The organism is Caballeronia jiangsuensis (genome assembly GCF_046030135.1).
GTDB classification, from domain to species: Bacteria; Pseudomonadota; Gammaproteobacteria; order Burkholderiales; family Burkholderiaceae; genus Caballeronia; species Caballeronia jiangsuensis.
In genome coordinates this window covers 286428-343641 of sequence record NZ_JAQQDB010000002.1, presented here as the reverse complement: position 1 = coordinate 343641, position 57214 = coordinate 286428, and the positions used below count along the sequence as shown (strand labels likewise).

57 protein-coding genes (2 of these 57 only partly in view) are annotated in these 57214 nt (G+C 63.0%); 28 read left to right on the top strand and 29 right to left on the bottom strand.

From position 1 onward, the window contains the following. The 5 genes in view from PQR08_RS03470 to PQR08_RS03450 are tightly spaced (at most 57 nt apart) and all read left to right on the top strand, a layout consistent with a single transcriptional unit that may run on beyond the window. Window positions 1-729, top strand: partial view of an MFS transporter gene (locus PQR08_RS03470; protein ID WP_035499683.1) — the 3' portion only. The gene continues 570 nt to the left of window position 1, outside the view; 729 of the gene's 1299 nt are visible here — the last part of the coding sequence; its start codon lies beyond the left edge, outside the window; the stop codon is at window positions 727-729. A 57-nt stretch (window positions 730-786) separates the two neighbouring features. Continuing rightward, entirely contained in the window at window positions 787-1515 is a 729-nt protein-coding gene (locus tag PQR08_RS03465; RefSeq protein WP_187604159.1) for a maleate cis-trans isomerase family protein, read from the top strand. A gap of 11 nt (window positions 1516-1526) precedes the next feature. Continuing rightward, the gene (gene hydA, locus PQR08_RS03460; protein ID WP_187604158.1) at window positions 1527-2933 is read left to right on the top strand and encodes a dihydropyrimidinase; all 1407 of its coding nucleotides are present in this window, start codon (window positions 1527-1529) and stop codon (window positions 2931-2933) included. Between the two features lie 11 nt (window positions 2934-2944). Beyond that, a complete protein-coding gene (locus PQR08_RS03455) occupies window positions 2945-4111 on the top strand; it encodes a serine hydrolase domain-containing protein (RefSeq protein ID WP_250485405.1) in 1167 nt (388 codons plus the stop codon). A 3-nt stretch (window positions 4112-4114) separates the two neighbouring features. Beyond that, complete coding sequence (locus PQR08_RS03450) at window positions 4115-5302, top strand: serine hydrolase domain-containing protein (protein WP_250485406.1); 1188 nt, start codon at window positions 4115-4117, stop codon at window positions 5300-5302. A 2-nt stretch (window positions 5303-5304) separates the two neighbouring features. Here PQR08_RS03450 and PQR08_RS03445 read toward each other — a convergent pair whose 3' ends face one another. Then, window positions 5305-6405, bottom strand: a complete 1101-nt coding sequence (locus tag PQR08_RS03445) for an aldose epimerase family protein (RefSeq protein ID WP_408161049.1) — start codon at window positions 6403-6405, stop codon at window positions 5305-5307. A gap of 206 nt (window positions 6406-6611) precedes the next feature. On the opposite strand from PQR08_RS03445, the gene PQR08_RS03440 reads away from it, so the two are divergent. The 8 genes from PQR08_RS03440 to PQR08_RS03405 all read left to right on the top strand — a co-directional run bounded on the left by PQR08_RS03440 (window position 6612) and on the right by PQR08_RS03405 (window position 15258). Next, the gene (locus PQR08_RS03440) at window positions 6612-6797 is read left to right on the top strand and encodes a hypothetical protein (RefSeq protein ID WP_238211314.1); all 186 of its coding nucleotides are present in this window, start codon (window positions 6612-6614) and stop codon (window positions 6795-6797) included. Window positions 6798-7029: 232 nt separating this feature from the next. Then, complete coding sequence (locus tag PQR08_RS03435; protein WP_250485408.1) at window positions 7030-9639, top strand: PAS domain-containing hybrid sensor histidine kinase/response regulator; 2610 nt, start codon at window positions 7030-7032, stop codon at window positions 9637-9639. Between the two features lie 48 nt (window positions 9640-9687). Next, window positions 9688-10275 (top strand): peroxidase-related enzyme, encoded by a 588-nt coding sequence (locus PQR08_RS03430; protein ID WP_250485409.1) that lies wholly within the window; start codon window positions 9688-9690, stop codon window positions 10273-10275. 6 nt (window positions 10276-10281) lie between these two features. Further along, a complete protein-coding gene (locus PQR08_RS03425) occupies window positions 10282-11175 on the top strand; it encodes a LysR substrate-binding domain-containing protein (RefSeq protein WP_035499671.1) in 894 nt (297 codons plus the stop codon). Window positions 11176-11268: 93 nt separating this feature from the next. Further along, on the top strand, window positions 11269-12018 hold the full coding sequence (locus PQR08_RS03420) for an SDR family NAD(P)-dependent oxidoreductase (protein WP_187604151.1): 750 nt from the start codon (window positions 11269-11271) through the stop codon (window positions 12016-12018). A 56-nt stretch (window positions 12019-12074) separates the two neighbouring features. Beyond that, on the top strand, window positions 12075-13409 hold the full coding sequence (locus PQR08_RS03415; protein WP_250485410.1) for an MFS transporter: 1335 nt from the start codon (window positions 12075-12077) through the stop codon (window positions 13407-13409). Window positions 13410-13435: 26 nt separating this feature from the next. Next, complete coding sequence (locus PQR08_RS03410) at window positions 13436-14278, top strand: transketolase (protein ID WP_187604149.1); 843 nt, start codon at window positions 13436-13438, stop codon at window positions 14276-14278. After that, window positions 14275-15258: a transketolase family protein gene (locus PQR08_RS03405; protein WP_250485411.1), complete on the top strand. Its 984-nt coding sequence runs from the start codon at window positions 14275-14277 to the stop codon at window positions 15256-15258. Before PQR08_RS03410 ends, PQR08_RS03405 begins: the two co-directional genes overlap by 4 nt. Window positions 15259-15311: 53 nt before the next feature. Here PQR08_RS03405 and PQR08_RS03400 read toward each other — a convergent pair whose 3' ends face one another. The 21 genes from PQR08_RS03400 to PQR08_RS03300 form a co-directional block, all read right to left on the bottom strand. Beyond that, a complete protein-coding gene (locus PQR08_RS03400) occupies window positions 15312-15893 on the bottom strand; it encodes a DUF2894 domain-containing protein (protein ID WP_250485412.1) in 582 nt (193 codons plus the stop codon). Further along, window positions 15886-16533, bottom strand: a complete 648-nt coding sequence (locus tag PQR08_RS03395; RefSeq protein ID WP_187604146.1) for an OmpA family protein — start codon at window positions 16531-16533, stop codon at window positions 15886-15888. The genes PQR08_RS03400 and PQR08_RS03395 overlap by 8 nt, the downstream gene beginning before the upstream one ends. Next, on the bottom strand, window positions 16530-18776 hold the full coding sequence (locus PQR08_RS03390) for a DUF802 domain-containing protein (RefSeq protein WP_250485413.1): 2247 nt from the start codon (window positions 18774-18776) through the stop codon (window positions 16530-16532). Before PQR08_RS03390 ends, PQR08_RS03395 begins: the two co-directional genes overlap by 4 nt. 10 nt (window positions 18777-18786) lie before the next feature. Beyond that, entirely contained in the window at window positions 18787-19482 is a 696-nt protein-coding gene (locus PQR08_RS03385; RefSeq protein WP_250485414.1) for a DUF3348 domain-containing protein, read from the bottom strand. A gap of 99 nt (window positions 19483-19581) precedes the next feature. Beyond that, a complete protein-coding gene (locus PQR08_RS03380; protein ID WP_250485415.1) occupies window positions 19582-20667 on the bottom strand; it encodes a linear amide C-N hydrolase in 1086 nt (361 codons plus the stop codon). Between the two features lie 254 nt (window positions 20668-20921). Next, on the bottom strand, window positions 20922-22391 hold the full coding sequence (locus PQR08_RS03375) for an alkaline phosphatase family protein (protein WP_250485416.1): 1470 nt from the start codon (window positions 22389-22391) through the stop codon (window positions 20922-20924). Between the two features lie 144 nt (window positions 22392-22535). Beyond that, on the bottom strand, window positions 22536-22907 hold the full coding sequence (locus PQR08_RS03370) for a GFA family protein (protein ID WP_238211297.1): 372 nt from the start codon (window positions 22905-22907) through the stop codon (window positions 22536-22538). A 29-nt stretch (window positions 22908-22936) separates the two neighbouring features. Continuing rightward, window positions 22937-23329 carry a tautomerase family protein gene (locus PQR08_RS03365; RefSeq protein WP_250485417.1) on the bottom strand — a complete coding sequence of 131 codons (393 nt, stop codon included), beginning with the start codon at window positions 23327-23329 and terminating at the stop codon, window positions 22937-22939. Between the two features lie 108 nt (window positions 23330-23437). Beyond that, window positions 23438-24604, bottom strand: a complete 1167-nt coding sequence (locus tag PQR08_RS03360; protein ID WP_250485418.1) for an ABC transporter permease — start codon at window positions 24602-24604, stop codon at window positions 23438-23440. Window positions 24605-24613: 9 nt separating this feature from the next. After that, window positions 24614-25768 (bottom strand): ABC transporter permease, encoded by a 1155-nt coding sequence (locus tag PQR08_RS03355; RefSeq protein WP_250485419.1) that lies wholly within the window; start codon window positions 25766-25768, stop codon window positions 24614-24616. Window positions 25769-25774: 6 nt separating this feature from the next. Then, window positions 25775-26467, bottom strand: coding sequence for an ABC transporter ATP-binding protein (locus PQR08_RS03350; RefSeq protein WP_187604137.1), 693 nt, complete (start codon window positions 26465-26467; stop codon window positions 25775-25777). 1 nt (window position 26468) lies between these two features. Continuing rightward, a complete protein-coding gene (locus PQR08_RS03345; RefSeq protein ID WP_250485420.1) occupies window positions 26469-27623 on the bottom strand; it encodes an efflux RND transporter periplasmic adaptor subunit in 1155 nt (384 codons plus the stop codon). Between the two features lie 197 nt (window positions 27624-27820). Beyond that, a complete protein-coding gene (locus tag PQR08_RS03340) occupies window positions 27821-28693 on the bottom strand; it encodes an isocitrate lyase/PEP mutase family protein (RefSeq protein WP_250485421.1) in 873 nt (290 codons plus the stop codon). 16 nt (window positions 28694-28709) lie between these two features. Further along, window positions 28710-29327 (bottom strand): 3-isopropylmalate dehydratase small subunit, encoded by a 618-nt coding sequence (gene leuD, locus PQR08_RS03335; RefSeq protein WP_250485422.1) that lies wholly within the window; start codon window positions 29325-29327, stop codon window positions 28710-28712. After that, window positions 29324-30730, bottom strand: a complete 1407-nt coding sequence (leuC, locus tag PQR08_RS03330; RefSeq protein WP_250485423.1) for a 3-isopropylmalate dehydratase large subunit — start codon at window positions 30728-30730, stop codon at window positions 29324-29326. Before leuC ends, leuD begins: the two co-directional genes overlap by 4 nt. 3 nt (window positions 30731-30733) lie before the next feature. Beyond that, window positions 30734-31510, bottom strand: a complete 777-nt coding sequence (locus PQR08_RS03325; protein ID WP_238288875.1) for an ABC transporter permease — start codon at window positions 31508-31510, stop codon at window positions 30734-30736. After that, window positions 31507-32265, bottom strand: coding sequence for an ABC transporter permease (locus PQR08_RS03320; protein WP_250485424.1), 759 nt, complete (start codon window positions 32263-32265; stop codon window positions 31507-31509). The genes PQR08_RS03325 and PQR08_RS03320 overlap by 4 nt, the downstream gene beginning before the upstream one ends. Continuing rightward, the gene (locus tag PQR08_RS03315; protein ID WP_250485425.1) at window positions 32262-33122 is read right to left on the bottom strand and encodes an ABC transporter ATP-binding protein; all 861 of its coding nucleotides are present in this window, start codon (window positions 33120-33122) and stop codon (window positions 32262-32264) included. Before PQR08_RS03315 ends, PQR08_RS03320 begins: the two co-directional genes overlap by 4 nt. 7 nt (window positions 33123-33129) lie before the next feature. Next, window positions 33130-34080 (bottom strand): ABC transporter substrate-binding protein, encoded by a 951-nt coding sequence (locus PQR08_RS03310; protein WP_051626963.1) that lies wholly within the window; start codon window positions 34078-34080, stop codon window positions 33130-33132. A 240-nt stretch (window positions 34081-34320) separates the two neighbouring features. Further along, window positions 34321-35025 carry a GntR family transcriptional regulator gene (locus tag PQR08_RS03305; protein ID WP_250485426.1) on the bottom strand — a complete coding sequence of 235 codons (705 nt, stop codon included), beginning with the start codon at window positions 35023-35025 and terminating at the stop codon, window positions 34321-34323. A 49-nt stretch (window positions 35026-35074) separates the two neighbouring features. Further along, window positions 35075-35950 carry a LysR family transcriptional regulator gene (locus tag PQR08_RS03300; protein ID WP_250485427.1) on the bottom strand — a complete coding sequence of 292 codons (876 nt, stop codon included), beginning with the start codon at window positions 35948-35950 and terminating at the stop codon, window positions 35075-35077. 123 nt (window positions 35951-36073) lie between these two features. On the opposite strand from PQR08_RS03300, the gene PQR08_RS03295 reads away from it, so the two are divergent. Both PQR08_RS03295 and PQR08_RS03290 read left to right on the top strand, forming a co-directional pair. Beyond that, window positions 36074-36874, top strand: coding sequence for a glutaredoxin domain-containing protein (locus PQR08_RS03295; RefSeq protein ID WP_250485428.1), 801 nt, complete (start codon window positions 36074-36076; stop codon window positions 36872-36874). A 206-nt stretch (window positions 36875-37080) separates the two neighbouring features. Beyond that, window positions 37081-37776 (top strand): GntR family transcriptional regulator, encoded by a 696-nt coding sequence (locus PQR08_RS03290; RefSeq protein ID WP_250485429.1) that lies wholly within the window; start codon window positions 37081-37083, stop codon window positions 37774-37776. Here PQR08_RS03290 and PQR08_RS03285 read toward each other — a convergent pair whose 3' ends face one another. After that, the gene (locus PQR08_RS03285; protein WP_408161047.1) at window positions 37777-38271 is read right to left on the bottom strand and encodes a universal stress protein; all 495 of its coding nucleotides are present in this window, start codon (window positions 38269-38271) and stop codon (window positions 37777-37779) included. It lies immediately after the preceding gene. A 159-nt stretch (window positions 38272-38430) separates the two neighbouring features. On the opposite strand from PQR08_RS03285, the gene PQR08_RS03280 reads away from it, so the two are divergent. The 5 genes from PQR08_RS03280 to PQR08_RS03260 all read left to right on the top strand — a co-directional run bounded on the left by PQR08_RS03280 (window position 38431) and on the right by PQR08_RS03260 (window position 42545). Beyond that, window positions 38431-39699, top strand: coding sequence for a LysR family transcriptional regulator (locus PQR08_RS03280; protein ID WP_250485431.1), 1269 nt, complete (start codon window positions 38431-38433; stop codon window positions 39697-39699). An 82-nt stretch (window positions 39700-39781) separates the two neighbouring features. Then, on the top strand, window positions 39782-40447 hold the full coding sequence (locus PQR08_RS03275; protein ID WP_250485432.1) for an O-methyltransferase: 666 nt from the start codon (window positions 39782-39784) through the stop codon (window positions 40445-40447). Between the two features lie 107 nt (window positions 40448-40554). Then, window positions 40555-41196 carry an anti-sigma factor gene (locus PQR08_RS03270; RefSeq protein WP_238211274.1) on the top strand — a complete coding sequence of 214 codons (642 nt, stop codon included), beginning with the start codon at window positions 40555-40557 and terminating at the stop codon, window positions 41194-41196. Further along, window positions 41197-41715 carry an RNA polymerase sigma factor gene (locus tag PQR08_RS03265; RefSeq protein ID WP_250485433.1) on the top strand — a complete coding sequence of 173 codons (519 nt, stop codon included), beginning with the start codon at window positions 41197-41199 and terminating at the stop codon, window positions 41713-41715. Then, window positions 41712-42545, top strand: a complete 834-nt coding sequence (locus PQR08_RS03260; RefSeq protein ID WP_250485434.1) for an anti-sigma factor family protein — start codon at window positions 41712-41714, stop codon at window positions 42543-42545. The genes PQR08_RS03265 and PQR08_RS03260 overlap by 4 nt, the downstream gene beginning before the upstream one ends. A gap of 4 nt (window positions 42546-42549) precedes the next feature. Here PQR08_RS03260 and PQR08_RS03255 read toward each other — a convergent pair whose 3' ends face one another. Both PQR08_RS03255 and PQR08_RS03250 read right to left on the bottom strand, forming a co-directional pair. After that, on the bottom strand, window positions 42550-44127 hold the full coding sequence (locus PQR08_RS03255) for a SulP family inorganic anion transporter (RefSeq protein WP_250485435.1): 1578 nt from the start codon (window positions 44125-44127) through the stop codon (window positions 42550-42552). An 83-nt stretch (window positions 44128-44210) separates the two neighbouring features. Next, complete coding sequence (locus PQR08_RS03250; protein ID WP_250485436.1) at window positions 44211-44858, bottom strand: carbonic anhydrase; 648 nt, start codon at window positions 44856-44858, stop codon at window positions 44211-44213. 226 nt (window positions 44859-45084) lie between these two features. Here PQR08_RS03250 and PQR08_RS03245 point away from each other — a divergent pair, with 226 nt between their 5' ends. Next, entirely contained in the window at window positions 45085-45912 is an 828-nt protein-coding gene (locus PQR08_RS03245; RefSeq protein WP_250485437.1) for an alpha/beta fold hydrolase, read from the top strand. Window positions 45913-45930: 18 nt separating this feature from the next. Here PQR08_RS03245 and PQR08_RS03240 read toward each other — a convergent pair whose 3' ends face one another. Next, a complete protein-coding gene (locus PQR08_RS03240) occupies window positions 45931-46686 on the bottom strand; it encodes a FadR/GntR family transcriptional regulator (protein WP_035504033.1) in 756 nt (251 codons plus the stop codon). Window positions 46687-47253: 567 nt separating this feature from the next. Here PQR08_RS03240 and PQR08_RS03235 point away from each other — a divergent pair. Next, complete coding sequence (locus PQR08_RS03235) at window positions 47254-47676, top strand: hypothetical protein (RefSeq protein WP_250485439.1); 423 nt, start codon at window positions 47254-47256, stop codon at window positions 47674-47676. Window positions 47677-47706: 30 nt separating this feature from the next. Here PQR08_RS03235 and PQR08_RS03230 read toward each other — a convergent pair whose 3' ends face one another. Beyond that, complete coding sequence (locus PQR08_RS03230; protein WP_371883794.1) at window positions 47707-47961, bottom strand: hypothetical protein; 255 nt, start codon at window positions 47959-47961, stop codon at window positions 47707-47709. 151 nt (window positions 47962-48112) lie between these two features. Between PQR08_RS03230 and PQR08_RS03225 the strand changes: the two genes are divergently transcribed. Then, entirely contained in the window at window positions 48113-50797 is a 2685-nt protein-coding gene (locus PQR08_RS03225; protein WP_250485440.1) for an excinuclease ABC subunit UvrA, read from the top strand. Here PQR08_RS03225 and PQR08_RS03220 read toward each other — a convergent pair. Beyond that, the gene (locus tag PQR08_RS03220) at window positions 50777-51316 is read right to left on the bottom strand and encodes an HD domain-containing protein (protein WP_238211263.1); all 540 of its coding nucleotides are present in this window, start codon (window positions 51314-51316) and stop codon (window positions 50777-50779) included. The two genes, PQR08_RS03225 and PQR08_RS03220, sit on opposite strands and share 21 nt — an antisense overlap. A 59-nt stretch (window positions 51317-51375) precedes the next feature. Further along, on the bottom strand, window positions 51376-52092 hold the full coding sequence (locus PQR08_RS03215) for a YdcF family protein (protein ID WP_250485445.1): 717 nt from the start codon (window positions 52090-52092) through the stop codon (window positions 51376-51378). Window positions 52093-52504: 412 nt separating this feature from the next. On the opposite strand from PQR08_RS03215, the gene PQR08_RS03210 reads away from it, so the two are divergent. The 5 genes from PQR08_RS03210 to PQR08_RS03190 form a co-directional block, all read left to right on the top strand. Further along, the gene (locus tag PQR08_RS03210; protein ID WP_187604115.1) at window positions 52505-52756 is read left to right on the top strand and encodes an acyl carrier protein; all 252 of its coding nucleotides are present in this window, start codon (window positions 52505-52507) and stop codon (window positions 52754-52756) included. After that, a complete protein-coding gene (locus tag PQR08_RS03205; RefSeq protein ID WP_035504018.1) occupies window positions 52753-54006 on the top strand; it encodes an acyl-CoA dehydrogenase family protein in 1254 nt (417 codons plus the stop codon). The genes PQR08_RS03210 and PQR08_RS03205 overlap by 4 nt, the downstream gene beginning before the upstream one ends. Before the next feature lie 4 nt (window positions 54007-54010). Further along, complete coding sequence (locus PQR08_RS03200) at window positions 54011-55084, top strand: amino acid--[acyl-carrier-protein] ligase (RefSeq protein WP_250485446.1); 1074 nt, start codon at window positions 54011-54013, stop codon at window positions 55082-55084. After that, a complete protein-coding gene (locus tag PQR08_RS03195; protein ID WP_187604113.1) occupies window positions 55081-56085 on the top strand; it encodes a DUF1839 family protein in 1005 nt (334 codons plus the stop codon). The genes PQR08_RS03200 and PQR08_RS03195 overlap by 4 nt, the downstream gene beginning before the upstream one ends. A 73-nt stretch (window positions 56086-56158) precedes the next feature. Continuing rightward, window positions 56159-57214, top strand: the 5' end (the start) of a protein-coding gene (locus tag PQR08_RS03190; protein WP_250485447.1) for a glycosyl hydrolase 2 galactose-binding domain-containing protein. It continues 1410 nt past the right edge of the window; 1056 of the gene's 2466 nt are visible here — the first part of the coding sequence; it begins with the start codon at window positions 56159-56161; the stop codon falls past the right edge of the window.

The window sequence follows — 57214 nt, the reverse complement described above, 5'->3', positions numbered from 1 at the left end:
CTCGCCTGGTTTTATGTACGCAATACACCACGCGAGCATCCGGGCGTGAACGAACTCGAAGCGGCCTATATCGAGGAATCGCATGCCCGCGACGCCGCCGCCGAGCCGTCCACGCTCTCGGGCCGCACGCGCGATTTCTTCAAGTACCGCTCGGTGTGGTGCATGTTCTTCGGCTGGATGTGCTTCAACAGCGTGTTCTACGGCCTGCTCACGTGGATGCCCAATTACCTGCACATGGTCCACGGCTTCGACATCAAGCAGATGGGCGGCTCCAGCTTCATCATCTTTTTCAGCGGCTTCATCGGCGAACTGATCGGCGGTTGGATTGCCGACAAGTGGAAGGCCGCGGGCGGGCGTCCGAATGTCGTGATGCGCACGCTCTTCGGCATCGCGGCGGTCATCGCGACCGTGTCGATCTTCTCGGTGGCCTATGTGACGAATGCGGTCGCGGTCGTCGCCCTGCTTTCGACAACGCTCTTCTTCCTGCGCTGGTGCGGTCTTTACTGGTGCATTCCGTCGTCGCTCGGCACGCGCAACAAGATCGGCTTTCTCGGCGGCTTCATGAATCTCGGCGGCAATATCGGCGGCGTGGCGGTGCCGATCATCGTCGGCGCGATCGTGCAGTTCACGCACTCCTACTTCCTCGCGCTGATGTTCTTCGCGGCGGCCGGCATCGGCTTGCTCGTGTGCTCCAGCGCCATCGATTACGAAAAGAAGATTCCCGTCTGAACGGGATAGCAAGTTCACGCAGCAACGCTTCGCTCAATTCACACAAGAGACATCACGATGAAAAAACGCACTTTGCTCGGCATGCTCACGCCCTCGTCCAACACGTCGCTTGAACCGCTGACGAGCGCGATGGTTTCGAATCTGCCCGGCGTCTCCGCGCATTTCGCGCGCTTTCCGGTGACGGAGATTTCGCTCTCCGATCAGGCGCTCGGCCAGTTCGACGATTCGAAGATCCTGCAGGCGGCGCAATTGCTCGCCGACGCGAAAGTGGACGTGATCGCATGGAACGGCACGTCGTCGGGCTGGCTCGGCTTCGAGGCCGACGAGCGTCTGTGCCGCCGCATCACGGAAGCGACGGGCATTCCCGCGACCACCTCCGTGCTCGCGCTGAACGAAATCCTGAAGAAGACCGATGCGCGCGAATTCGGTCTCGTCACGCCCTATCTCGACGACGTGCAGGAGAAGATCATCGCGAACTATCGCAGCGTTGGATTGAACTGCATCGCTGAGCGGCATCTGAACCTGAAGGTCAACTTCTCGTTCTCGGAAGTTCAGCCCGATGAAATCCGCCGCATGGTGCGCGAGGTGGCGAAGGACAAGCCGCGCGCGATCTCGATCTTCTGCACCAACCTGAACGCCGCGCATCTCGTGCCCGAGCTCGAAGAAGAAACCGGCATTCCGATCTACGACACGATCACGACCGTCGTATGGAAATCGCTGCAGCTTGCGGACTACGACACGCGCAGCGTCAAGGGCTGGGGACGTCTCTTCAGCGAAGTCATCTAAGGGGACGAGCCATGTCGAACGAACTCGATTTCGTGATCCGTCACGCCGACGTCGTCACCGCGTCGGACCGGTTTTCGTGCGACATCGGCATTCGCGACGGCCGCGTGGCGATGCTCGGGCAAGGACTGCCCGACGCGCCGCGCGAACTCGATGCGAGCGGGATGCTGGTGTTGCCGGGGGGCGTCGACGGCCACTGTCATCTCGATCAGCCGATGCCCGACGGCCTGCGCATGGCCGACGACTTTCTCAGCGGCACGCGCTCCGCGTTATGCGGCGGCACGACCACGGTGATTCCGTTCGCCGCGCAGGCCAAGGGACAATCGCTGCAAGCAGCCGTCGACGACTATCACAGCCGCGCGGAAGGCCGCGCGCTGATCGACTACGGCTTCCATCTGATCGTCGCCGATCCGACGCCGCATGTGCTCGCGGAAGAGTTGCCGCGTCTGATCAGAAACGGCTATACGTCGTTCAAGGTCTACATGACCTACGACGATCTCAAGCTCGATGACCGTCAGATGCTGGACGTGCTCACGGTCGCACGCGAGCACGGCGCGCTCGTGATGGTGCATGCGGAGAACTCGGATTGCATCGGCTGGCTGACCGAACGTTTGCTAGGGAAAGGTCTGCATGCGCCGCACGCGCATGCGCTCGCGCGGCCCGCCGTGGTCGAACGCGAGGCGACGCATCGCGCGATCGCGTTCGCGGAACTGGTCGATGTGCCGATCCTGATCGTGCATGTTTCGGGCGCGGATGCCATCGAGCAGATTCGCTGGGGCCAGTCGCGCGGTTTGCCGATTCTCGCGGAGACGTGCCCGCAATACATGTACTTGACCGCCGACGATCTCGGTCACGGCGAATACGAAGGTGCGAAATGCGTATGCAGTCCGCCGCCGCGCGATCCCGCGAATCAGCAGGCGGTGTGGAAAGCGTTGCGCCAGGGCGTGTTTTCGCTCGTCTCTTCCGATCACGCGCCCTTCTCTTATGACGATCCGCAAGGCAAGAAACCGGGCGGCAAGGAAGTGTCGTTCGATCACATTCCGAACGGCATTCCCGGTCTCGAAACGCGCTTGCCGCTGCTGTTCAAGGGCGTGAAGGAAGGGCGCATCTCGCTGCACCGGTTCGTCGAACTCACGTCGCTCGCGCCCGCGAAGCTCTACGGGCTGTATCCGAGGAAAGGCACGATCGCGGTGGGCGCGGATGCGGACATCGTCGTGTGGGACCCGGAAAAGCGCGTGACCATCGCGAACGCGTCGCTGCATCACGCGGTCGATTACACGCCTTATGAAGGCATCGAAGTGACGGGATGGCCGCGTCATTGCTTCTCGCGTGGTGAACTGCTCGTCGAAGACGGCAGGCTTCTGAACGTGAAGAGCGGACGCGGACGCTTTCTGCCCGCCGGCAAACCCAATCTCGAATGAAGGTGCAAGCGATGAAGCTGCCTTTGTTGTCACTGACCGCGGCGATGTTCTGCATGACGGCGCACGCCGCGGAAAAAGATATGCCGAACGTCGTGCCGGAATCCGTCGGCGTCGATTCGGCGCCACTCGTGCGCATGTCGGAGTGGATACGCGCGGACAAGATGGATGTGCGCAGTCTCGTCATCGTGAAGGACGGCAAGATCGTGTTCGAGCGCTATGGCGACGGCCTCACGCGCGATAACAACTACGAGTTGTATTCGGTCACGAAGACGATCACGTCCTTGCTCGTCGGCGTGCTGGAAGGCGAAGGCAAGCTGAATCCATCGACGAAGGTCGCGCCGCTCATTGTGAAAGCGCGGCCCGATCTCGCCGCGCAACTCGCCGACAAGGAGAACATCGAGCTGCGTCATCTGATGTCGATGTCGAGCGGCCTCAGTTATCAGACGCGCGAAGGCACCGATCCGCTCTACTATGGCGCGCCGGATCGTCTGCGTGCCGCGGTGACGGCGAAAGCCGCGAAGACGCCGGGCACCGACTTCGATTACATCGACGTGAATCCGGTGCTCGTCGGCACCGCCGTGAGCGTCGCCGCACACGAGCGCGAGGATCGCTTCGCGCAGAAGAAGCTGTTCGAACCGCTCGGCATGTCGCATTACCGCTGGACCGGCGTCGATGAAACCGGCGCGGTCGCGGGCGGCTGGGGCTTGCGGCTGCGCGCCGTCGACATGGCGAAAATCGGCATGCTGATGCTCGACGGCGGCCGCTGGCAAGGCAGACAAGTCGTGCCGCGCACGTGGATCAAGCAGATGACGACGCCCTCGCCCGCCGCCGCCGATTACGGCTACTACTGCTGGATTCAGCATGTCGTGGAGAAAGGCCAGCCCGAATTCGGCGCGATGGGCTTCAAGGGGCAATTCATCACGGTGCTGCCGAAGCAACATGCTGTCGTGGTGATGACAAGCCTCTTGCCGACCGATGGCGGCTTGCGCGACGCCACGTATCTGAATCAATACCGCCGCATGGTGAACGACTTCATCCTGCCCGCGTTGACCCCGGCGGCGCGCCCCGTCGCGACGGCCGCGAAGACCGAAGCGCTGAAGGAAGAACTCGAACGCAGCAACAAGACGCAGGGCGTGCCCGGCACGGCGGCCGCATTCAACGACGCACCCGAGACCTGATCCATGACACTACGTTTGCTGCTCAAGTGCATCGCGCTGGCCATCGTCGCGATGTCGATCTCGAACGCTCATGCAGCCGCGCCGCTGCGTGAAGCGGGACTCACGCAGGCATCGCCGGAAGATGCGGGCGTCGATTCGCGCGAGCTCGTGCGTCTGTCGCAATGGATTCGCGAGCAGAAGCTCGATGTGTACAGCCTGCTCGTCGTGAAGGACGGCAAGCTGATTTTCGAGCGCTACGGCGCGGGTGCATCGCGCGATTCGAACTACGAGCTGTACTCGGTCACGAAGTCGGTGACGTCGATGGTCGCGGGCATGCTCATCGGCCAAGGCAAGATCAGTCTCGACGATTCCGTCGCGACGAAACTCGCCGCGTGGCGTCCCGACCTGCGCGCCGATTTCGCCGACAAGCGCAACGTCGAACTGAAGCACGTGCTCTCGATGTCGAGCGGCCTGCATTACGACTTCAAGCCGAAGGACGATCCGATCTACTACGCCGCGCCCGATCGGCTGAAGCTCGCGGCAGAAACGAACCCCAAGACCGCGCCCGGCTCCGAGTTCGAATACACCGACATCAACCCGATCCTCGCCGCCGCGATGCTGAGCGCCGCGGCGCACGAGCCAGTCGAACGCTACGCGCAGGCCAATCTCTTCGGACCGCTCGGCATGAAGCACGCGGTATGGGCGCGCGCGGACCGTTCGGGACTCGTGTCGGCGGGATGGGGCTTGCGTCTGCGCGCCGTCGACATGGCGAAGATCGGCATGCTCGTGCTCGATCATGGCCGCTGGCAAGGACGCCAGATCGTGCCGCAGACATGGATCACGCAGATGACATCGCCCGGCGTCGCGCCGTACTTCGGCTACTACTGGTGGATCAACAACATCGTGCAGAAGGAGCCGGAATTCGACGCGATGGGCTTCAAGGGGCAATGCATCACGGTGCTGCCCGAGCGCAATACGGTGATCGTGATGACGAGCGTCATGTCCGTCGATGGCGGCCTGCGCGATGCGAAGAACCTCCAGACGTTCCGGCACATGGTGAACGACTATGTGATTCCCGCACTCGACAATGCGCATCACGCGCAGCCATCGACGGAGCGCCGCGCGGCCTTGCAGCATGAACTCGCAATCAGCGCGCACACGAAGGGCGTGCCGGGCGCGCAGGTGGACCCGACCGATCTGCCCCGGCTCTGACGCTAACGCACGCCGAATTTCCAGACCGTGACTTCGTGATACTCGTCGCCGGGCCGAAGCTCGGTCGACGGGAACGCCGGACGATTCGGCGAATCCGGGAAATGCTCCGCTTCGAGCGCGAAGCCATCGGTCTGCCGGTACGCCGTGCCCGACGTGCCGATGGCGCTGCCATCGAGACCATTGCCCGTATAGAACTGCAGGCCCGGCTGCGTCGTGTAGACATCGAGCACGCGACCGCTCGACGGATCGTAAGCGCGCGCCGCGAAGCCCGGCTCGCCATTGCGCTGGCCGTTCCTGTTGAGCTTCCAGTTGTGATCGTAGCCGTGCGCATAACGCATCTGCTGATTCGACGAACGCAGTCGCGCGCCTATCGGCGTCAGCGCGCGCAAATCGAGCGGCGTGTTCTCGACGCTCGCTGTCTCGCCGGTTGGAATCGAATCGGCGCGCACCGGCGTATAGCTCGATGCCGCGATCATGACGAGTTGCCCTTCGACACCGCCGCTGCCCTCGCCCGCGAGATTGAAATAGCTATGGTTCGTGAGGTTCACGACAGTCGGCTTGTCCGTCTTCGCGCGATAGTCGATGCGCACTTCGTTGTCGTCCGTGAGCGTGTACGTCACATCGACGGTCAGCGTGCCGGGAAAGCCGTTCTCGCCATCGGGACTCACATAGCGCAGTTGCACGCCCGCGCCCTGCGCGCCCTGAAACGTCCTCACCACGGTCCACACTTTTTCGTCGAAACTGTGCGGGCCGCCGTGCAACGTGTTCGGCGGCTCGTTGACGGGCAGCTTGTAGCTGCGCCCGTCCAGTTCGAAACGTCCATCGGCGATGCGGTTCGCATAGCGCCCGATCAGACCGCCGAAGTGAATCTTGCCGTTGTACTTCTCGTAGTCGCCGAGCGACCCGAAGCCGAGCACGATGTCCGCGCGACGCCCGCGCCTGTCGGGCACATCGAGGCGCGTAACGATACCGCCGTATGTAATGCAGCTCATTGTTACGCCACGCGCATTGGAGAGCGTGTATTGCGCGACCGCTTGCCCTTGTTGCGTCGCGCCATAGGACGTGGAAGCGAGCGTCGCGGCGAGGCCATAGGGCGAGAACATCGCGCATGCAAGGGCGGCAAAACGGATGAGCGTTCGTTTGGTGTCCGGCATAAGCGACGTGAAAGAAAGTTCGTTCGATACGGCCCGGCATGGAGAACATCGCAGCGTCGGGCAGCATCGCTTATGCCTGACGCAGGCCGGGCACGCACCCTGCGAACCTTCATCGCTCATCCCATTCGATCGATGATGACGACAAGGAGCCTCTCATGAACGAACCAGCCGACCGTCCGACGCCGCCGAAGCAGACGCCCGAAGACCCGAACGTGGCGGATCGCCGTCTGTCCGACGAGCAAAAGCGTGCGATGACCAACGAGCCCGAAGCGCCGAAGCCCGCCGACGAAGGCAAGGAAGGCAAGCTGCCGAATCCGAAGGATGTCGGCGAAGCGGGTTAGCCGCCGCAGTTGCGCACGCCGTCTTTGCGCATGGCGGGGTTGGCGTGCGATTCCTTAGATGAATAGACATTTAGCACGTACAAATTACATACGAGGCACTCGCGCGATGCTAACCGTGACGCCGGCGCGCGGCGTTCCGGATTGCTTTTGTTGTATGGTATCCCTAAGCTATCGCAGCGTTCGATGCCGCGCCCGGCGACGCGTCTCGCCGGAATAAGGAAGCAAGACGCCCATGCACGATCCTGCTCATTTTCTGCCGTCGTTCGTGTGGCGCGCGACGCGAGACGGGGTGATCCAGTACGCCAATCCGTGGGCGTGCCGTTATCTCGGCATTCCCTTCCCGGAACTGGTCGGACGGCACTGGAATGCTTTTGTCCACGCCGACGACATTCCTCCGGTCCTCGACGCACTGCGGCAAATGCGCGACGGCACGCTGCTGCGCAACGCCGATGTGCGTCTTCTGCGTAACGACGGCGCATTCCGCTGGCACACGCTGCATCTTCAGGCGCGCCGCGACGAGGAAGGACAGATCAGCGATACGGTCGGCGTCGCGATCGACATCCATGAGTGCCGTCACGCCTGGGCGCTGTACGAAGCAAGCGAGCGGCGGCTTCAGGCCGCATTCGCCGGCGCGCGCATGGGCGCATGGGAATGGGACATGAAGACGCGCGTCGTGCGCATGACCGCGCAACTCGCCGCGCTCTACTCTTTTCCGCCCGGCACCGAATCGGTTCTGCTTGCGGAAGTGTGGGACCGCGTCGCTCCTGAATATCGCGAGCTGTTTCAGCGCGAACTGACCGAAGCGTTGCGTGAAGGCGGACCATTCGAGTTCGACTTCGTGCTCGATGGCGATAAGGGCCAGCGACGCTGGCTGCGCATGCGCGGACATCCCGAGTTCGACCGTCACGGCGTGCTCGCGCGCGTCTACGGCGTGAGCTTCGACATCAGCGCGCAACGTGCCGACGAGGAACGCCTGAGCCTTTCGGAACGCCGCTATCGCGCACTCGTCGAAACGACGGGCGCGCTCGTCTGGTCCGCCGATGCAAACGGCGAGATCCGGCCTTCGGGCGGCGAATGGGAGCAGTTCACGGGCACCTCGCCGGACGTGCTGTCGGGCTGGGGCTGGCTCGACTACATCCATCCGGACGATCGCGAACGCACGCATCAGGCGTGGCTCGAAGCATTGCGCGAAGGCGCCGCGCGCACGCTCACCTTTCGCATGTACCGGCGCGATGGCGTCTATCGCATGGTGCAGGCGCATGCCGCGCCGCTCTACGACGAGAAGGGCAACCTGCAGGAATGGTTCGGCACCACGACCGACGTCACGCCGCGCTATGAAGCGCAGGCCGCGATCGAAGCGCGCAGCTTGCGTCTCACGGTGGCGATGCAGGCCGCGAAGATCCATATCGCATCGCTCGAACTCGCGACGTGGACGCTCTTTCTCGAAACCGGCGGCGAGCGCCAGATCACCGAAACGCTCAGCTACGACGCGGCGCTCGCGCGCGTGCATCCCGACGACAGCGCGACGCTCGATCGCTATATGCGCAGCATCGCGGCGGGCGAAAACCCCGAAGGTCACTTCGAGTTTCGCGTGCGCAATCTGCACGGCGAACAATGGATGCAGGGCAGCGCGCTGCTTCAGCGCAGCAAGGACGGCGAGCCGCTTCGCATTATCGGCAGCGTAATCGATATCACCGAGCGCAAGCACATGGAGCTGATGCTGCGCGAGGCGGGACGCCGCAAGGACGAGTTTCTCGCGATGCTCGCGCATGAGCTGCGCAATCCGCTCGCGCCGTTGCGCACGGCGATCGCGCTGTTGCAGAAGGATCAGGATGGCGACGCGCATCTGCGCGATCTGATCGACCTGATGCGCAGGCAGGTCGAGCATATGACGCGCATCGTCGACGACCTGCTCGAAGTCTCGCGCATCACGCAGGGACGCATCGCGTTGCAACTCGAACCGATTCTTGTCGGCACGGCCGTGTATCACGCAGTCGAGGCGATCGCGGGCATGGTCGAGTCGCGCTCGCAGACCATTCATGTCGATGTGTCCGATGCCACCACCTGGGTCTGCGGCGATCCCACGCGGCTCTCGCAGATCCTCGTCAACGTGCTCAACAACGCGAGCAAGTACACGCCCGAGCAAGGCCGCATCACCGTGAGCGTGCAGGCGGATGACGGATGGGTATCGATCATCATCGCCGATACGGGCACCGGCATTTCCGCCGACCTTCTGCCGAAAGTGTTCGAACTGTTCTCGCAAGGCGAGCGCACGCTCGACCGTTCGAACGGCGGGCTCGGCATCGGGCTGTCGCTCGTCAAGAAGCTCGTCGAGATGCATAAAGGCACGATCACCGTGCAAAGCCCCGGACCGGGTCTGGGCACGACCGTCACGGTGCGGCTGCCGCGTTTGCATCATCACGAAAGGCATTCGGCGCTCGCGCTCTCGGAGACGAGCATGCGCGAGACGCGCGCGGCGCTGCGCATTCTCGTCGTCGACGATAATCGCGATGCCGCCGACTCTCTCGCGATGCTGTGCGAATCGGAGGGACATGTCGCGCGTGTCGCGTATTCGTCGGCGGAAGCGTTGGAAGCCGCGCCGAAGCTGCAACCCGATGTGGCGCTGCTCGATATCGGCCTGCCCGACATCGACGGCTATGAGCTCGCGCGACGCCTGCGCCGCAAGGGCGACACGACGCCTTTGCTGATCGCGATCACGGGTTATGGACAGGCGGAAGACCGCTTGCGCGCGCAATCGGCGGGATTCGATTATCACTTCGTGAAGCCGGTGAATGTCGAGAGCCTGCTGAAGCTGCTGTTGTCGCTGACCGTCACGCGTTGAAGAGCGCCGCTCTACAATGGGCGTTCGATCAACGCCTTCGAGGACGTCATGACGTCAAAGCCCATCAGCCGCTATCCCGTTCCCGATCCGCAAGACTGGCCCGACGATATCCGCGCGCGCATTCTCGAGGTTCAGGAGAAAGCGGGCTTCGTGCCGAACGTGTTCCTCACGCTCGCTCATCGGCCCGACGAGTTCCGCGCGTTCTTCGCCTATCACGATGCGCTGATGCTGAAGGACGGCGGTCTCAGCAAGGGCGAGCGCGAGATGATCGTCGTCGCGACGAGCGCGGTGAACGATTGCCTGTATTGCGTCGTCGCGCACGGTGCGATTCTGCGCATCTATGAAAAGAGCCCGCTCGTCGCGGATCAGGTCGCGGTGAATCATCGCAAGGCGGATATCACGCCGCGTCAGACGGCCATGCTCGATTTCGCGTTGAAGGTGTGCCGCGCGTCGGGCACCGTGGACGACGCCGATTTCGCCGCCTTGCATGCGCATGGTTTCAGCGATGAAGACGCATGGGATATCGCGGCGATCACGGCGTTCTTCGGCTTGTCGAATCGCATGGCGAACGTGATTTCGATGCGCCCCAACGATGAATTCTTTCTGATGGGGCGTGTGCCGAAAGAGCCGAAATAAGAACCCATGCGCCTCCCTCCGCTGAAGTCCATCATCGCGTTCGAGAGCGTCGCGCGAACGAAGAGCGTGAATCGCGCCGCCGACGAACTCGGCCTCACGCCCTCCGCCGTCAGCCATCAGCTCGCGAATCTGGAGAACATCGTCGGGCGTCCGTTGTTCACGCGTCTGGGCCGTGGCCTCGTGCTCACGCCGACCGGCTCGCAATATCTCTCGGATGTCACCGGCGCGCTCGCCGAGCTGAACCGCGCAACCGAGCGCGCGTCGAGCGAGACATCGGTCGAGATATTGCGGATTCATTCGAGCCCGAGCTTCGGTCTGATGTGGCTGCTGCCGCGTCTCGCCGCGTTTCAGGAAGCCAATGGCGACATCCAGATGAATCTCGCGTGCTCGTATGAGGACGTCTCGTTCACCTCGGGTTATTACGATATCGACGTGCGTCACGGCTACGCGCACTGGACCGATGTCGAAGTGAAGACGCTGCGTCACGAGACCATCGCGCCGCTCGCGTCACGCATGTATCTCGAACGCTTCCCTGTCTCCTCGCCCGACGATCTGCTCGACCGTCGCCTGATCTTTTCCGAATCGCCGCTCGTGCAGTGGCAGCAGTGGTTCGGCAAATTCGGCGTCGCGACGAAGCGCAAGGCGTTCGATTTCGCTTTCGATCGCTCGTACATGTCGCTCGAAGCGGCGGCGCTCGGTCACGGCATCGCGCTGGAGAGCACGATGCTCGCGTCGAATCATCTCGAACGGGGCTCGCTCGTCCCCGTGTTCGGCAAGGAATACGCCGTTGAAGTCGGCGCGCATCATCTGGTTTACCCGAGCCAGAACGCCGGATTGCCGCGCGTGGCCAAGTTCCTGCTGTGGATGGATCAGCAAATCGAGCGTCGGGCCAATACCTGAAAATTTCTCAGCAATAGTTGAACCAAACTGCGTTGATCGTCAGGTCAAAGGCGCGGAAACTGCGCCTACACCAGACAACCAACGGAGACAGCGATGTTGCTCGACAAGCAGGTAGTGATCGTCACGGGCGCGGCTTCGGCGCGCGGAATCGGCAAGGCGACGGCGAAGGCGCTCGCGGCACAGGGCGCGCGCATCGTCGTGCTGGACCTGAAGGAAGCGGACGCGCAAAGCGCCGCGAACGATCTGGGCGATGGCCATCTCGGCCTCGCCTGCGATGTCACCGACAAGGCCGCGTGCGTCGCCGCCGCCAGTGCGACGATCGACAAGTACGGGCGCATCGACGTGCTCATCAACAACGCGGGCATCACGCAGCCGATCAAGACGCTGGAGATCGGCGCGGATAACTTCGATGCCGTCATCGGCGTGAATCTGCTCGGCACGCTCTATATGTCGCAAGCCGTGATTCCGCAAATGAAGAAGCAGAAGAGCGGCAGCATCGTGTGCATGTCGTCGGTGTCGGCGCAACGTGGCGGCGGCATCTTCGGCGGACCGCATTACAGCGCGGCGAAGGCCGGCGTGCTGGGTCTTGCAAAGGCGATGGCGCGCGAGTTCGGCGGCGACGGCATCCGCGTGAATTCAATCACGCCGGGCCTGATTCAAACCGATATCACCGGCGGCAAGCTCACGCCCGAGATGCGCGCGGACATCATCAAGGGCATTCCGCTCGCGCGTCTCGGCGATGCGGCGGATATCGCCAATGCATGCCTCTTTCTTGCAAGCGATATGTCGTCGTATCTCACCGGCGTGACGCTCGATGTGAACGGCGGCATGTTGATTCACTGATCGCACGTAACGGCGCACCCGGATAACCGGGGCGTCAAACATGGCTGGAGACATCTATGAAATCCAAACTGGCCGCATCGTCGGCAACGGCTGAATTCGCGTCATCCGATGATGCGAGCGCGAGCAGCTTCGAGGCGAAGACCTATGCCAAGGTCGGACGCCGCCTCATTCCGTTTCTGATGCTGTGCTATCTCGGCGCGTATCTCGACCGCGTGAACGTGGGCTTCGCCAAGCTGCAGATGCTCAACGATCTGCGCTTTTCCGAAACCATCTACGGAATCGGCGCGGGCATCTTCTTTCTCGGCTACTTTCTGTTCGAAGTGCCCAGTAACGTCATCCTGCATAAAGTGGGTGCCCGCAACTGGCTCGCGCGCATCATGCTGACGTGGGCCGTGATCTCCGCGAGCTTCGTCTTCGTCAAGTCGCCGACGACCTTCTATGTCCTGCGCTTTCTGCTCGGCGTCGCCGAAGCGGGTTTCGCGCCCGGCGTGATTCTCTATCTCACCTACTGGTTTCCCGCCGCACGTCGCGCCAAAGCGCTCTCGCTGTTCTTCATGGCGATTCCGCTCGCGGGTATGGTCGGCGGTCCGCTCTCGGGCTACATCATGCATGCGTTCCAGGGTATGCACGGGCTCGCCGGATGGAAGTGGCTCTTCATGCTCGAAGCGCTGCCCTCGCTTTTCCTCGGCATCGCGATCCTGTTCTATCTCGACAACGGCATCGCCGGCGCGAAGTGGCTCACCGACGAAGAGAAGGCCCTGCTCAAGCGCAATGTCGAAAAGGACAACGCGCAAACCGTGAAGCATGTATCGATCCGCGCGTTCATCGGCGATCGTCGTCTGTGGTTGATGGCCGCGATCTACTTCTGCGTCGTGATGGGTCAGTACGGACTGACGTTCTGGCTGCCGACGATCATCCGCCGCACAGGTGTAGCGGACCCGCTGTGGGTCGGCATTCTCACCGCGATTCCGTATCTCTGCGCGATCATCGCGCTGCCGCTGATCGGTGCGAGCGCCGACAAGCGCCGCGAACGCCGCCTGCATCTCGCCATTCCGATGCTCGTGTCCGCAGCCGGTTTCGCCACCTTGCCGATGCTCGGCAGCGTGGGTGCGTCGATCGTCTGCGTGAGCATCGCGGCGGCCGGCATTCTCGCATCGTCGTCGCAATTCTGGTCGCTGCCCACCGCGGTGCTCGGCGGCATGTCGGCGGCGGCGGGCATCGCCGCGGTCAACTGCTTCGCCAATCTCGCGGGCTTCTTCTCGCCCGCGATCGTCGGCTGGCTCAACGACTTCACCGGCAAATCGACAGCGGGCCTGATCTTTATTTCGATCGCAATCGTGCTGGGCGCAGTGCTCGTGTTCTTCGTGCCCGCCAAGACCGTCAATCGCTGAAACCAGTTCAATCAAGGAGACAACACATGAGTACTCCCGTCATCGAGGAAGTCACGCTCGCCGAGCGTGCCTACCGTATCCGCCGCAATGCCCTGCTGATGGGTGAAGTGCAGGGCCAGGGCTATATCGGCCAGGCGCTCGATATCGCCGATGTGCTGGCCGTCGCCTACTTCGGCGCGATGAACTATCGCCCCGAAGACCCCGACTGGGAAGAGCGCGACCGCTTCCTGCTCTCGAACGGCCACTATGCGATCGCGCTGTACGCCGCGCTTTTCGAAGCGGGCATCCTGCCGCAGGAAGAACTCGAAACCTACGGCAGCGACGACAGCCGTCTGCCGATGTCCGGCATGGCGAGCTACACGCCGGGCATGGAGATGTCGGGCGGATCGCTCGGGCAAGGACTCACGATTGCGGTAGGCCGTTGTCTCGGCCTGAAGCGCAAGGGCTCGAAGTCCTTCGTCTATACGCTCTTCTCCGATGGCGAACTCGACGAAGGTTCGGTCTGGGAAGGCCTCATGTCCGCCGCGCACTGGAAGCTCGACAACCTCATCGCGATGGTCGATGTGAACAATCAGCAAGCCGATGGCCCTTCGACGCAGATCATGGCGTTCGAGCCGCTCGTCGAAAAGCTCGAAGCGTTCGGCTGGTACGTGCAGCGCATCGACGGCAACGATATCGACGCCGTGAAGCAGGCCTTCGACAACGCGCGCAACTTGAAGGACGCGAAGCCGCGCATCATCGTGTGCGATACGAAGATGGGCTGTGGCGTGCCGTTCCTCGAACAGCGCGAGAAAAACCATTTCATCCGCGTCGATGCCCATGAATGGCAACTGGCGCTTCAAGCACTCGAAGCAGGGAGACAAGCATGAGCACCCGTCTGAAAACTTCCGCGATGATCGCGTCGATTGCAAGCGAAGGACAGCTCACGCGTTCCGCGCCGTTCGGTCATGCGCTCGTCGAACTGGCGCGCACGAAGGCGAACGTCATCGGCATGACGGCCGATCTCGGCAAATACACCGACCTGCATATCCTCGCGAAGGAATTTCCCGAGCGCTATTACCAGATGGGCATGGCCGAGCAATTGCTGATGGGCGCGGCGTCCGGCTTCGCGCATGAAGGCGCGCAGCCCTTCGTCACGACCTATGCGGTGTTCGCGACGCGACGTGCTTATGACTTCATCCATCAGACGATCGCGGAAGACAATCTTGATGTGAAGATCGTCGCCGCGCTGCCGGGTTTGACGACCGGTTACGGCCCGAGCCATCAGGCCGCCGAAGACCTCGCGCTGATGCGCGCGATGCCGAACATGACCGTGATCGATCCGTGCGATGCGCTCGATATCGAGCAGATGGTGCCCGCTATCGCCGCACATAAAGGCCCGGTGTATGCGCGTCTGTTGCGCGGCAACGTGCCCGCCGTGCTCGACGAATACGATTACCAGTTCGAATTGGGCAAGGCGAAGCTCATTCGCGATGGCCGCGATGTGCTCGTCATCTCGTCCGGCATTATGACGATGCGCGCGCTCGAAACCGCCAAGGCATTGCAGGCCGATAGCGTCGATGTGGCGGTGTTGCATGTGCCGACGATCAAGCCGCTCGATACCGAGACGATCCTCCGCGAGGCGAAGCGTTCGGGCCGTCTCGTGGTGGTGGCCGAAAACCACACGACGATCGGCGGATTGGGCGAAGCGGTCGCGACTGCTCTGCTGACCGCCGGCGTCACGCCGGCATATCGTCAGATCGCGCTGCCCGATGCGTTCCTCGATGCAGGCGCGCTGCCTACGCTGCACGATCGCTATGGCATTTCGACCAATGTGATGTCGAGCACTATCAAAGGCTGGCTCGCTTGATACACACTTGATGCAACCGCGCCGCGCGGTTCGATGAATCGCGCGGCCCTCTGTCACTTCTTCTTGCGCCCGCTTTTCTTCGCGCCCGCCGCATCTTTCGCGACGACCACGCCCGGACCATTCATCGCTTCGATCCACGAGAGTGCATCGGCATAAGCGAGGAATTGCTGGAAATAGCCCGGCGATACTTCGCGCATGAGCGACAACGAACGATGCACGAGACTGCTCGAATTGAGCGGTCCCGCATTCCTCGGCACTTGCGCGAGCGAATCGCGCAACTGCTTTTCCGCGCTGACTTTCGACCACACCGCGCGGAAGTATTCGAGCAACTCGGCATGCGATGTCGTGTAAGCCGAAGACGACTTCGCGATATCTTCGACGAGCGTGGCAAGCGGTCCGCGTTCATCGTCGTTCTGAATCGCGGCGCGCTGCGACACGGCACGTTCGATATCGCTTCGATAAAGATCGAGCAACAGCGCGACGCGCGCATCGAGCATGCGACGCGCTTCGCCGTCGTAAGCAGCCGCGCGTTTGTCGAGCGCATCGATGAGATGAAAGCGCACGGGATTCGCACGATCGTCGCCATTCGCGCGCCATGCGTCGAGCGTCGAGCGTGCGGGCGCCACGTTATTCATGCGCCTTCACCGCGCCATCCGATGACCGCGGCACAGCGGAAATCTCCACGCGACGATTCTTCGCGCGGCCGATTTCATCGGCGTTGGAACTCACGGGTTGCTCCGAACCGAACGCAGCCGCGAACACCGACGACGACGGCACGCCCGCATCGATCAACGCACGCGTGACAGTCAGCGCGCGTTTCGCGGAGAGCTCCCAGTTGTCCGCGAAGCGCCGGTTGCCTTCGTGCACCTGCTGATCGTCGGCGAAACCGCTCACCATGAGGATCTCCTCATGCGCGTGCAAGTAGGAGGCAAGGGGCCCGGCGAGGCTCTTCAGCACATCGCGGCCTTGCGGCTGCAACTGATCCGAATTGAGCGCGAAGAGCACGCTGCCGCTGATGCCGATGCGCCCGTTCACGAGCGTCACGCGTCCCGACGCGAGCGGCCCCGCGAGCGCCTGTTCCAGCGTCTTGCGGCGCTGCGTTTCTTCCTGACGATGCTTCACCTCTTCGTCGAGCTTGTTCTCGAGCTGCAACTGCACGCCGATCACGCCGACGAGTATCAGCACGAACGCGCCCAGCAGCACCGACATCAAGTCGGCGAACGCAGCCCAGATCGGCGCGGCGTGTTCCGCGCCGCCGTCGATTTCCTCGTTCATGCCGCCCGCGCTCCGGCCACGCGCTGACCCGCGATATGCTGCAAGTCCTCGACGATCTGCTTCTGCGACATCATGCTGAGATCGATGACTTCCTTCGCCTGAGCGACGTAATACGCGAGCTGCTCGTCGCTGCGAGCGAGGGATTTGTCGAGCGCAGTTTCGATCCGTTCGAGATGCGCGACGAGCTTGTCGTTCGATGCACCGAAGGACTGCACGGCCGCACCGAATGCGTCCGACAGGCTCGCCATTTCGACGGCGCTCGCCGTCACTTGCGCGGCCATCGCGCCGAGCTTGCCGGCTTCGGTTTCGACCGTGCCGGTGAACTGTGTGCCCACGCGTTGCAGCAGCGTCGCCGATGTATCGACCAATGCGTCGATCGCGGCGCGTTGTTCGTTCGATGCGTGGTTCACGGCATCGAGCAATGTTTCGACCGTGGCAAGCAGACGGCTGCGTTCGTCGAGCATCGCGGTGTCGCGGACCATCGAATCGGAGAGCTTCTGACGCATTTCGGCGACGACTTCAGCGGCGGCCTTCGGTGCTTCCGACGCCGCCTGAACAAGACGCTCGATCTCCGCGATGGTCGCGCTTGCGTGCGCCTGCGATTGCGCGGACATGTCGTGCGCGGTTTGCGCGAGCGCGTCGCAAATGTCCTTCTGACGATCCGCCGCCACCGCGCTCGTCTGCTGCCATTGCTCGCGCAACGAGACGGCGATCGTGTCGAGGGCACCGCTCCATGTCGCAAGGCGCTCGTCCGCATGTTGTGCGAGTTCTACGCGCAGATCCGCATGCGATCGATCGACCGATTGCACGAGCGATGCCGCATGTCGTTCGAAGCTGGCGGCCGCGGCCGTCAATGCGTTCTGATTCTGCGCGGCGCTTTGCTCGCTGGTGCGCGCGTGCTGTTCGAGCGCATCGCGCCATGTTTGCGACATGTTGCCCGTAGCGGTTTCGAGGCGCGCGGAAACATCGTCGATCAGCCCGGAAGAACGCGCTTCGAAGGTCTGCGCGAATTGCGCCATCGATGCATCCATGCGTGCGACGAGCGCATCGCTCGATTGCTCGTGCTTCGCGACCGACGCTTCCAGCCCGCCCGACACGCGGTCCATGTGCGCGGACACGCCTTCGACGAGATGCGTCGCGCGCTGATCGAACGCTTGTGTGAAGCGATCGAGCGATATGCCCATCTCGCCCACGAGCGCCGCGCTCGATTGCGCGTGCTTCGAGAGCGACTCGCTCCAGATCTCCGCGACCTTCGCCGACGATGCCTCGAAGCCGCTCGACAAGCCTTCCAGTTGACGCGCGACCGCGTGCTCGACGCTGCCATGCAAGGCGGTGACTTCGCGCGCGATGCCGTCCATCGTCGCCTGCATGACGGGCTGCAATGCGGCGCTCGCGGCACGCGCGCTGTCGGCGACGCTCTGCTTCAGCGACAGTTCCACCGATGTCGCGAGCCGCCTATACGACGTCTCCGCTTTCGCATGAAACGCATCCTGACCGGCGATCTGGCGTTCGCTTGCCGCGAGGCTTTGCTGCTCGATTGCGATGGTCATCGACTGAAGACGATCGACGAGCTTCGGCATCAGTTCGGTCTGAAGCTGCAGCAGTTTGAACGTCTCCTCGCGCTGATGCGCCTGCGTGAAAGCGCGCAGCGTCGTCGCGATCTTCACGTCGAGTTGCTGCGTCACATGCAGGCGCTCGCGGCGGCATAGCGCGGATAACAGGCCGAGCATCGCGGAGGTCGCGACACCCGCGATCGACGTGCCGAACGCGAAGCCGAGGCCCGTCACCGGCGCGGAAAGCGAGGCGCGGATCGCCGTGAGATCGGATGCGCTCTGCAACGCGGTGCCGGTGCCGCGCAATGTCGCGACCATGCCGAGCAGCGTGCCGAGCATGCCGAGCAGCACGAGCAGGCCGACGAGATACGGCGCGAGCACCGGACCGGGCAACGCCGCGCGCTCACCCTCGACGCGCAGGCGCACCGCATTGCGCAGACTCGGATGCAGGCTGTCGAGCCACACGACGAAGCTGCGCGGCGCGCTCGCCAGTTGCGCGACGGCCTGTTCGAGCGAGCCGGTGATCTGTTGATAGCGGCGCAATTCCGCCGCGCCCGCGAGATAGCATCCGGCGATCACGAGCGTGACGGCGAACGCGATCGCATTCGAGGCGATATACGCGATGCCGATGCCCAGCACCGCGGCGAGGCCAATCGAGAAGACAACGATGTTCAAAAGATTTCGGGGCATAGCGAGCCAGTTAGCGGGGGCGAAGAGCCGCGAGCAAGCCTTCGATCGGTTGAAAACGAACATCCAGTTCGGCGAGCAGCACGCTTTGCAGATCCTTGCGAAACACGTCGAGCCATGCGTTGGCCACCGGTGTTTCCACCGCAGCGTGCGCGCTTTTCAGGCGCTCGAAATGCTTGCCGAGCAAGGTGGGGACGCTTGCGAGCAGACTGCGTTCGCGCGCGCTCAGAGCCTGTTCCATGACGGCATCGACGACGGCGAGGCGCGCCATGTCCGGCGATCTCGCCGCGAGCATCGATCTCAAACGCGTGCGCAGCGCGCCGATGTTGGATTCCATCGACTGTTGCAGCGACACGTAGCGCTGGCGAAAATCCGCGTAATCGGCCGGCGGATCATCGGGCGACGGCTTTACGTGCGCGCGATGCCTGCGGCGCGCGGCCGTTTCCTCGCGTGCGAACGCGCCGGCGAGCGAGGACCGCACGCGCGCGCACTCTTCCTCCACGTCGCGGGGCGCGGATCGCGCGCCGGACATGGCGGGCGGATCGGTCGCGAGCGCGGTGGACAGCGCGATCGCATCGGTCCAGCCGAGCCATTGACTCAGGCGGTCCGCGAGCGATTGAGCGGGTTCGTGAACTTCGAGATCGGCAAAATGTGCCAGCAGCCGAACGAGCGCCGGGCCGCTGAATGCCGTGCGTTTCAAGCCTTGCACAGTATCACCGGGGGCAAAAAGGACACTATTTTACCTGTGCGGGCGAAGTCGCTGCCCCGTTTCTTGTCGATTCGATGCAACGCGGCTGCGAACGCCGCGTCAGGGCGCCTTCGCGGGCATGAACGCGAACGGCTGCGTCGCGACGAAGCTGCCCGCCGTTTCGCCCGAGAAAACCTGGCCCGCGTCGATGGTCAGCTTCATCACCGGCGCGCCGGGATTCAGGTTGAGTTTTTTCAGCGAGACCCAGAACGTATCGGGCCGCGTCGCGGAATCGAAGTAATAGATCAGGTTCTGCTGGTCCGATACGGTGCGCCATATCGTCGATGAAAGATTGGGCTGCTCGGGCGTGCTGATGCCGAGCGGCACGCTCACCGAACGCATCACGCTCATCACGCTCGCCACCGCCTGAAACGCATACGACTTCTGCGGCACGCCCGCCATGTAGTTCGGATCGGCCTGCTTCGGAATCGCATCGAGCAGAAAGGATGCGCGCACGAAGCGGTCCGCCGCGCGGTTCGTGCCGGGCAGGAAACCCAGACCGCCGACGCTCTTCCAGTAAGTATCGATGGCAAGCTGTTCATCGTAGATCGGCGAGTTGGTCATCACCTTGTACTTCTTGCCCTGATGGATGAGAAGCTTGCCATTGATGTATTCGAAGATGGCCGAATCGCCGCGCGCATCCGACAGCGACAGATGAATCGTCAGCGGCTTGCCGTTGGGCAGCGGCGGCGCGATGATCTGGAACGGCTCACGCGAAAGCACATACACCGCCTGCCCGACGGTCGCGAAGTTATCGAGCGCATATTGCGCCCACAGGCTGATCGACATCGGATCGCGCTTCGGGTCCGGCTTGCCGTAATCGGTTTCCGCGAGATAGAGCGCATTGGCGACGAGCCCCCGTTCGTTCATGCCATCCACCGTGCCGATCTCATAGCCCGACACCACCACGCTGCCGTACTTCGATTTCCATTTGACCGATCGCGGCCCGGCGTTGCCATCGCGTTCGATGCCCGCGGGCATCACCCAGAGGTTGGAGCGCATGTCCTCGGACCAGTCCATCGTGCGGCCCGTTATCACGAGGCCTTTGTCGCCGACATAAAGTGCACGCGTGCACGCAAGCGCGAGCGATGTCGAGAGCAATGCCAGCGCGGCGAGGCACGCGATCTTTCGAGTCAGACGGGTCATGGCCGTGTTCCCTCTGTCGTTGGTCGAAGTGCGGGTCTCGTCCTTTCTTGGGCGGTGACAGGAATATCGGAATCCAGCGGCTTTGTAAAGGCGCACGCGACGCGACGGGCTGATCGCGAGCCTGCTTGACTACGAGCTTGAATTCACCTAAAGAAATTCAGTCCATTTCTCGTTCAAGAATTGATTTTCCGATCGTTGCGGATCACGCCGTATTCGGCGGCTATCAGTGTCGATGACGCTTATCGCGCTTCGCTTCATTGCGAAGGAAATCCCAGCGTCGTCGCTTTGGTGCGCAAGTCGGCGAAGCGGCCGCCCGGCGTCGGCGTCTGCGATGCGCCCTCCGCTGCTTTCGCCGTCTGCGATTTATCGACGGTGCCGATGCCCGTTCCGGTGGCCGGCGTGTTCGAACAAGCGAGGCCGAACGGCCCTTGCGCCACCGTGAGCGCCGGCGCGTCGGTGCGCGGCGCGTCGCTCAGGTCGAGCGCGTACGCCATGTTGAACGTGGTCGGATCGCTGCCGCGCGCGCCCAGCGGATCGAGCCCGAAGCGCCACGCGAGCAGTTGATGAATCGAGCTCGGATCGAACGGATAACGCGCCACATTGTTCGCGCGCACACGCGGCCCGAGCAGCATGCAGGGCACGCGAAAGCCGAGGCGGCCATCGTTGCCGAGTTTCTGTTCCGCCGACGACAGCGACCTGACCGGCGGCGCGACGTGCTCGAAGAACCCGCCCCACTCGTCATAGACGACGATCATGAGCGTCGTGCTCCAGTTCGGACTCGTGCGCAGCGCTTCGTAGATTTGCCCGAGCAGCGCCTGGCCATTGCGCACATCGGCATGCGGATGATCGTCGTTCGAAGTGCCGTTCGCCTCGCCGCCGAAGCTCGGATCGACCATGCAGAACGACGGCAGATTGCCCCCGGCCGCATCGGAAAGGAAGTCCGCAAAGAGCTTCGAGCGGCCTACATAGCGCGTTCCGTAGAGCGCCGTGAACGGCACGTCGTGGAAGTAGTACTTCGACGACACGTTCTTCGCGTCGAGCCGGTCCCAGATCGTCGATAGCGACGACGTGTCGAGCGTGTCGCTCAGACGGTCCGTCTCGCCGCTATGCAGATAGACGCGGTTCGGAAACGTATCGGCGAGAATGCCGCTCATGTAATAGTCGCAGACGGTGTATTGCGACACCGCCTGTCGATAGAAGTCGAGATCGCTGCCCGTGAAGTAACCGATCGGCAGCAGATCGCCGCGCGTCTTGTTCGTGTCGGACGTGAGCAGGAAGCCGTTCATCGCGCCGTTCGCGAGATGCGTGCGGCCCGCGTCGTATTCGTGATCGGGGTCCGCGAACTGGCAGCTCTGAAAACCGAAGGCCGCGTTGGCGGACAGCGAAAATGTCGGGTGCGCCTCGCCGAATGCATCGGTGAACTGCGTGCCCGCCTGCACGCCTTCGACGCCCGGCACCCAGCCGAGCATGTGATCGAAGGAGCGGTTCTCCATCGTCACGAGCACGATGTGATCGATGCCCGATGTCGCCGGCGCGGGCAACGCGGGACGCGGCAGGTTAGCGCGATCCGGCGGAATGTTGCCGATGGGGCTCGTCGGCGTGATGGTGCCGGAGTTGTCGTCGCTGCCACCGCCGCCGCACGCGGACAGCATGGCTGTGCCGGCGAGCGCGGCGAGCAGGCGGCGGCGTACCGCGTCGGGTTGGTTCGAGGGTTTCTGAGCCATGACGGCGCACCATGTGAGTGTTTTTATCGAACGCCGTTCGTTTGCAAACCCGGTTGCGCATCGGGACATCGAACGCGAACGGCTTGTGGGTGCCGGGGTTTAGCACATGGCGTTCCCGGCGCCCTCACTCACATGGCCGCGCCGTTACGGTTTTTCGACTACCGAGTGGCTCGCGCCGTTCGCGACGGGCGCGTCGAGCGAATACGCATCGACGCCATCGATGCAGCCGAGGTTCACGCGCCAGTGGTCGGGATTCGAGCGCGTCTGATGGAATGTATAAATTCCACAGTGCTTGCAGAAGAAGTGCCTGGCGACTTGCGTGTTGAACTGATAGAGCGCGAGTTCGCTTTCGCCTGAAAGGATGCGCAGCTTGTCCCTGGTGAACGGCGGCGACATCACCGCGCCGCGCCGCCGGCAAAAGCTGCAGTTGCAGCGCACGGCCGGCTCGGGCGGCGTCTGAACTTCGAAGGTCACCGCGCCGCAATGGCACGCGCCTTTGAGGGTCGTCGGGGTCATCGTGGGTGTGTCTCCCTTACGGTTTCTGTTCAGGCCGCGTCCTCCACGTACTGCGCGAGTCCGCGTCCGAACGACCAGTCCTCGCGTCGATTCGGCGCGAGCACGATCAGCACGTCCTCGGGGCGCAAGCCGGGCGATGTCGCGAGCTTCGTGGCCAGCGCCTTGTAGAACGCCTTCTTGGTCGCCGTGTCGCGCCAGTCGCTCGCGGTGATGTGGATGAACACGAGGTCGTCGCTGCGTTCGACGCCGAGATATCCGGGATCGTAGATGAAGTCGTCGCGGTCGTGTTCCTGAATCAACTGGAAGCGGTCGTCGGCGGGCACCTTGAACGCTTCGACGAGCGCTTCGTGGACACTGTTCGAGATCGCGCGGATGTGGTCGCGCGGCTTGCCTTTCACGAGCGAGATTCTGACGAGCGGCATGAGGGTTCTCCTTTCGGATCGAAAGTGATGAATAATGCATTCACTCTACGCCGCACTATGAATGCTGAAAATTCAATAGTTCTGCACCGACCGTTCGGGGAAACCGGATCATCGCGCCCGCAAGGCGTCGACGATGTTCATCCGCGAAGCCCGCATTGCCGGCAGAAAGCCGCCGACCAGTCCCATCACGAGCGAGAACCCGAGCGTCTTCGCGATGACCGAAGGCGTAAGGATGAATCGAAACGACAAATCCGCGAAGGTCTGGAAATTGGTCGTCGAGAACGAAGCGAACTGCATCAGCGCCGCGCAGCAGAGTCCCGCGACACCGCCGACGAACCCGAGCAGCAACGCTTCGAGCAGAAACGCGCCGAGCACATCGAAGCGCTTGAACCCGAGCGCCCGCAACGTGCCGATCTCCGCGACGCGATTCGCCACCGACGCGTACATCGTGATCATCGCGCCGATCATCGCAGCGATGGAAAAGATGATTGACAGCGTGAAGCCGAGAATATTGATGAACGTCGATAGCGCCTTCGACTGATCGCCGTAGAAAATCCGCTCGCGCTTCGCTTCGTCGGCGAGACGCGGGTCCACGTCGATATCGGCTCTGAAGCGCTCGAACGCGTCGCTGCGCGCGAGCCGCACGACCATCGACGAAAAGCTTGTGCGCCGGAACGATTGCATCAACTGATCGACATCGCCCCAGATTTCCGAATCGAAGCCGCTGCCGCCCGCATCGAAATGACCTACGACAGTCCAGTCGCGCTGCGCGAAACGCAGATGATCGCCGATACGCGTGCCGCCGAATCCCTTCGCGATGCTGCTCCCGACGACGATCTCCGACGACCCGCGCCTGAACATGCGGCCCGCCGTGAGCTGCACTTGCGGACGCAGTTGCACGCCCATCGGCGAGACGCCGCGAATCACGACGTTCGCGGGCGTGTTCGTGCCGAGCTTGGTGAGCGAGATCAGCACGACGGTTTCCTTCGATGCGAGCGGCGCGCCCTCGCCATTCATCGCGACCGAAGGATGCATCTCCATCACGTTCGCCTGATTGCGGTCGATCGCGCTCTGTATCTCCGTCTCCGCGCCCTTGCGGATCACGACGACGTTGTCCGCTTCGCCGGTCGAGACGAGCGTCTTCTTGAGGCCCGCGTCGAGCATCAGCACGGTCGCGAACACGAACACGACGAGCGCGAGGCCGCCCGCGGTCAGCATCGTCGTGAGACGGCGCGCCCAGAGATTGCGTGCGACGTAGGAAACGGGAATGGCCATCGCGCGTCCTCAGCCGATCGCCCGCAGGCCTTCGACGATGCGCACGCGGCTCGCCTGCACCGCCGGCACGATCGCCGCCGCCATCGCCACCACGAACGCGCACGCGGCCTGCAACAGCATGGTCTCGTGCGACACCATGAAGACCGGGAACACGCCGCCCGTCGCGTGCTTGAAGACTTCGGCCATCGGCGGCGTCGCCAGAATGCCGATGCCGCCGCCGATCGTGCAGATCGCCATCGATTCGCCGAACACGAGCATCGAGAGAAAGCCGGGGCCGAAGCCGAGCGCCTTCAGCGTCGCGTATTCGGTGGTGCGCTCGCGCGCGCTCATCGCCATGGCGTTCGCCATCACGGCCATGATGATGAGGATGACCACGTAGGACACGACGCGTATCGCCGCGATGATCTGATTGGACATCGCGACGAAGCCGAGCTGAAACGCCTGCTCTGTTTCGGTGAGGGTTTCGGCGAGCGAGTTCTTGAAGACGTTGTCGATGTTGCGCGAGACGACGGCGGCATCGTCCGGGTCCTTGATGCCGACCACATACACGCCGACCTGATCGACGGTGCGTTTGGTCGTCTTGCGGATCGTCTCGTTCAGATAGTCGTAGTGAAAGATGAGTTGCCGCGTGATGGTCGATTCATCGCGCCCTTCCATGATGCCGCGCACGACGAAGTCCCACGTGCCCGGATAGATCGTGCCCTTGAGCGGAATGACGTCGCCGACCTTGAAGCCGTATTGATCCGCGAGTTGCCGGCCGATGAGCGCGCCCTTGCGATCGCGCTGATAATCGGCGCGTTGCTGGTCCGGCACGATGAACTCGGGATAGAGATCGAGATAATTGTCCGACACGGCGAACTGCGCGAAGAAGTTCTTCGGATCGCGATAGACGCCGCCGAACCAGTTCGAGCGCGCGACGAGCGTCACGCCATCGACGCCGCGGATGCGGTTCTCGTAGGCGAGCGGCAACGGGAACACGAGCGAGATCGCATTGCGCGTGACGAGCCGCGCGTTCGACGCCGCCGCCGCGCCCGCATACCAGGCATCGACGACCGTATGCAGCAGGCCGTAGGCGAGCACCGCGATCGTGAGGCCGAGCACCGTCAGCGTGGTGCGCAGCTTGTGCCGCAGCGCGTTGCGCAGGATCAGCTTGAGCACGAACATGATGGTTCAGGGCCTGGTTCCATCGATCAGCTCGCCTTTCTCCAGATGCACGAGCGCCTTCGCCGCGCCCGCCGCGTGCGCATCGTGCGTCACCATGATAATGGTCTTGCCGAGCTTGTCGTTCAGGCGTTGCAGCATCGTGAGGACATCGGCGGCGGAGTTGCGGTCGAGGTCGCCGGTCGGCTCGTCGGCGACGATCAGCTTCGGGTCCGTGATCAGCGCCCGCGCAATCGCGACGCGTTGCTGCTGCCCGCCCGACAGTTCCGACGGATAGTGGCTCATGCGGTCCGCCATGTTGACCATGTCGAGCACCATCGCGACGCGCTCGCGCCGTTCGTGGCGCGTGAGGCGCGTCAGCATCAGCGGCAATTCGACATTCTCGAATGCGGACAGCACCGGCATCAGGTTATAGAACTGGAAGATGAAGCCGACATTCGCCGCGCGCCAGTTGGCGAGCGCGGCTTCGGGCAGGCGCGTGATATCGAGTCCGCCGACGAGTAGCTCGCCGCTGTCGGGCCTGTCGATGCCCGCGATCAGATTGAGCAGCGTGCTCTTGCCCGAACCCGACGGGCCCATCAGCGCGACGAAATTTCCTTCCGCGATGGATAACGTGATGTCGGTCAGCACAGGCACCGTCTGCACGCCGCGCCGATACGACTTGGCGACGTGGCTGATCTGAACGAGAGGCGTCGTGCTCACGCTATTTCTTCGCCAGCGTGACTTTCGCGCCGTCCTTGATCTTGTCGCCGGGCGCGAGCACGAGCACGTCGCCGGGCTTCACGCCCTGCACGGCCAGCAGATCGCCGATGCGCTCGCCCGTCGTCACGGGCACTTCGCGCGCGGTGTCGTGCTCGACGGCGTAGACCACCTTTTTGCCGTCGCGCGTGACAACGGCCGTTGGCTGTACCGCGACGACCGCCTTCTTCTCTTCGGGCGGCACGGGCTTCGACAGGAATGCGACCTTCGCGGACATCTCGGGCAGCACGCGCGCGTCGCGATCGACGAAACGCACTTTCACGAGCACGGTGGCCTTGGAGCGATCGACCGTCGGCACGATGCGCGACACGCGGCCCGCGAAGCGCACGTCGGGCAGCGCGTCGAGCTGGATCTCGCACGGCTGTTCGACGGCGATGCGCGAGATGTTCGACTCGGCGACATCGGCTTCGACTTCGAGCGTCTTCATGTCGGCGATGGTGACGACCGCGCCCTTGCTGTCCGACGCCGACGAAAACGGCGTGATGTTGTCGCCGACGTTCGCGTGTTTCTCCAGCACGACGCCGTCGAAGGGCGCGCGGATCACGGTCTGATCGACGGCCACTTGCGCGGCCTGCGCGTTGGCTTGCGCCGACGCGATCGCGGCTTCGTCGCTGTTGATGGACGCGTTGGCCTTGTCGAAGCGGGCGAGCGCGGCGTCGTACTGCGTCGCCGGAATCGCGCCTTGCGGGGCGAGAATCTTGTAGCGCCTGAGATCCACTTCCGCGTTCTTCAGCTCGGCGCGCTGAAGCTCCAGGTTGGCTCGCGCGACCTTGACCTGCGCCTGCGCCTGCAAAAGCGACGCGGCCACGTCATTGCTTTCGAGCCGCGCGATGATCTGGCCTTCCTTCACCGGCGTGCCCTCCAGCACGCCGAGCCATTCGACGCGCCCCTGACCCTTCGACGCCACCGCCGCCTTGCGCTGCGGCACGACATAGCCGGTAGCGTTCAGAAGCGTATAGCTCTGCGACGGATACACGGACGTGACAGTGGCGGTCTCGACGGCCTGCGGGCCAGCGAGACGAAACGCCACGGCGATGAGCGCAACGAGGATCGCCGCGATGACCACATAGCGAAGCCAGTTGCGCCGGCGTCGCGGCATCGCGGCGGACGGTCCCCGGTCGATTTTGAGTTTTTCTAGGTCGTGTTCAGCCAATTTATGGACGTGCGCCGCCGGATGGTCGGTCCTGCGGATCGGGATGCAGTGGAGGGATGGTCAGTATAGCGCCGACGCTTGCTGCGCTTACGAAGTCTTTACTTGACTATCGACACCCTCTCACGCGACGACACATCGCGTCCTTATTGGCTGCCGAAGCGCTTTTCGACATCCACCGCTTTATCGAGCCCGACGAAGCGGTTGTACTCGTCGAACGGCGTCAGACGATCGGCGATGGCATCCGTCGAACCTTCGCGCATGAACACGTCGAGCATGTCCTTCACCGCCTTGTGCATCGCGAGCATCGGCTCGATGGGGCTCAACGTGTAATCGAAGCCCATCTCGTAGGCCTCTTTCATCGACACGTAAGGGCTCTTTCCGGTTCGTGCCTGATTGAAGAGAATCGGCTTGCCGAGCGGCTTCAAACGGCGCGTGAGTTCACGCATATGTTCGATGCTTTCGGGCGCGTCGGCATAGAGCCCGTCGGCGCCCGCTTGTGCATACGCTTCGAGTCGCGCGATGGCGTCCTCGATGCCCGTGACCGCGATCGCATCCGTGCGCGCCACGATAAAGAAATCCGGATCGCGCCGAGCTTCGATCATCGCACGCAGTTTGAGCACCATCTCTTCCTTCGACACGAGCTGTTTGCCCGCATAGTGCCCGCACTTCTTCGGCAGCGCCTGATCTTCCAGATGCAGCACCGATGCGCCCGCTTCTTCCCAGAGACGCATCGTGCGCTGCACGTCGAGGATGCCGCCGTAGCCCGTGTCGGCATCCGCGAAGATCGGCACCGAGGTCACGCGGCATATGCGGCGAATATGCTCGAACATCTCCGTCTGCGACAGCACGCCGACATCGGGCTGTCCGGCGACGACCCCCGACGCGACGAAGCCCGATACATAGATGGACTTCGCGCCGGCCTGCTCGGCGAGCATCGCGGTGATGGCGTCGTGCGCGCCCATGCAAACGAATGGACCTTCCTTGAACAACTCGCGAAAGCGTGCGGAACGGGTCAAGATGAGTCTCCGGAAGTCAGGCAAGATAAGCCCAGCCGCGCGCCTTGCGATCGCCGGCGCGAAATTGCGCGATCTGTTCGCTCATGCGTCGCGTCTGGTCGATTTCATCCAGTCCTTCGAGCAGCGCCGCGCGCGGCGCTTCGTCGAACTCGAAGCGAATCGCATCGATTCCTGGCGCGCGTATTTCGAGCGCACGCAAGTCGACTTCGACATTCGCTCCATCGCGCGAAGCCATTGCAATTCGCTCGATAACTTCTGCATCGAGCCGCACCGCCAGCAAGCCGTTCTGCAGGCAGTTGTTATAGAAGATGTCGCCGAAAGATGGCGCGATCACGCAGCGAATGCCCGCTTCCTCCAGCGCCCATACGGCCATTTCGCGCGAACTTCCGCAACCGAAGTTCTTTCCGCCGAGCATCGTGCACGCATGACGAAACGCCGGCTGATTCAGCACGAAGTCTTCGCGCTCGCCGCTCTCCGGTCCATTGCCGCGATAGCGCAAGGTCTCCAGCAGATAAGGTCCGAGCTGACCACGCTTCAGTTGCGAAATGCGTTCGATGCGAATGATGAGATCCGTATCGACGTTATCGCGCAGGAGCGGCGCGGCCGGACCGATGATCGTCGTGACCGCTTTCATCGCGATGCTCCCGTTTGCGGCGCGGCGATATGCCCTGCGATCGCGCTTGCCGCCGCGACTGCGGGACTCGCGAGATGCGTGCGCGCACCCGGCCCCTGCCTGCCGATGAAATTGCGATTCGACGTCGATACGCAACGCTCGCCACGCCCGACGACATCGCCATTCGCACCGACGCACATCGAACAGCCCGGCTCGCGCCATTCGAAGCCCGCCGCGCGAAAGATATCGTCGAGCCCTTCTTCATGCGCCTGACGTGCGACCGTGAGCGAACCCGGCACGACCCACGCCTTCACGTTGCCCGCCACATGACGACCATCGACGATACGCGCGGCCGTGCGCAAATCCTCGATGCGGCTGTTCGTGCACGAGCCGATGAACACGCGATCCACAGCGAGTTCATCGAGATGCTGTCCCGCACGGACGCCCATATAGTCGATCGCGTCCTGCGCGGCCTGTCGACGCGATTCGTCCGCGAGCGACGCAGGATCGGGAATCGTGTCGTCGAGCGCGATCACATGCTCGGGGCTCGTGCCCCATGTGACCTGCACGCGTATCGCGGAAGCATCGACGATCACCTCGCGATCGAAGTGCGCGCCTTCATCCGTCGCGAGCGCTTTCCAGTCCGCGAGCGCGGCATCGAATTGCGCGCCGCGCGGTGCATATGGTTTGTCTCGCAGATACGCGAAGGTCGTCTCGTCGGGCGCGATCAGCCCGAACTTCGCGCCCAGTTCGATGCTCAGGTTGCACAGCGTGAGGCGCCCTTCCATCGACAGTTCTTCGATCGCATCGCCCGCATATTCGACCGCATACCCGGTGCCGCCCGCCGCGCCGATCCTGCCGATCACATACAGGATCATGTCTTTCGCGCTCACGCCTTCGCGCACGCGGCCGTCGAAGCGCACGCGCATCGTCTTCGGCCGCTTCTGGCGAATGGTTTGCGTCGCAAGCACATGCACCACTTCCGTCGAGCCGATGCCAAATGCGAGCGCGCCCATCGCGCCGTGCGTACAGGTGTGGCTGTCCGCGCACACGATCGACGTGCCGGGCAACGACAGCCCGAGTTCCGGCCCGATCACATGCACGATGCCTTGCCGGCCATCGTTGCCGATATCGAAGATGGGAATCGCATGATGCGTCATTTGCGTGCGCATCGCGTCCACCATTTCGGTGCTCCAGTCGGCGTCGCCCGCACTTCGGCCCGGCATCGTCGAGATCACGTGATCCAGCGTTGCGAACGTCAGCGCGGGACTGTCCACTTGCAGACCGCGCCGCTCGAGCACGCGAACCGCTTCGACGCCCGTAAGCTCGTGCATCAGATGTCGATCCACTTGCAGAAGATCGATGCCGCCAGCGAGATGCGCGATCGCGTGACTGTCCCACAGCTTGTCGAAGAGCGTTTTCATGTTTCAGTCGCTATGCGTGAGATGGCGCTGCCAGGCGAGGAACAGCATGTTGACGAGCGTCGCGAACACGAAGAGCATCAGCGCGAGCGCCATGATCGTGCTGGTTTCGTTGCGGTTCATCGCGATCATCAGCAAGCGTCCGATGCCGCTTTGAGAAGCGAACATCTCGCCGATCAGCGTGCCGAGCAGCGTCAACGAAAAGCCAATGCGCAAGCCTGAAACCACTTCCGGCACGCACGCGGGGAGCAGCACGTGACGCGCGAAATCGCCCGGGCTCATGCGATAAGTTCTGGCCGCGCGCGCGTAGATCGGGGGCATGTTGCGCACCGCGTTCATCGTGAAGAGCGTGATCGGCACGATGCCATGCATCACGCCGAAGACGATCTTCGCCCACAGGCCGAGGCCGCACGCGAGCAGCACGACGGGATAGAGCGTGACCTTGGGGATCGAGTAGAAGCCCATCATCAGCGGTTCCATCACGTCGCCGGCCATGCGCCGCGCGCCGAGCAGCAAGCCGAGACATACGCCCGCGATAGCCGATATCGCGAACGCCGATGCGAACGCGAGCGAGGTCACATAAAGACTCGCCGGGAAATCCGCATCGCTCACGATATGCACCGCGCGCTGCACGGTATGCAGGGGCGTGGTCAGCACATCGGGCCCGAGCACTTCGCTCAGGATCTGCCATAGCGCGACGAGCACGACGATCAGTACGAGCGCATCGGTCCAGCGCTGCGCGTGCCGCGTTCTCGTGCCGTGCGTGATGACGACGGTGCTCATGCCGCCTCCCTTCTGATGCGCCGGTACAGACGCCTTTCGGCCTGGCGCAGCAAGCCGTTGATCGTCGTGACGAAGACCAGCATCAGGACCATGAGACCGTACATCGTCGGATTGTCGAATGCGTTGTATGCGAACGCGATCTGATAGCCGAAGCCCGATCCCGACAACACGAACTCGCCCGCGACGACCGCGATGAACGCATATACCACGGTCAGCTTGATGCCCGTGAAGACGAAAGGCAGGCTCGCGGGCAGCGTGATCAGGCGAATCTCGTCGAGCGTGCTGAGACGGCATACGCGCGCGGTGCGCAGCAGTACGCGCGGTACACGTTCGAGGCCGTTGAGCGTGTTCACGGCCATCGCGACGACCGCGAACAGAAAGCCGATGCCGATGAGCGGCCATCGATTCAGCCCGAAGATCACGATGAGAATCGGATACAGCACGAACACGGGCACCGCATAGTACGAGAGCAGCAAGGGATCGAGCACACGGCGCAGTCGCGGCAAACGGTAGAGCAGCACGCCGCCGACGAATCCGACTATCACGGCGAGCGCCACCGCGGCCAGCGCGCTGCCGAGTGTCTGCACGATATCGACCGTGAATTGCCCCGACGTCAGAATGTCCCACGCGCTCACCGCCATGCGCGAAGGGGGAATGAACGATACCGGATTGATCCACGCAAGACGCGTGGCGATTTCCAAAAGCGCGATCAGCCCGACGACGAGTCCGATGCGCCAGCGCGCCGCCTCGTTCACGGCTGGCTCCCGAGCGCTTTCAATGCTTCGTCGCGAAGCAGGCCCCACACTTGCGCCGTGAGTTCGCCGAAGCGCGCATCGAGTGCGATCTTGCTGTCGCGCAGACGCGGCCAGCCCGTTTCGATCGTCGCGATGAAACGGCCCGGACATGCCGACATCACGCCGATGCGATCCGACAGCAGCACGGCTTCATCGATCGAATGCGTGATGAGCATCACAGTCGCGCCGGTATCGCGCCAGAGCTTCAGCGTTTCATCGCCCATCAGGAGACGCGTTTGCTGATCGAGCGCGCCGAAGGGTTCGTCGAGCAACATGAGACGCGGGCGCACGACCATCGCGCGCGCAATGCAGACACGCTGACGCATGCCGCCCGAAAGTTGTGCCGGATACGCGCGTGCAAACGACTTCAGGCCCATGAACGACAACGCGTGATCGACTCGCTCGCGCACTTCGTTCTCCGGCACGCCCGCGCGGCGCGCGGCGAACGCGGCATTGTCGAACACGTTGAGCCACGGAAAGCTCGCGTCCTCCTGAAACACGACCGCGACGCCGTCGGGCACTTCGCGTCCCACCGGTTGCCCTTCGAACTCGACCGTGCCGCCGCTCGCGGGATTCAGACCCGCGAGCACGTCGAGCAAGGTGGACTTGCCGCATCCGGAAGGGCCCACGACCGAAAAGAATTCGCCCGCGCGCAATTCGAGACTCACCGGCCCGAGCGCATGAAACGGCGGCTTGCCCGCGATGCCGGGATAAATGCGCGTGACATCGGTGAGTCGCGCCTGCACGCGCTCCGTGTCCTGCGCGGCGGGATCGCGCGATACGACCGATATCTTCGTGCGACGTGACAACACGCTCATCGCGGCCTCACTTCTTCGTTTGCAGATCGGCGGGAAGCAGCGATTCGTCGACGATCTTCGACCAGTCGAACGGGCCTTCCGGAATCGCCTTCACGAGTATCAACCCCTTCAGCACTTCGTCCATGCCCTTGCGATCGAAGCTGCCTTCGCTCCAGTACTTCGGATCGGACTCCAGCACGTTGTTCAGCGCGGAAGCCGCCACTGCCGGGTCCATCTTGTACTGCTTCGCCAGAATCTGCGCGGACTCGTCGCGATGCGCGGCCATGTATTGCACAGCCTTGCGGCGCGCCTTGATGATCCCCTTGATCACTTCGGGATGCGTCTTCAGATAATCGGTTCGCACGATGCCGACCGTCTGTGTTTCATTGGGCACGATATCGGTCGAACGAAACGCGATGCGCAACTGATCCTTCTTCGCGCTATACGAAGGCTCCGTCATGTAAGCGACATCGACCGCGCCCTGCTGCAATGACGTGAGCATGCCGCTCGAACTGCCGACGGGCTTGCGCTGCACTTGCCCCGTCAATCCTGCGCGATCGAGCGCGATCGTGACGATGGTATCGGTCGTCGACTTCGGACTGCTATAGCCGATCGTCTTGCCTTTCATCTGCTGGATACCGGTGATCGTGCCGTCCTTCTTTTCGACCCAGACGAGATCGGCGAGGCTTTGCACGCCGCCATGCACGATGGTCAGATCGACACCCTGCTTCACCGCGGAGATGGCCGCGGGCAATGCGACTTCGCCATAAGGAATCTCGGACGCCATCGCGTTGCGCACCGTGGTGCCGCCGCCTTCCGACGTGATGAAGCCCGTCACGTCCACGCCTTCTTCCTTGAAGAAGCCCTTCTCCATCGCGACCGCGAAGGGCACGCCGTACATGCCGTCGCCCCAATGCGTGACGGTGAGCGGCGCGGCGCGCACGCTGGCGCCGCAAACGCAGGCGGCGGCGAAAGACATGAGACAGGCACCGCGCGCGAAGCTCCCGATTTTTCCAAGCGCAAACATGTAGGGTCTCCATCCATGATCGGCGGTCTCGCAGCGTGCTCGGCGCATGCGGCCGCACTGTGGTTTTACGGACCTGCTCTGGACGTGCTGCTTGCTGAATAACCGTGCAAGTTAATGTATGCATTAAACGCGCGAAAGTCCAGACTCGCCGAGGGCGTACATACCCTCGTCGCATCGGGCGCAACTCTTGTTTCAGGCTTGCTGGATGCCGTATTGCTGCAGCACGTTGGTCTGGTCGCGCCAGCCGCGCTCGCGATGAGCGCGATACAGCTCGCTCGCTTTCGCTGCATCGCCGCAACGCATCGCGTCGATGATGTCGTAATGCTCCTGTATCGACTTCGACGGCTGCGGATGCGCCTTTACCATCTGCGTGAAGCGGCGCACGCGATGCACCTGATCGCGGCAATTCATAACGATGCCGTGAAGCCGCGCATTGCCGCTCAATGCGATGAGCGTCTCGTGAAAGACCTCGTCCGCCGCCGCCCACGCAAGCATGTCGCCGCGTTCGAGTGCGGCGGTCATGGCCTCGCATGAGTGAACGAGCGGCGCGAGCTCTATGCCCTTTCTCGACGCGACGAGCGCCGCCGCCGTCGATTCCAGGCTGATCAGCACCTGATAGATGTGTTTGATATCGGAGATGGACGTCGGCACGATGCGGATGCCGTGACGCGGCACGATCTGCACGAGGCCTTCGCCTTGCAGACGCAGCGCCGCCTCGCGAATCGGCGTGCGGCTGAAGCCGAGCATCAGCCCCAGTTCCTGTTCCAGCAGATACGAACCGGGCGTCAGTTCGCTTTCGATGATTCGCCGGCGCAGTTCGCGATAAGCAAGCTCGGTCGTGTTGCGTCTCGCGGGTCTCGCGCTCTCGATGGATTTGTCGTTCAATGAAGCGGCCATGCCTGAGCTCCCCGATCAATCTCCGTCTTGCGCCGATGGTAACACCGCGTCAAACGCTGGTGAGATGCGCGACGAGCTTGCGGCATGCCTCGGGCAACGCATCGAGCGAACGCACGCCGATGAGCAATTCGCGCGCGGCCCATGCATCGGTCAATGCGACGACGGCGAGCGCGTGTTGCTTCGCCACTGCTTCGGGCATCACGCCGAGACCCAATCCCGCTTCGATCATCAGACATTGCGCGTCATAGCTCGACACCTGAATGCGCACGCGCACCGGGCGTCCGAGTTCGTTCGCCGCACGCGTGAGGCACTGACTGATCGCGGTATCGGCCGGCAATGCGACGAACTCTTCATCGAGCGAATCGGTGAACGCAATCGAGCGTGCCTGCGCCAATGCATGTCCCGGCGGTGTCGCGAGCACGAGGTTGTCGGTGCGATACGGAATCGCGTGAATCGCATGACCGTGAGGGACGGACGTGAACACGCCGATATCCGCCGCATTGTCCGCGACGGCGCGCACCACTTGCGCGCTCGGCTTTTCATCGAGCAGGATGCGCACGTTCGGATGGCGCGCCGCGAACGATTGAATGTCGCGTGGCAGAAACTGAACGATCGACGATATGTTCGCGGCAATGCGCACGATGCCGCTCGTGCCGCTCGCGAAGTCGCGCATCTGAATGGCGATATCGTCGAATTGATGCAATGCACGATGCGCAAGCGCCGCTAGCCGGTCGCCCGCTTCGGTCGGCTCGACGCCCTTATTCGTGCGGCGCAATAGCGGCACGCCGAACATGGCCTCGATCTCGCTGATGCGCCTGCTCACCGCCGCGGCCGCGATATGTTCGCCATGAGCGGCTGCGGCGATCGTGCCTGCATCGACGACGGCGAGGAACAGTCTCAGCGAAAGCGGATCGATCGGCGGCATGGAAGGCGGCTTCTCTCGTAAGACACGTCCGCAGTGTACTTAAAGAACGCGTGCCATCGCAGACGGCGATGACGGCATGACGAAGCATAGCTTTGCCACATAACCCGGCGCGCGGAAAATGCCTTGAATCAGGCACTCGCGAGGGGAACCGTCATGCAGGAAGCCGCCGCCGCAACCCGAATCCGCGTGTTCTGGCAACCGGGATGTTCGTCGTGCCTGCGCACGAAGGAATTCCTTGCACGCCAGGGCATAGAGTTCGAATCGATCGACGTGCACAACGATCCCGAGGGCCGCGCCGCGCTCGCGGCGCTCGGCGCGCGCAGCGTGCCTGTGGTCGCGTTGGGATCGAAATACACGCTATGCCAGTCGATCAACGATGTGATCCGCTTCCTCGATCTCAAGACCACGCCGACGCCGCCCTTGCCGCCCGCCGAGCTCGTCGCCAAACTCGCGCATGTGCTCGAATCCAATGCGCGCTACACGCGTCAATTTGGCGCCGATTACTTTCGCAAGCCTTTTCGCAATCGCAATCGCACGCCCGCTGGTCTGACGTTCCACGTGTTTCGCGTAGCTGAAATGGGCGTTCAGGCCGCGCATCAGATCGAATTGCGCTTCGAAGGCTTCGACGATCAGCCGCCAGATGAATGGCAGGCGGAAGATATCGCGCGCTGGGGCGAAAGCGTGCGGGAGAAGCTTCTCGACTGGTGGGAGCATGAATCCGACCGCACGCTCTCGTATGACGTGCCGACCTACTACGGCCGCCGCTCGATGCACGAAGTGCTCGAACGCACCGCATGGCATAGCGCGCAACACACACGGCAAGTCATGCTGATGCTGGAGAGCGACGGCGCGACGATCGATCGCCCCTTGACGGCGGACGACCTCGGGGGCTTGCCGCTGCCGGAAGAAGTCTGGGACAAGTGATCGATCCTCTGTCGGTCGCACGGCAGGCGCGCAAGTCCGTTCGAGCCGCCCTTCATCGGGGCGGCTTCTTTTTAACGTGCGCTAACGTATACGTTGAGCAATACGCCGAATTTCTTTTCATATAATGAAGGCATTCCATCCGCCTGCGTCTGGCCCGGCGGATATATCGTCCGTGCATCGACGGCAACGTTTTCGGAATGCCCATCATGGCTCCAGCCCCGACCGCCGAAGCGATTACCAGAACGCGCGAGAAATCGACCGACACGGTTTATCAGGCACTGCGCGAAAAGATCCTCAGCAACGAACTGCGCCCCGGCACGCAGATGCTCGAACAGGAACTCGTACAGTTGTTCGGCGTGAGCCGTACGCCGGTGCGTGAAGCGCTCATTCGTCTACAGAACGAACATCTCGTGCAGATCATTCCGCGCCACGGCGTGCGCGTGCGCAATGTGTCGATGACGGATATCGAAGAGGTCTTTCAGGTGCAGACGAGTCTCGAAGCGACAGCGGCTTCGACCGTCGCCGCGCGCAAACCGGGCGCGCGAGAACTGAAACCGTTGGAGAAAGCGTGCACGGAAATGGAGCGCGGCTTCGCGAAGAACGATCGCGAAGCATGGTCGGCGGCGCGTGAAGCGTTCTACGCGCGGCTCGTCGACATGAGCGATAACCCGCGACTCACGCAGATCGTCGGCGAATGCTCGGATCAGGTGCGCCGCGTGCGCGAACTGACGCTGCGGCTGATCGATCCCGACGAATCGCAAGCGCGCGATCTGCACGCGATCATTGAAGCGCTGCGGCAGGGCGATGTGTCGGCGGCGCAAGCGCTATGCCGCGAGAATCGCGCGCGCAATCTTCAGATGCAAATCGAAGCGCTGCAACGCTTCAGGATTCTCGACGTCTGATCACGAAGCGTGCAAGGCCGTATCGCGCAACGCGATCACCGGCGCCTTCCGCGCGACGCCTGTAGTTGCGATCAACACCTCTCGATTCGTATGGCGGCACACCACGTTGCGCACGTGGTTCACGCCCCACTTCAAGAGGCCGGGCTTTCTTGCGCCGAGCACGATGAGGTCCGCATCGAGGCGCTCGGCTTCATCGGCGATCACGCGCCCGATACTGCGGCCGTCTTCGGGCAGCGTGCGCGTTTGCCAGTCCGCTTCGATGCCCGCGCGCGCAAGCATCTTTTCGCTATTGCGGCGAATCACGAGCGCGAGCTGATTGACGAGCGCGGGCATGTCGCAAAGACATTCCATCTGCCAGCCCGCCCACGACGGAACCGATTCGATCACATGCAGCACGGTCAGACGCGCGTTGTTTTCACGCGAGCGTGCAATGGCGGCAGACAAGGCGGCTTCGCTGAAGTTCGGTCCCACGGCGACGAGAATATGCTGGTTCATGGCGCAACCCTCCGATCATTGGACAGCGCCGTTTGCGGGCGGCCGTCGTTTATTCATGACGTCATGATCGGCGCCGACAATTAGCGCAAACTGAGCGCGCGCTTCGGAAGACGTTACGATGCGATAAATCAAACTGATGGCATCCATTTACCTTTCATCATGGACAATCGCGAACTGCTCAACCTCGCGTACCTGCGCGCGTTCCGTCTCGTCGCGCAGACGGGCAGCGCCACGCGCGCCGCCGCCGCGCTATTCCGCGCGCAATCGGCGGTTACGCGTTCGTTGCAGGAGCTCGAAGCGGCCGTCGGCGAGACCTTGCTGGAGCGCCGTCCGTCGGGCATGCTGCCGACCCCCGCCGGGCGCGCCGTGCTGTTGCGCTGCCAGCGCATCTTCGCGGAACTGGAGGAGCTGGCCCAATGGTGCGCGACGCGACAGTCGCGCCGCCGAACCGCGTCGGACGGCACGCTTCCCGCCTTTCTGCTCAACACACGGCGGCTGCAATTGTTCTCCGCGCTCGCACGTCATCGTCATATGCCGAGCGCGGCGCAGACCTTGGGCCTCAGTCAGCCGGCCGTCAGCAGCGCGATCCGCATCATGGAGACGGGCGCGGGGATGCAACTGTTCTATCGCAGCCCGCGCGGGCTGCTGCTCACGAGCGAAGGCGAAACCTTCGTCCTGCACGTGCGCCGCGCGCTGAACGAGCTGCGCCATATTCCCGATGATCTCGCGGCATTGCGCGGCACGATTCAGGGTTATGTCACGGTCGGCGCGCTGCCGCTCGGCAGAGCGTTGATCTTGCCGGGCGCGATCGCACGCGTCGCCGCGCAATATCCTGGCGTGCGCATCGTGACCGACGAAAGCGCCTACGAAACACTCGTCGCGGGACTGCGCGCGGGCGATATCGATTTCGTGCTCGGCGCATTGCGCCAGAACGATGCGTCGAGCGGTCTCGTCAATGAGCGCATGATGTCGGAAGACATTGTCGTGCTCGCGCGTCGCGGGCATCCGCTCGCGAGTGAAAGTGGATTGACGCTCAAGGATCTGATCGCCGCGCAATGGATTCTGCCGCGCAGTCAGGCGCCCGCGCGCGGTATGTTCGAAGCGCAGTTCAAGCGCGGAAAGCTCAAGCCGCCGATGCCGACCGTCGAGACCGCCGATCTCGCGGTTATTCGCGGTCTTTTGATGCATACGGATATGCTCGCCGCCGTATCCGCTCAACAGTTGCACTACGAATGCGAATCGGGGCAACTCGTGGTGATGGACATTCCTCTGCACAACACGCGGCGCGAAATCGGACTCACCATGCGCGCGGGCGGCACGCCATCGCCGGCGGCACGCGCGTTGATCGATGCGATCCGCCTGACCGTCGATCAGCTCGGGCATGAACTGCGCCGCGAATCGCCCCGCATCGTCAGAACCGTCGGCTGATAGCCTGGTCATCTAAATCGTTTATCGCGATAACATTTTATGGTGCCGTTAGCGCGATCACTGCAACGAACAGGGAGAAGCAATGAACGAGCAGCAATGGATTGCGATGGACGAGTACCTGTGCGACCGGACGCAAACGCCGGACGAAGCGCTCGACGCGGCCTTGAAGTCCAGCGTCGAAGCGGGACTACCCGCGATCAACGTCGCGCCGAATCAGGGCAAGCTGCTGCAAATGCTCGCGCGTCTGCGGGGCGCGCGCCGCATTCTCGAACTCGGCACGCTCGGCGGATACAGCACGATCTGGCTCGCGCGTGCCTTGCCCGCCGATGGCACGTTGCTCACGCTCGAAGCTGTCGAGCATCATGCGGACGTCGCGCGAAAGAATATCGAACGCGCGGGCTTGTCGGGCGTGGTGTCGATCTTCGTGGGCGATGCCGCCGATACGCTCGAAGGCTTCGTGCGCGATGGCATCCCGCCTTTCGATTTCATCTTTCTCGATGCCGACAAACAGAGCTATCCCACGTATCTGCAACTCGTGTTGCGTCTGAGCCGCCCGGGCACCGTGATCGTCGCGGACAACGTGATTCGTCAGGGTCGCGTCGCGGATGCGGGCAGCAGCGACCCCGACGTGATCGGCGTGCGCGCATTCCTGGATATGCTCGCCGCGGATGCGCACGTCTCCTCTACCGCAATTCAGACGGTCGGCAGCAAGGGATGGGACGGATTCTCGCTTTCGGTCGTGTCGTGATCGGCGGCTTCAGCAATCCGCTGGCAAATATTCCAGGCAACCGATGGAATAAAACGCTCGTTTAGAAGGTTAGCGCATCGAGAGCCCAAAAAAATAGATGCGCCAACATGGACGAGCCGATTACCGAACCAGACATTCAAGCCTTCGCGAACGGCGTGCTGTCGTCCGCGAGGGCGGCGCGCGTCGGCCGATATCTCGGCGCGCGGCCGGTGAATCGGCGCTTGCAACGTGCCATCGATCGCGCCGCATCGCACGATGCCACGCGCACGAGAAGCGTCGTGCGTCACGCATTCGTCGCCTTGTGCATCGCTATGGCCGTCGCCGGCTGGTGCGCTGCAACGCACGTCTCTGCGGATATGCTCGATGCCGTCGCTGTGATGGCCTTGATGGAGACTTCGAACCAGCGCGGCACGAACGTGCGTCCGCTCGTGTCGCACGATCCGCACTTCATTGAACTCACGCCGGTCGGCTTAGAACTGATCGCGACCCGGACGCGGCGCGGCGGCAAGTTCGCGCATATCGACGAATACGACTATCGCAACGTGGAGGGCGAGAGCGTCGTTCTTCTGATCGCGTCCGCGCCATTCACGAGCGATGCGCCGCACTGGAGCGCGCGGCGCGTCGGCGAAATCCGCCTGCTGACATGGGTTATCGGCGGCACGCGCTATGTGCTCGCGGGACAGGCGGGCACGCGCGGCGTCATGCGCGCCGCCGACGCCTTGACGCTGACGGCGCGAGAGGCGGAATAAATGGACATCCGCGACGACTTGACGGAACACCTCCCGAGACTGCGCCGCTATGCGCGCGCGTTGCTGAACAATCGGGAGCTCGCGGACGATCTCGTGCAGGATACGATCGAGCGCGCCTTGTCGCGCGCGCAAGGATTCGAAGCGGGCACCGATCTGCGCGCATGGCTTTTCACGATCATGCACAACGTATTCGTGAATCAGGTCAGCAAGGCGTCGGCGCGTGCGATCCACGTATCCGTCGACGATGAAGACTTGAGCGAGCGCGAGTTCGCGATACCGGGCGGCCAGATCCGTTCGCTCGAAGTGCGCGATCTCGACTACGCTTTGCAGCGTCTGCCCGCCGAGCAGCGTGAAGTCGTTCTCCTCGTTGGCCTGGAAGAAATGAGCTACGCGGAAGTGGCGATCGCGCTCGATATTCCCATCGGCACTGTGATGTCGCGCCTGTCGCGCGGACGCGAACGCCTGCGCGCGCTGATGGCCGGCACGCAACCCAGTGCGAAGTTGAAGGTGGTGCGATGAACGACCAACAGACTCCGATCAGCGAAGAAGATCTGCATGCTTACGTCGATGGCGCGCTTTCGGCCGCACGCCGCGAACAGGTCGAGCGCGCCATCGAACTAAATCCCGCTCTGGCCGCGCGCGTGAGCGACTACTTCTCGCTCAATAACATGTTCCATGAGCGCTACGATCGCGTGCTCAACGAACCCATCCCCGCGCGCTTGCGCACGCTGAAGAAAGCGCGCTGGCTCGGCGCGGCGAACTGGCCGCGATTCGCGGGCATGGCGGCGGCGCTCGTCGCAGGCATCGGCATTGGCATCGGCACGAACATGGGCCGCGATGCGCTGTCGCTGCCGAACACGAGTGCATCGAGTGCAGCGAATACGCGCGACGTGAGCGCCGAAGGCATGGAAGCGATGGCGCGTCAGGCCGCGCTCGCACATGTCGTGTACATGCCCGCCGTCGATCGTCCTGACGATATCGGCAAGGACCGCGAGCAGGACTTCGTTCCGTACCTGTCGAACAAACTCGGCACCGACGTGCATCCGCCGCTGCTCACGAAAAGCGGCTTCGAACTGATGGGTGGACGCATTCTGCCCGGCGACAACGGCCCGACCGCGCAATTCATGTATCGCGACGCCAAAGGCGAGCGCGTGACGCTCTGCATCGCGCGTCGCAAGACAAGCACGAACACCACCGCGTTCAAGCTGTATCAGGACGGGCCCGTGAACGTGTTCTACTGGATCGATGGCGATTTCGGTTACGCGGTGTCGGGCGGTATCGACCGCAAGGTGATGCTCGAACTCGCCCACGATGTGTACGCGCAACTGACGCCATCGACGCCGGGTTGATCGCTTACTCGGAAGGGATCTCTTGCCTGCTCAGACCAGGCCACCTGCCGCGCATCGCAGCCATGCCCGTTTGCGATGACGCCGGCGGCAGTTTTCTGCATTCGACATGCATGCCGCGCGAAGACGCAGCCGTCACGAACTTGTCGATTTCCTCGCGCACGTCGGGATCGACATAGTCGGCTCGCGAGGCATCGAAGATCACGGTCGCGCCATCGGGGATGGTGCGTAGATGATGCTTCAATGTGACCTTGCCGAGAAACGAAACGTCCTTGCGGAACGACACGAGGTAGTGATCGTCGTGCTGCGTCATCGTGATCGGGCGCTTAAGGTTCGCGCGGATCGCGAGCAGGAGACTGCATCCGATGCCGAGCAGAATGCCCATCAAGAGGTCCGTCAGCAACACGCCGGCAATCGTCACGATGAACGGCGCAAAGCGTTCGATGCCCTGCTTCGCGACGGCCGCGAACAACGAAGGCTTGGCGAGCTTCAGGCCCGTGAAGATCAGGATCGCCGCGAGACAGGCGAGCGGAATCAGGTTGATCACGCTCGTCAACGCGAACACGCTCACGAGCAAAAGCGCGCCATGCACGAACGACGACCAGCGCGTCTGCGCGCCCGCATGCACGTTCGCCGAACTGCGCACGATGACCGACGTGATGGGCAACGCGCCGATTGCACCGGCCATCATGTTGCCGATGCCTTGCGCTTTCAGCTCACGATCGGGATGCGCCGTGCGCTTCTTCGGATCGAGCTGCTCGACGGCTTCGAGACTCAGCAACGTTTCGAGACTCGCAACGATGGCGAGCGTGAAGGCGAGCCGCCATACATCGGGATTCACGAACTGCGAGAAGTTCGGCAACGCGAGCGCATGGGTGAACGCAGCGAACGATTCGAGCGACGGCAACGCGACGCGATGTTGCGCGGGCGGTGCGAAACCCGGCGCGAACAGGTCGAGCAACACCGTCGCGCCGATGCCGAACGCGACCACCGCGAGCGGCGCGGGCACTGCGCGCACGAGCGCGAAGCGGCGCATCGCGCGCGTTTCCCAGCCTGCGAGCATCGCGAGCGATACGACGGCAACGATGCACGCCGCCGCGGAGACAGGACCGAACGGCGTGCCGAGCATGCCGGGACCGCTCGCGGCCGGCGCGCCTTCGTTGGCGAAGCCCGCGGCGAGCGGAAGCTGCTTGATGACGAGCAGCAGGCCGATCGCGGCGAGCATGCCCTTGATGACCGACGAAGGCACATAGGCCGCGAAGCGCCCCGCCTTCAACATGCCGAAGCCGAACTGGATCGCGCCCGAGAGCAGCACGGCGAGCAGGAACGCGGAGAAGCTGCCGAGCCCGGCGATGCCATCAACGACGATCACGATCAGGCCCGCAGCCGGACCGCTCACGCTCAGTTGCGAGCCGCTCAGCAACGCAACGACGAGTCCGCCGATGATGCCCGACAGCAGCCCCGCGAATGGTTCGACGCCGGATGCATTGGCAATGCCGAGGCATAGCGGCATCGCGACCAGAAACACGACAGTGCCCGCGAACATGTCGCGCGGGAAAGTGGCGATACGGTTACCAGAGTTCATGATTTTTCTTGGAACGAGTTGGGGCCTGCGAACGTCGCGAAAGCGACATCGCATCGTCAGGCGATCGATTGGAAAGAGCGGGCTTAAGCGGCCCGCAGCGATGTGACCTGCGCGCCCGCAGTGGCCCGCGTTTCGCCTTCGTCCGCATAGCCGGACGCGAGGACGTTGATAAGGCCGTCGTGAAGGCCGAAGATCCAGCCGTGAACGAGCGGTGGCTCGTCTCGCTCGAAAACGATTGCGTGCTGCCGCAAGAGACGCACTTGTTCGAGCACGTTCAGCTCGGCGAGGCGGTTCGCGCGCGCATCGAGTTCCTCGAATGCATCGAGCTCGTGCCGATGCCGTTCCCCCAATGCGCACAGTGGCGCGATCCGGCGATTCACGTGCGGCAAGTCGCTCGACTGCGGCAGGAGCGAGGCGCGCACGCCGCCGCATCCGTAATGCCCGCATACGATCACGTGATCGACTTTCAGCACGCGCACCGCGTATTCCAGCACGCTCATCGTGTTGTCATCCGAGGCAGAGAACAGGTTCGCGATGTTGCGATGAACGAACAGATCGCCAGGATTGGCGTTCGTCACCGTCTCGGCCGGGACGCGGCTATCCGCGCAGCCGATCCACAAAACCTTCGGGCTTTGGCCCTGCGCGAGACGGGGGAAGAATTGCGCATCGGCGTGCGCGGTCTCGTGTGCCCAGGCAATGTTTTCCAACAACATTCGTTTCGGTCGATTCATGCATTTCTCTCCAGAACAGGCGCGTCTTTGGTGCATGACGCAAAGAATCGAAAAGGGCCGCATCTACGTTGCAGTGCAGCGAGTTCCTTACGAATAACTTTCGCAGAAAAAGTTCAGCGGCGTCCAGAGAAAAAAATATGACGATATGAATCTCGCGTTTTGTTCAACGCTTCGGCGCGCGACGTCTGATAACCTTGAGCGCTTCAGATTCAGCTTTCGCGAACACATGACCGATTCAGCAGCAAGCATCGACACGACACGTTTCATCGAATGCAACGGCGGCGCTTATCCAGTACGGATCGAGTATCAATGGTTGAATCCGGAACGCGTCGATGCGCCCATCGCGTTGTTCCTGCATGAAGGCCTGGGCTCGATCGCGTTATGGAAAGGCTGGCCGCAGCAGCTTTGCGATCGCCTGAATTGCCGGGGTCTCGTGTATTCCAGGCCCGGTTACGGGCGCTCCACGCCACGTCGATCCGGCGAACGATGGCCGGTCGAGTTTCTGCATCGGCAGGCGCAAGAGGTGTTGCCCGCATTCCTCGATGCACTCGGCGTCGACGCTGAAGAACGCTCGCACATGTGGCTCATCGGGCATAGCGATGGCGGCACGATCGCCCTTCTTTACGCAAGCGCGTTTCCCGAAGCGCTCGCCGGTCTCGCCGTCATGGCGCCGCATTTGTTCGTGGAACCGATGACGGTCGAAGGCATCGAGAAAGCGCGCAGCACGTATGAAACGACATCGTTCAGAGACAAGCTTCAGGCTTATCACGACGACGTGGATTCAGCCTTCTACGGATGGAACGATGCGTGGCTTAATCCCGCGTTTCTGCAGTGGGATATCACGGAAGAGTTATCGTCGATCAGGCGGCCGTTGCTCGCCATTCAAGGCTATGACGACGAATATGCGTCGATGCTGCAAATCGATAAGATCAAGGCGGCTGTCGATCACGCGCAACTCGTCAAGCTGACGCAGTGCCGGCATTCACCGCATCGCGATGCGACCGATGAAGTGAACGATGCGATCGCCGCTTTCGTGCGCGCGCATCGAGGTTGAATCGGCATCGAGCACGAATCAACCCGCGTCCTGCGTCTTCGCCGACGCCTCCTGCGCCCGCCTCAGCCGCTCGCGGCTATTCGACAAATGCATGCGCATCGCCGCGCGCGCCGCTTCGGGATCACGACGTTCGATCGCATCGTAAATATCTTCGTGCTCGCGATTCACGCGATCGAGATACCCGGCGGGATCGTTGTGCGCGAGCGCCGCCGAATTGACGCGCGTGCGCGGGATGATGGTATTGCCAAGCTGACTCAGGATGCTGTGGAAGTAACGGTTGCCCGTGGCCTTCGCGAGTTCGAGATGAAACGCGACGTCCGCGGCGACGGCGTTGCCCTCGCCCGCTTCGATAAGCCGCTCGAAGTCGTCGAGCGCGCGACGCATCTGCGCGAGATTTTCATCCGTGCGGCGCATGGCGGCGAGACCCGCCGCCTCCGCTTCGAGGCTGATGCGCAGTTCGAGAATCGCCATCACATCGCGCACGGTGAGATCGCCCGCGGCCTCGATCTGGAAACGGTCCTGGTCGCTCGCTTCGAGCACGAACGTGCCGATGCCATGACGCGTCTGCACGAGCCGTCCCGCCTGCAACCGCGAGATGGACTCGCGCACGACCGTGCGGCTCACGCCAAGCTGCGCCATGATTTCCGATTCAGTCGGCAGCTTGTCGCCGGGTTGAAGCGCGCCGCTCCGAATCCGTTCCGACAACTCGGCGACGACTTCCTCGGTGAGGTTGCGGGAGCGGCGAAGCGCGCCGGACGCGAGGGCTTGGGACATTGAAAGGCCGGTCTTTGTGTGCTCGATGGGTCATTATAGGGCGCGCGGAACAGCTTGTACGATGACTATTGACTCGCGCTGCATCGCTGCGCGCAGCACTAGACGCAGGACTCACTTTAATGAGAAGCGAATGCCGATTCATACCGGCCGCATTCGACGCCGCTCCGGCCATGATGGAAAACCCCATCAAAATCATGCGATTAGGGCCAAAACAAAGCGTTGATAAACCGTCTGTTGCGGCGTAAAGTTCAAGTACCGCATGAAGTGAAAACGCGCCAGCCAGGCGGCATCAGCCACGCGCCGGCGGCGTGATCGTTTTGAAACAAGGCTCGCGAATCCATGCCGCATCCGTTGGATTCGCCATCATCTCGCGCAGTCGCGAGCCTGATACAGCGGTTCACCGGCTCGTCGCCGCGCGTGTCTATGCGTTACACCACGCGCCTTGCGCCTCTCGCGCGTCTCACTCATCGATCAGGCGAAAGCCGGTGCACATCCGTATTCACAATCGCAGATTTCGCGGCGATACTGATGCGCGGCATCGAGGTTGGCAGGCAAGGAGACGAGCAAATGATGCGTGAAGTAATCGGAGCGTTCCACGGCTCCCGTAAGCTGGATGAAGCACTTGAAGACTTGCGCGCGGAAGGCATCGCGGCCGATCGCGTGCGCGTGGCGAGCATGAGCGGTTTCGCCGATTTCCACGCTTCGCAGATACAGAGCAACAACGCGCAGACGCAGTGGATCGCGGCGGAATACGCGGGCCACGGGGAGCATCTAGGCGTGGTCGACACGCATGACTACCCGTACGGGCTGGACGCTTCGAGCGACGACATCCTCCCTTCGTTCGGCGCGGACGGCGGCGACGCGGACCTCGCTTGCAGCGTCACACGCGTGATCGTAAGCATTCGCGACGAAGCGGAGATGCGCGCCGTGTGCGACATCTTCTCTCGCCTCGGCACCGACGATATCGACGTGGAAGGCGCCGCGGTCTGATCCGCGACGCGCGAGGCTCACATCGTCGCGTCACTGCGTCGGCGTCGTCGCGGGCTTCGCTTTCTTCTTGTGCTTGAAGTGATAGCCGCCCTGGTGCGTGCTGCCGGCCGCGGACGTATTGTCCCCGCCGACGGTCGGTCCGGCCGTCGCCGCTCCGTGGGCGTTGCCGCCGCCCGAACCGCCATTGCCATTGCCGCCGCCTGACTGCGCCATCGCCGCGCCCGTCACGCCTATCGTTGCGCCCGCCGTCAGCGCGATCAAAACCCTCAATCCAGTCGTCCTCATTTTTCCCTCGTCGATCAGGTTCATCACCGGTCGGCGCGCATTTCGCATTCAAGATGCGTAACGCAAAATGCCATCTGGTATATGGCATGCTGCATGCTCGCCCTTTGACTTCCATTGCCGCACACGGCCATCAAATTCGCCCTCCTTACTCATGGATGTCCGAAAAACCACCCGCAAGTCAGCCGAACGCGACGAAGCCGCATCTGCATCTAGAGCAGGTTTCGTGCGCGTTCGCGGCGCGCGTGAGCACAACCTGAAAAATGTCGATGTCGACGTGCCGCGCGATGCGCTCGTCGTCTTCACCGGCGTTTCGGGTTCCGGTAAATCGTCGCTTGCATTCGGTACGCTTTACGCCGAAGCGCAGCGGCGCTATTTCGAATCGGTCGCGCCGTATGCGCGGCGGCTCATCGAACAGGTCGGCGTGCCGCAGGTGGACTCGATCGAGGGCTTGCCGCCCGCCGTCGCCCTGCAGCAGCAGCGCGGCGCACCGAATGCGCGCTCGTCGGTCGGCAGCGTGACGACCCTGTCGAGCCTCGTGCGCATGTTGTATTCGCGCACCGGCAGCTATCCGCCAAAGCAGCCGATGCTCTACGCGGAAGACTTTTCACCGAACACGGTCCAGGGCGCGTGCCCCGTGTGTCACGGCCTTGGGCGCGTCTACGAAGTCACGGAAAAGTCGATGGTGCCCGACGACTCGCTCACGATCCGCGAGCGCGCCGTCGCAGCGTGGCCGCCCGCGTGGCACGGGCAGAATCTGCGGGACATTCTCGTCACCCTCGGCTATGACGTCGATACACCGTGGCGCGACTTGCCGAAGAAGGACCGCGACTGGATTCTCTTCACCGAAGAGCAGCCGACCGTGCCGGTGTATGCCGGCCTCACGCCGAAAGAAACGCAGGCGGCCCTGAAGCGCGGCGCCGAGCCCAGCTATCAGGGCACCTTCACCGGCGCGCGCCGCTACGTGCTGCATACCTTCGCGCACACGCAAAGCGCGCTCATGAAAAAGCGCGTGTCGCGCTTCATGGTCGGCAGCGATTGCCACACATGCCACGGCAAGCGGCTCAAGAAGGAAGCGCTGTCGGTGACGTTCGCGGGGCTCGACATCGCCGAATTCGCGCGGCTTCCGCTGAGCCGTCTCGCCGATCTGCTCGCACCCATCGCACGCGGAGAGTGGCCTTCGCACGACGACGCGCCGAGTCCCGCGCTCGCGAAGAAAGACCGGATCGCGGCGACGGCGAAGCGGGTTGCCGCAGGCGGCTCCGCGCACAAGGCCGCGCCCGACGTGCGCCGCACGGCCAATCTCTCCGACGAGAAACGCGCCGCCGCCGAACGCATCGCCGCCGACTTGCTGGAGCGGCTCGGCACGCTCATCGATCTCGGTCTGGGCTATCTGTCGCTCGATCGCGCGACGCCCACGCTCTCCTCTGGCGAACTACAGCGCTTGCGGCTCGCGACACAACTCGCATCGCAACTGTTCGGCGTCGTGTACGTGCTCGATGAACCGTCCGCGGGCCTGCATCCCGCCGACAACGAAGCACTCTTTGCCGCATTGCAGCGCCTGAAGGCCGCGGGCAATTCGCTCTTCGTCATCGAACACGATCTGAACACGATGCGGCGCGCGGACTGGCTCGTCGATGTCGGTCCGGCCGCGGGCGAACAGGGCGGACACGTGCTCTATAGCGGACCGCCCGAAGGCCTCGCATCGATCGAGGCATCGCAGACGCGCAAGCATCTCTTCGCGCCGGCACAAACGATCGAGCGCACCGCGCGCGAGCCGCGCGGCTGGCTGCGGCTCGAAGGCATCACGCGCAACAACCTGCATGGCATCGACGCCGCGTTTCCGCTCGGCGCCTTTACGACCGTCACCGGCATTTCAGGCTCGGGCAAGTCGAGCCTCGTGAGTCAGGCGTTGCCGGAACTCATCGCGGAGCGACTCGGACGCGCACTCGACGAAGCCAGCGAAGACGAGCAGGACCCGCTCTTCGCTCAAGCGGACACATCGGCTGGCGGACGCATCGTCGAAGGCATGGAGACGATCCGCCGCCTCGTGCGCGTCGATCAGAAGCCGATCGGCCGCACGCCGCGCTCAAACCTCGCGACGTATACGGGTCTCTTCGATCACGTACGCAAGCTGTTCGCCGACACGCCCGCCGCACGCAAGCGCCGCTATGGCGCGGGACGTTTCTCGTTCAACGTCGCGCAAGGGCGCTGCCCGACATGCGAGGGCGAAGGCTTCGTGAGCGTCGAGCTGCTGTTCCTGCCGAGCGTCTATACGTCGTGCGCGACCTGTCACGGCTCGCGTTACAACCCGCAAACGCTGGAGATCACATGGCGCGACAAGAACATCGCGGATGTGCTCGACATGACCGTCGATAGCGCATGCGAGTTCTTCGTCGATGAACCGAACGTGATGCGCGCGCTCGCCGTGCTGCGCGACATCGGCCTCGGTTATCTGCGGCTCGGGCAACCCGCAACGGAACTCTCGGGCGGCGAGGCGCAGCGCATCAAGCTCGCGACGGAATTGCAGCGCGCGCATCGTGGCGACACGCTCTATATCCTCGACGAACCGACGACCGGCCTGCACCCCGCCGACGTCGACCGGCTGATGGCGCAACTGCAGGGCCTCGTCGATGCGGGCAACACGGTCGTCGTCGTGGAGCACGACATGCGCGTCGCCTCGCTCTCCGACTGGGTCATCGATATCGGTCCGGGCGCCGGCGAGGATGGCGGCCGGATTGTCGTGACGGGTACGCCGCAACGCATCGCCGACCATGCCGCGAGCCGCACGGCGCGTTATCTGACGGAAGCGCTCGGTTCAGGCGAGCGCGTGCCCTGAAGCCACGCCTTTGCGATACGTCTCGTCGAACGCGGCTTCGAGTCCGGCGTGCGCGCCGCGCAAACCATCGACGACACGCCTGGCCCACTCGAAGTACTCGCGCTTTCTTTCCTCGCTCCAGTTCGCAGGCGGCATGGCGAGGATATCGCGCAGATTGCAGATCTTGTCCGCGAGCTTCACGAGCTGCGCGGCATGACTGATATGCGCCGCATGTTCGATCTGCAGGCGCTTTCTCTCGGCCTTCGGCAAGGACTTGTCGTCCGTCACTTCTGCGACGATGCGCGCGACTTCCGCGCCGAACCATTGCACGAGTTCGTCGTGCGATGTGTCCGTATCCTCGATCGTGTCGTGCAGAACGGCCGCGAGCAGCACGCGTTCGTCGTCGATGCCGCCTTCATTGGCGAGCACGTTGGCAAGCGCGATCGGATGATTGATATACGGCGACGCCTCCGCGTCCTTGCGGCGCTGATTGCGATGTTTGTCCGCAGCAAATGCGATGGCCCGGATCAGTTGATTCATTGGATGGTCTCCTGTGCGGCGAATAAGGAAAGTATATGCGCCGCACACATGCATCCGTCTCAATACAGCCCGATCCATCGCCACACGTAAAAGCGCGCGATGCCGACCAGTTCATGCAATGCGCTGTTCGAATCGAACCATCCTTTGCGGCGCGGCAGCCACCATGTCAATGCCGGACGGATGTACGCAACCGCTGGCTGCGGATGCAGATCGAACGCATCGAACGCGAGCATCGCGCGGCGCATATGAAGCGACGACGTAATCAGCACCGACGTATCGAATTGCCGCGCACGTAATATTTTCTCGGTATTGCGCGCGTTCTCGTAGGTGTCCAGACTCTGGTTTTCGAGGATCAGATCCTTTCGCGCGACGCCGGCGTCGAGCAGCAGAACGCCATACACATCCGCTTCGCTTTGCTCGTGATGCTGTGGATTGCCTCCGCTCACGATGACGAAGCACGCCTTCTCCATCTCCTCGCAGCGCTTGTAGAGCGATGCCGCGAGATCGATGCGCGTAGTCGCATCGCCCTTGGGCACCAGACGCCGCTCGCGATCGTACGACGTCCCACCGCCGAGCACGACGATCGCCATGCGTGGGCCGAAGCTCGGGTCTTTCATCGACGCATACGTGTCGTTCGCGAGCCGCACGAGCGGCCCGGGAAGCACACTGCCGAGCAACCAGAACACGATAACCGCAACGAACAGGATCGCAATGCGCCGCCTTTTCCAGACGACGAAAAGCGCAACGAATATCGCCAGCAAAGAGATCAGTACCAATTACCTCACCCCGTTCCTTGTTTTTCAAAAAGCTTTCGGGCGCGCATAGTTTTTGCAGCGTTCTCAATCGACTATGCGCAGTAGTTACCTGCTCACCGTACACGCGCGGCTGGCGTCGAGTTTGAATCATCGCACTGGATCGAGACATGCTCGTTATCGCACAGAGCGCTGATTTGTCTTCGAAGCCCTCCGTGCGCCATCGCACGGACGCATATGGCCGCAAATTCGTTAAATACGATCAAACAAAATTCATAAGAAGACAGTGCGTGCGAGGGCGCTCGTGGAATCGTCTTCACGAGACATAACAACACCGCTGCCGATTCGCCCCGGAGTTAGCGACATTCGATAAGAACTCATCGTCGCAATCCGGATTTATTGCGCCAATGGCCGGGTACAAGGGAAAACACAGAAAATGAAAACTGAATTGCGTCGCATCCTCGCCGAGTCCGCTCGCCTCGACGTGCCTATCGACACGCTTGCCGACAACGACGATCTCTACGCCGCCGGTCTCTCATCGCTCGCCACGGTCCACGTGATGCTGGCGATCGAAGACGAATTCGGCATCGAGATTCCCGATAACATGCTCACGCGCCGGCTCTTCTCGAGCGTCGATTCGCTCGCATCGGCCGTCGACGGACTGCGTCGTTCGAAGGCGGCCGCATGAACGCGCCGGCTCAGGAGCTTGAAATCGCCGAGCTCGCGCAAAGCGCGAGCGCGCGCAGCGAAAGCGAGTTGATCGAAGCCGCGAAGCGCGTGGCGGCCGTCGCGGCAAAGCACGCCGATGCGGTCGATCGCGAAGCGCGTTTTCCCGCCGAAGCCGTTGCTGCGATGCGGGAAGAGCGCCTCTTCTCCGCGATGATCCCGAAGATGTACGGCGGCGACGGCCTCACGCTGACCAGCGTCGCGCGTTTGTGCGAGGCCCTGGCGCAAGGCTGCGCGTCCTCCGCGATGATCTATGCGATGCATCAGAGCCAGGTCGTGTGCATCGTCGATCACGGCGCGAATGTGCCCTGGCAGCGCGACTTCCTTGCGCGCATGGTCAGCGAGCAGTTGCTGCTCGCATCGGCGACCTCGGAAGAGAACATCGGCGGCAACATGCGCACGAGCGCATGCGCGGTCGATCTCGTCGACAACGCATTCAGCATCGAGAAGCTCGCGCCGACCATCTCGTACGGCAAGTATTCCGACTGCATTCTCGTCACGGCGCGCCGTCATCCCGATGCGCCGCCCTCCGATCAGGTGCTGATCGTCGCACCGCGCGATACGTTCACGCTGGAGCAGCGCGGCACGTGGGACACGCTCGGCATGCGCGGCACGTGCAGCGAAGGACATCGGCTCGTCGCGAGCGGTATCGCGGAGCAGATCCTGCCGGCGCCGTTCTCGCGCATCGCCGACGAAAGCATGCTGCCCGTGTCGCATACCTTGTGGTCGTCGGTATGGTGCGGCATCGCGAGCGACGCCGCCAATCGCGCGCATCAGTTCTTCCGCAATCAGGCGCGCGGCAAGCCCGCATTGCCGCCATCGGCCGCGCGGCTTTCGCAAGTGCTCACGCTCATCAAGATGATGCAGGCGCGTCTGCGCGAATCGCTCGCCAATGTCGAAGCGGCTCAGGCCGAGCGCGCGCTGCGCAAAGCAAGCCAGAGCAACGACGACGACGCGCCGCTCACTGCGTCGATCGGCATCAATGCCGACCTGAACATGCTCAAGCTGGCGATTTCGCAATCGGCGGTGCACGTCGTGCAGGAGACGCTGATGATCTGCGGCATGGCGGGCTACAAGAACGACACGCCGTTCAGCGTGGGGCGCCATCTGCGCGATCTGCACTCGGCGCCGCTCATGATCAGCAACGATCGCATCGAATTGAACACGGCGAATCTGCTGCTTGCGCAGCGCGCCGCAACGGGGACCCTTTGACGATATGAACATGCCGACGGAACAGGCCGCCATGATGCAGGCCGAAGCACAAGCACAAGCACAAGCACAAGAGACTCAGGCACCTTACGATAAATCGGACTTGACCTTGCGCGATCGCCTGATCGAAGCGGGCATTCTGCTCGACACGGGCGAAGACGGTCTTTACGGCCGCAGCGAAGTGTTCGAGGACGTCGTCGAGCGCCTCAATCAGGCGATCACGATGCTCGGCGCGGACCAGCACGCGGAAGTGCTGCGCTTTCCGCCCGCGATGCGCCGCCGCGATTTCGAGGACAGCGAGTATCTGAAGAGCTTCCCGAATCTCGCGGGCACGATTCACTCGTTCCAGGGCAACGATCGCGGGCATCATCGCCTGCTCGAAGCGCTCGACAAGGTCGTGCATATCGGCGAGGAAGAAGAGCGTTCCGATGAGTGGATGGATCAGCAAAAACCCACGCGCCTCGTGCTCACGCCGGCCGCATGCTATCCGATCTATCCGCTCGTCGCGAAGCGCGGCAATCTCGCTGAAGACGGCGCGACCTTCGATGCGTTCTCGTACTGCTTCCGTCACGAGCCGTCCATCGATCCGGGCCGCATGCAGATGTTCCGTATGCGCGAATACATTCGCGTCGGCAGCCCCGAGCAGGTGATGGCGTTCCGTCAGAAGTGGATCGAGCGCGGCTCGCTGCTCGTGAACCTGCTCGAACTGCCCTTCGAGATCGACCTCGCCAACGATCCGTTCTTCGGGCGCGGCGGCATGATCGTCGCGGATAGCCAGCGCGCGCAGCAACTCAAGTTCGAACTGCTCGTGCCGGTGGCGACACCCGATCGTCCGACCGCGTGCCTGTCGTTCAACTATCACCAGGACCATTTCGGCGAGCTCTGGCACATCCGTCAGGCGGACGAGCAGGTCGCGCATACCGCATGCGTCGGCTTCGGCATGGAACGCACGACGCTCGCGCTCTTCCGTCACCACGGGCTCGATGTCAAGGCGTGGCCCGAGAAAGTGCGTCAGTTGCTGTGGGGCGACAAGGCGCCGCTCATCGAAGAAGGTCTCGCGAATCTGGGAAGCCAGACATGAACGCACGCTCGCCGGCAGAAGCCGTGACCGCACCGTCCGCGTCCGCGGACGGCGCGTACCGCCAGCACCTGCTGCATCGTGAAGAGCGCGTGTGGCTGGAAACCAACTGTTATGTCGACTTGTGGATCGAGTTGCTGCATCACTACGGTTGCGATCCGCATGCGGCGCTCGGCTTCACGGTAACGCAGGCGTTCGAGGGCGATCAGTTCACGTTCCCGAAGTTCTCGCTCGACGATATATCGCGGCTCTATGGCCTGCAGGCACAGGAGCTCGCGATCTACGACACGCTGGAAGCGCATGTGCGCGAGCAGACGCGGCGCGGGCAGATGGTGGTGGTCGAAATGGACTCGTACTATCTGCCCGATACGCGCGCGACCGCGTATCGGCAGACGCATACGAAGACGACCATCGCCATCGATGCCATCGACACCGACGCGAAGCGCATCACGTACTTCCATAACGCGGGCTATTTCGCGTTATCGGGCGAGGACTACGATGGCGTGTTCCGTCTGATGCCGGGTCTCGCCAGCGATGTGCACGCGCTCTTCCCGTACGTCGAGTTCGTGAAGCGCGCGCGTGCTCCGCTCGAAGGCGATGCGATGGTGCAACGCTCGGTCGAACTGCTCGCATTGCGGCTCGCGGATCGTCCTGCGACGAACCCGGTCGCGCAATGGCGCGCCGCATTCCCCGAGCATTTGCGTGCGTTGCTCGAACGTGATCCCGCGTACTATCACCTCTACACGTTCAACGTGATGCGTCAGCTCGGCTCGAACTTCGAACTGCTGTCGAAGTATCTCGGCTGGCTGAAGTGTCACGGCGTGGACGTCCCGAGCGACATCCAGACGAGCGCGCAGGCACTCGCGAGCGAAGCGATGGTCATGCAGTTCCGTCTCGCGCGCGCCCGCATGCGCTCGCGCACCGACGCGTGCGAAGATTGCCTCGATTCGATGCAGGCTTCGTACGACAAGGTCATCGAGCCGCTCGCCGCGCGCTTCCTCTGAACGCCAAGGCCGCGCGGTCAATCGCGCGGCTTTGGCGTCGCTCTCTTTCGAATCCCATCGACGAGGTAGGCACATGCACGTCCTGTCCGCGCACGCGCCGCGGCGTCTCTCCGAAGGCTGGCAGTGCGTGAGCACGCCCGCGGGTGCATGCACGACACCCGCATCGCTCGATACGTTCACGCAGTGGATCGACGCGCCCGTGCCCGGCACGATCGCGTCCGCCTTGCGCGCGAGCGGCGTTAGCGACGAAGCGCTCGCGCAGCCGTTCGCGCATTCGGATCACTGGTATCGCGTGAAGCTGAGCGGCAACGGCAGGCGGCGTTTGCGCTTCAACGGGCTCGCGACCATCGCCGAAATATGGCTCGACGATCGCAAGCTGCTCGAATCGGATTCGATGTTCGTCGCGCATGATCTCGATGTCGATCTCGACGGCGAGCACACGCTTCATCTGTGCTTTCGCTCGATCGCGCCTGCGCTGGCGGCGAAACGCGGACGCGCGCGCTGGCGTCCGAAGCTCGCGCAACCCGCCACGCTGCGCAACGTGCGCACGACGCTGCTCGGGCATATGTCCGGATGGTGCCCGACGGTTCAACCGGCGGGACCGTGGCGCGCGATCGAAGTGATCGGCGAATCGCGCGCCTGCATCGACAACGTGGACATGCGCACGCGTGTCGATGGCACCGATGGCGTTCTCGATGTCACCGTGCGCTACTTTCATGCGCAGGAGCAAAATCCGGTTCGGCTCGGATGCGGCGAAGCGCAAGCCACGATGCAATGGCAGGACGCGCACACGCTCACGGGCCGGCTGCGCGTGCCGAACGCGCGCTTGTGGTATCCGCATACGCATGGCGAGCCGTCACGATACGCTGTGAAGCTCGGCAATATCGCGCTCGGCGAAGTCGGCTTTCGCACGATCGAAGTCGATCGCGGCGCGGACAAGCAGGGGTTTCAGCTCGTCGTGAACGGCGTGCCCGTGTTCGCGCGCGGCGCGTGCTGGACATCGGCGGATATCGTCGCGCTCGATGCATCGCGCGAAAAGCTCGATCACATCTTCAAGCTGATGCGGGACGCGGGACTCAACATCGTTCGCGTGAGCGGCATCACGCTCTACGAGTCCGACACCTTCTAC

Bases quoted from the DNA above. Each gene is read 5' to 3' on its own strand.
- PQR08_RS03465 (WP_187604159.1), top strand. From the start codon at position 787: ATGAAAAAACGCACTTTGCTCGGCATGCTCACGCCCTCGTCCAACACG.
- hydA (WP_187604158.1), top strand. From the start codon at position 1,527: ATGTCGAACGAACTCGATTTCGTGATCCGTCACGCCGACGTCGTCACC.
- PQR08_RS03455 (WP_250485405.1), top strand. From the start codon at position 2,945: ATGAAGCTGCCTTTGTTGTCACTGACCGCGGCGATGTTCTGCATGACG.
- PQR08_RS03450 (WP_250485406.1), top strand. From the start codon at position 4,115: ATGACACTACGTTTGCTGCTCAAGTGCATCGCGCTGGCCATCGTCGCG.
- PQR08_RS03445 (WP_408161049.1), bottom strand. From the start codon at position 6,405: ATGTTCTCGCCCTATGGCCTCGCCGCGACGCTCGCTTCCACGTCCTAT.
- PQR08_RS03440 (WP_238211314.1), top strand. From the start codon at position 6,612: ATGAACGAACCAGCCGACCGTCCGACGCCGCCGAAGCAGACGCCCGAA.
- PQR08_RS03435 (WP_250485408.1), top strand. From the start codon at position 7,030: ATGCACGATCCTGCTCATTTTCTGCCGTCGTTCGTGTGGCGCGCGACG.
- PQR08_RS03430 (WP_250485409.1), top strand. From the start codon at position 9,688: ATGACGTCAAAGCCCATCAGCCGCTATCCCGTTCCCGATCCGCAAGAC.
- PQR08_RS03425 (WP_035499671.1), top strand. From the start codon at position 10,282: ATGCGCCTCCCTCCGCTGAAGTCCATCATCGCGTTCGAGAGCGTCGCG.
- PQR08_RS03420 (WP_187604151.1), top strand. From the start codon at position 11,269: ATGTTGCTCGACAAGCAGGTAGTGATCGTCACGGGCGCGGCTTCGGCG.
- PQR08_RS03415 (WP_250485410.1), top strand. From the start codon at position 12,075: ATGAAATCCAAACTGGCCGCATCGTCGGCAACGGCTGAATTCGCGTCA.
- PQR08_RS03410 (WP_187604149.1), top strand. From the start codon at position 13,436: ATGAGTACTCCCGTCATCGAGGAAGTCACGCTCGCCGAGCGTGCCTAC.
- PQR08_RS03405 (WP_250485411.1), top strand. From the start codon at position 14,275: ATGAGCACCCGTCTGAAAACTTCCGCGATGATCGCGTCGATTGCAAGC.
- PQR08_RS03400 (WP_250485412.1), bottom strand. From the start codon at position 15,893: ATGAATAACGTGGCGCCCGCACGCTCGACGCTCGACGCATGGCGCGCG.
- PQR08_RS03395 (WP_187604146.1), bottom strand. From the start codon at position 16,533: ATGAACGAGGAAATCGACGGCGGCGCGGAACACGCCGCGCCGATCTGG.
- PQR08_RS03390 (WP_250485413.1), bottom strand. From the start codon at position 18,776: ATGCCCCGAAATCTTTTGAACATCGTTGTCTTCTCGATTGGCCTCGCC.
- PQR08_RS03380 (WP_250485415.1), bottom strand. From the start codon at position 20,667: ATGACCCGTCTGACTCGAAAGATCGCGTGCCTCGCCGCGCTGGCATTG.
- PQR08_RS03375 (WP_250485416.1), bottom strand. From the start codon at position 22,391: ATGGCTCAGAAACCCTCGAACCAACCCGACGCGGTACGCCGCCGCCTG.
- PQR08_RS03370 (WP_238211297.1), bottom strand. From the start codon at position 22,907: ATGACCCCGACGACCCTCAAAGGCGCGTGCCATTGCGGCGCGGTGACC.
- PQR08_RS03365 (WP_250485417.1), bottom strand. From the start codon at position 23,329: ATGCCGCTCGTCAGAATCTCGCTCGTGAAAGGCAAGCCGCGCGACCAC.
- PQR08_RS03360 (WP_250485418.1), bottom strand. From the start codon at position 24,604: ATGGCCATTCCCGTTTCCTACGTCGCACGCAATCTCTGGGCGCGCCGT.
- PQR08_RS03355 (WP_250485419.1), bottom strand. From the start codon at position 25,768: ATGTTCGTGCTCAAGCTGATCCTGCGCAACGCGCTGCGGCACAAGCTG.
- PQR08_RS03345 (WP_250485420.1), bottom strand. From the start codon at position 27,623: ATGCCGCGACGCCGGCGCAACTGGCTTCGCTATGTGGTCATCGCGGCG.
- leuD (WP_250485422.1), bottom strand. From the start codon at position 29,327: ATGAAAGCGGTCACGACGATCATCGGTCCGGCCGCGCCGCTCCTGCGC.
- leuC (WP_250485423.1), bottom strand. From the start codon at position 30,730: ATGAAAACGCTCTTCGACAAGCTGTGGGACAGTCACGCGATCGCGCAT.
- PQR08_RS03325 (WP_238288875.1), bottom strand. From the start codon at position 31,510: ATGAGCACCGTCGTCATCACGCACGGCACGAGAACGCGGCACGCGCAG.
- PQR08_RS03315 (WP_250485425.1), bottom strand. From the start codon at position 33,122: ATGAGCGTGTTGTCACGTCGCACGAAGATATCGGTCGTATCGCGCGAT.
- PQR08_RS03310 (WP_051626963.1), bottom strand. From the start codon at position 34,080: ATGTCTTTCGCCGCCGCCTGCGTTTGCGGCGCCAGCGTGCGCGCCGCG.
- PQR08_RS03305 (WP_250485426.1), bottom strand. From the start codon at position 35,025: ATGGCCGCTTCATTGAACGACAAATCCATCGAGAGCGCGAGACCCGCG.
- PQR08_RS03300 (WP_250485427.1), bottom strand. From the start codon at position 35,950: ATGCCGCCGATCGATCCGCTTTCGCTGAGACTGTTCCTCGCCGTCGTC.
- PQR08_RS03290 (WP_250485429.1), top strand. From the start codon at position 37,081: ATGGCTCCAGCCCCGACCGCCGAAGCGATTACCAGAACGCGCGAGAAA.
- PQR08_RS03285 (WP_408161047.1), bottom strand. From the start codon at position 38,271: ATGAACCAGCATATTCTCGTCGCCGTGGGACCGAACTTCAGCGAAGCC.
- PQR08_RS03280 (WP_250485431.1), top strand. From the start codon at position 38,431: ATGGACAATCGCGAACTGCTCAACCTCGCGTACCTGCGCGCGTTCCGT.
- PQR08_RS03275 (WP_250485432.1), top strand. From the start codon at position 39,782: ATGAACGAGCAGCAATGGATTGCGATGGACGAGTACCTGTGCGACCGG.
- PQR08_RS03270 (WP_238211274.1), top strand. From the start codon at position 40,555: ATGGACGAGCCGATTACCGAACCAGACATTCAAGCCTTCGCGAACGGC.
- PQR08_RS03265 (WP_250485433.1), top strand. From the start codon at position 41,197: ATGGACATCCGCGACGACTTGACGGAACACCTCCCGAGACTGCGCCGC.
- PQR08_RS03260 (WP_250485434.1), top strand. From the start codon at position 41,712: ATGAACGACCAACAGACTCCGATCAGCGAAGAAGATCTGCATGCTTAC.
- PQR08_RS03255 (WP_250485435.1), bottom strand. From the start codon at position 44,127: ATGAACTCTGGTAACCGTATCGCCACTTTCCCGCGCGACATGTTCGCG.
- PQR08_RS03250 (WP_250485436.1), bottom strand. From the start codon at position 44,858: ATGAATCGACCGAAACGAATGTTGTTGGAAAACATTGCCTGGGCACAC.
- PQR08_RS03245 (WP_250485437.1), top strand. From the start codon at position 45,085: ATGACCGATTCAGCAGCAAGCATCGACACGACACGTTTCATCGAATGC.
- PQR08_RS03240 (WP_035504033.1), bottom strand. From the start codon at position 46,686: ATGTCCCAAGCCCTCGCGTCCGGCGCGCTTCGCCGCTCCCGCAACCTC.
- PQR08_RS03235 (WP_250485439.1), top strand. From the start codon at position 47,254: ATGATGCGTGAAGTAATCGGAGCGTTCCACGGCTCCCGTAAGCTGGAT.
- PQR08_RS03230 (WP_371883794.1), bottom strand. From the start codon at position 47,961: ATGAGGACGACTGGATTGAGGGTTTTGATCGCGCTGACGGCGGGCGCA.
- PQR08_RS03225 (WP_250485440.1), top strand. From the start codon at position 48,113: ATGGATGTCCGAAAAACCACCCGCAAGTCAGCCGAACGCGACGAAGCC.
- PQR08_RS03220 (WP_238211263.1), bottom strand. From the start codon at position 51,316: ATGAATCAACTGATCCGGGCCATCGCATTTGCTGCGGACAAACATCGC.
- PQR08_RS03210 (WP_187604115.1), top strand. From the start codon at position 52,505: ATGAAAACTGAATTGCGTCGCATCCTCGCCGAGTCCGCTCGCCTCGAC.
- PQR08_RS03205 (WP_035504018.1), top strand. From the start codon at position 52,753: ATGAACGCGCCGGCTCAGGAGCTTGAAATCGCCGAGCTCGCGCAAAGC.
- PQR08_RS03200 (WP_250485446.1), top strand. From the start codon at position 54,011: ATGAACATGCCGACGGAACAGGCCGCCATGATGCAGGCCGAAGCACAA.
- PQR08_RS03195 (WP_187604113.1), top strand. From the start codon at position 55,081: ATGAACGCACGCTCGCCGGCAGAAGCCGTGACCGCACCGTCCGCGTCC.